This window comes from Streptomyces sp. NRRL F-6492, assembly GCF_001280125.1.
Taxonomy (GTDB): Bacteria; Actinomycetota; Actinomycetes; order Streptomycetales; family Streptomycetaceae; genus Streptomyces.
Map to the genome: position 1 here is coordinate 112,100 of NZ_LGEG01000222.1, position 50,637 is coordinate 162,736.

General features: G+C 74.7%; 44 protein-coding genes and 1 pseudogene (1 of these 45 running past the window's edge). 22 read left to right on the plus strand and 23 right to left on the minus strand.

Annotation, left to right across the window (positions count from 1 at the left end; translation table 11 throughout):
* Positions 1 to 254: the 3' portion of a LysR family transcriptional regulator gene (locus ADL08_RS20375; protein ID WP_053645003.1), read on the plus strand. 634 nt of this gene lie to the left of the window's left edge; 254 of the gene's 888 nt are visible here — the last part of the coding sequence; the start codon falls outside the window, past its left edge; the stop codon is at positions 252 to 254.
* Here the strand turns inward: ADL08_RS20375 and ADL08_RS20380 are convergent.
* Complete coding sequence (locus ADL08_RS20380; RefSeq protein ID WP_053645005.1) at positions 251 to 1,495, minus strand: beta-ketoacyl-[acyl-carrier-protein] synthase family protein; 1,245 nt, start codon at positions 1,493 to 1,495, stop codon at positions 251 to 253. The two genes, ADL08_RS20375 and ADL08_RS20380, sit on opposite strands and share 4 nt — an antisense overlap.
* A gap of 67 nt (positions 1,496 to 1,562) precedes the next feature.
* Here ADL08_RS20380 and ADL08_RS20385 point away from each other — a divergent pair, with 67 nt between their 5' ends.
* Complete coding sequence (locus ADL08_RS20385) at positions 1,563 to 2,348, plus strand: TetR/AcrR family transcriptional regulator C-terminal domain-containing protein (protein ID WP_234352205.1); 786 nt, start codon at positions 1,563 to 1,565, stop codon at positions 2,346 to 2,348.
* A 22-nt stretch (positions 2,349 to 2,370) separates the two neighbouring features.
* Here ADL08_RS20385 and ADL08_RS20390 read toward each other — a convergent pair whose 3' ends face one another.
* Entirely contained in the window at positions 2,371 to 5,181 is a 2,811-nt protein-coding gene (locus tag ADL08_RS20390) for an FAD-binding and (Fe-S)-binding domain-containing protein (protein ID WP_053645006.1), read from the minus strand.
* 51 nt (positions 5,182 to 5,232) lie between these two features.
* Here ADL08_RS20390 and serC point away from each other — a divergent pair, with 51 nt between their 5' ends.
* Positions 5,233 to 6,351: a phosphoserine transaminase gene (gene serC / locus ADL08_RS20395; protein ID WP_053645008.1), complete on the plus strand. Its 1,119-nt coding sequence runs from the start codon at positions 5,233 to 5,235 to the stop codon at positions 6,349 to 6,351.
* A gap of 99 nt (positions 6,352 to 6,450) precedes the next feature.
* Here serC and ADL08_RS20400 read toward each other — a convergent pair whose 3' ends face one another.
* Positions 6,451 to 7,260 (minus strand): ABC transporter permease, encoded by an 810-nt coding sequence (locus ADL08_RS20400; RefSeq protein ID WP_053645010.1) that lies wholly within the window; start codon positions 7,258 to 7,260, stop codon positions 6,451 to 6,453.
* Positions 7,257 to 8,300 carry an ATP-binding cassette domain-containing protein gene (locus tag ADL08_RS20405; RefSeq protein WP_053645085.1) on the minus strand — a complete coding sequence of 348 codons (1,044 nt, stop codon included), beginning with the start codon at positions 8,298 to 8,300 and terminating at the stop codon, positions 7,257 to 7,259. Before ADL08_RS20405 ends, ADL08_RS20400 begins: the two co-directional genes overlap by 4 nt.
* A 126-nt stretch (positions 8,301 to 8,426) precedes the next feature.
* Here ADL08_RS20405 and ADL08_RS20410 point away from each other — a divergent pair, with 126 nt between their 5' ends.
* Positions 8,427 to 9,170, plus strand: coding sequence for a TetR/AcrR family transcriptional regulator (locus ADL08_RS20410; RefSeq protein ID WP_053645012.1), 744 nt, complete (start codon positions 8,427 to 8,429; stop codon positions 9,168 to 9,170).
* On the opposite strand, the gene ADL08_RS20415 is transcribed toward ADL08_RS20410, so the two are convergent.
* Positions 9,157 to 10,164, minus strand: coding sequence for a hypothetical protein (locus tag ADL08_RS20415; RefSeq protein WP_053645014.1), 1,008 nt, complete (start codon positions 10,162 to 10,164; stop codon positions 9,157 to 9,159). The genes ADL08_RS20410 and ADL08_RS20415 overlap by 14 nt on opposite strands.
* 69 nt (positions 10,165 to 10,233) lie before the next feature.
* On the opposite strand from ADL08_RS20415, the gene ADL08_RS20420 reads away from it, so the two are divergent.
* The 3 genes from ADL08_RS20420 (at position 10,234) to ADL08_RS20430 (ending at position 12,681) form a co-directional block, all read left to right on the plus strand.
* Positions 10,234 to 11,073, plus strand: coding sequence for an alpha/beta fold hydrolase (locus ADL08_RS20420; RefSeq protein WP_053645087.1), 840 nt, complete (start codon positions 10,234 to 10,236; stop codon positions 11,071 to 11,073).
* 158 nt (positions 11,074 to 11,231) lie between these two features.
* Positions 11,232 to 11,918 carry a class I SAM-dependent methyltransferase gene (locus ADL08_RS20425; protein ID WP_053645016.1) on the plus strand — a complete coding sequence of 229 codons (687 nt, stop codon included), beginning with the start codon at positions 11,232 to 11,234 and terminating at the stop codon, positions 11,916 to 11,918.
* 70 nt (positions 11,919 to 11,988) lie between these two features.
* On the plus strand, positions 11,989 to 12,681 hold the full coding sequence (locus ADL08_RS20430) for a GDSL-type esterase/lipase family protein (protein WP_053645089.1): 693 nt from the start codon (positions 11,989 to 11,991) through the stop codon (positions 12,679 to 12,681).
* A 43-nt stretch (positions 12,682 to 12,724) separates the two neighbouring features.
* On the opposite strand, the gene ADL08_RS20435 is transcribed toward ADL08_RS20430, so the two are convergent.
* The 3 genes from ADL08_RS20435 to ADL08_RS20445 all read right to left on the minus strand — a co-directional run bounded on the left by ADL08_RS20435 (position 12,725) and on the right by ADL08_RS20445 (position 16,676).
* A complete protein-coding gene (locus tag ADL08_RS20435) occupies positions 12,725 to 13,714 on the minus strand; it encodes an aldo/keto reductase (protein WP_053645017.1) in 990 nt (329 codons plus the stop codon).
* A 152-nt stretch (positions 13,715 to 13,866) separates the two neighbouring features.
* On the minus strand, positions 13,867 to 14,451 hold the full coding sequence (gene thpR, locus ADL08_RS20440) for an RNA 2',3'-cyclic phosphodiesterase (RefSeq protein ID WP_053645020.1): 585 nt from the start codon (positions 14,449 to 14,451) through the stop codon (positions 13,867 to 13,869).
* 53 nt (positions 14,452 to 14,504) lie between these two features.
* Positions 14,505 to 16,676 carry a hypothetical protein gene (locus tag ADL08_RS20445; RefSeq protein ID WP_159043130.1) on the minus strand — a complete coding sequence of 724 codons (2,172 nt, stop codon included), beginning with the start codon at positions 16,674 to 16,676 and terminating at the stop codon, positions 14,505 to 14,507.
* 149 nt (positions 16,677 to 16,825) lie between these two features.
* Between ADL08_RS20445 and ADL08_RS20450 the strand changes: the two genes are divergently transcribed.
* The gene (locus tag ADL08_RS20450; protein ID WP_234352206.1) at positions 16,826 to 17,296 is read left to right on the plus strand and encodes a GNAT family N-acetyltransferase; all 471 of its coding nucleotides are present in this window, start codon (positions 16,826 to 16,828) and stop codon (positions 17,294 to 17,296) included.
* A gap of 109 nt (positions 17,297 to 17,405) precedes the next feature.
* Here the strand turns inward: ADL08_RS20450 and ADL08_RS20455 are convergent, their stop codons facing one another.
* Both ADL08_RS20455 and ADL08_RS20460 read right to left on the minus strand, forming a co-directional pair.
* Positions 17,406 to 18,743: an MFS transporter gene (locus ADL08_RS20455; RefSeq protein ID WP_053645026.1), complete on the minus strand. Its 1,338-nt coding sequence runs from the start codon at positions 18,741 to 18,743 to the stop codon at positions 17,406 to 17,408.
* Positions 18,744 to 18,769: 26 nt separating this feature from the next.
* Positions 18,770 to 19,213: a MarR family winged helix-turn-helix transcriptional regulator gene (locus tag ADL08_RS20460; RefSeq protein ID WP_053645027.1), complete on the minus strand. Its 444-nt coding sequence runs from the start codon at positions 19,211 to 19,213 to the stop codon at positions 18,770 to 18,772.
* 224 nt (positions 19,214 to 19,437) lie between these two features.
* On the opposite strand from ADL08_RS20460, the gene ADL08_RS20465 reads away from it, so the two are divergent.
* Positions 19,438 to 19,692, plus strand: a complete 255-nt coding sequence (locus ADL08_RS20465; RefSeq protein ID WP_053645029.1) for a hypothetical protein — start codon at positions 19,438 to 19,440, stop codon at positions 19,690 to 19,692.
* Here the strand turns inward: ADL08_RS20465 and ADL08_RS20470 are convergent.
* Positions 19,662 to 21,113: an NCS2 family permease gene (locus ADL08_RS20470; protein ID WP_053645031.1), complete on the minus strand. Its 1,452-nt coding sequence runs from the start codon at positions 21,111 to 21,113 to the stop codon at positions 19,662 to 19,664. The two genes, ADL08_RS20465 and ADL08_RS20470, sit on opposite strands and share 31 nt — an antisense overlap.
* 145 nt (positions 21,114 to 21,258) lie before the next feature.
* Here ADL08_RS20470 and ADL08_RS20475 point away from each other — a divergent pair, with 145 nt between their 5' ends.
* Both ADL08_RS20475 and ADL08_RS20480 read left to right on the plus strand, forming a co-directional pair.
* A complete protein-coding gene (locus ADL08_RS20475) occupies positions 21,259 to 21,555 on the plus strand; it encodes a DUF2530 domain-containing protein (RefSeq protein WP_053645033.1) in 297 nt (98 codons plus the stop codon).
* A 134-nt stretch (positions 21,556 to 21,689) separates the two neighbouring features.
* The gene (locus tag ADL08_RS20480) at positions 21,690 to 24,098 is read left to right on the plus strand and encodes an HAD-IC family P-type ATPase (RefSeq protein WP_053645035.1); all 2,409 of its coding nucleotides are present in this window, start codon (positions 21,690 to 21,692) and stop codon (positions 24,096 to 24,098) included.
* A gap of 314 nt (positions 24,099 to 24,412) precedes the next feature.
* Here ADL08_RS20480 and ADL08_RS20485 read toward each other — a convergent pair whose 3' ends face one another.
* Together ADL08_RS20485 and ADL08_RS20490 are read right to left on the minus strand one after the other, a co-directional pair.
* A complete protein-coding gene (locus tag ADL08_RS20485) occupies positions 24,413 to 27,580 on the minus strand; it encodes a sacsin N-terminal ATP-binding-like domain-containing protein (RefSeq protein ID WP_053645037.1) in 3,168 nt (1,055 codons plus the stop codon).
* A 109-nt stretch (positions 27,581 to 27,689) separates the two neighbouring features.
* Positions 27,690 to 28,619, minus strand: a complete 930-nt coding sequence (locus ADL08_RS20490) for a DUF3027 domain-containing protein (RefSeq protein WP_078968441.1) — start codon at positions 28,617 to 28,619, stop codon at positions 27,690 to 27,692.
* A 681-nt stretch (positions 28,620 to 29,300) separates the two neighbouring features.
* Here ADL08_RS20490 and ADL08_RS20495 point away from each other — a divergent pair.
* The 4 genes from ADL08_RS20495 (at position 29,301) to ADL08_RS20510 (ending at position 32,920) form a co-directional block, all read left to right on the plus strand.
* Positions 29,301 to 30,677: an MFS transporter gene (locus ADL08_RS20495; RefSeq protein ID WP_053645039.1), complete on the plus strand. Its 1,377-nt coding sequence runs from the start codon at positions 29,301 to 29,303 to the stop codon at positions 30,675 to 30,677.
* Positions 30,678 to 30,805: 128 nt separating this feature from the next.
* Positions 30,806 to 31,288 (plus strand): hypothetical protein, encoded by a 483-nt coding sequence (locus ADL08_RS20500; RefSeq protein ID WP_053645041.1) that lies wholly within the window; start codon positions 30,806 to 30,808, stop codon positions 31,286 to 31,288.
* A 7-nt stretch (positions 31,289 to 31,295) separates the two neighbouring features.
* The gene (locus ADL08_RS20505; protein ID WP_053645042.1) at positions 31,296 to 32,078 is read left to right on the plus strand and encodes a futalosine hydrolase; all 783 of its coding nucleotides are present in this window, start codon (positions 31,296 to 31,298) and stop codon (positions 32,076 to 32,078) included.
* Positions 32,069 to 32,920: a 1,4-dihydroxy-6-naphthoate synthase gene (locus ADL08_RS20510; protein ID WP_053645044.1), complete on the plus strand. Its 852-nt coding sequence runs from the start codon at positions 32,069 to 32,071 to the stop codon at positions 32,918 to 32,920. The genes ADL08_RS20505 and ADL08_RS20510 overlap by 10 nt, the downstream gene beginning before the upstream one ends.
* A gap of 22 nt (positions 32,921 to 32,942) precedes the next feature.
* On the opposite strand, the gene ADL08_RS39020 is transcribed toward ADL08_RS20510, so the two are convergent.
* A complete protein-coding gene (locus tag ADL08_RS39020; RefSeq protein WP_053645046.1) occupies positions 32,943 to 33,326 on the minus strand; it encodes a cold-shock protein in 384 nt (127 codons plus the stop codon).
* Between the two features lie 135 nt (positions 33,327 to 33,461).
* Between ADL08_RS39020 and ADL08_RS20520 the strand changes: the two genes are divergently transcribed.
* Positions 33,462 to 33,740 carry a hypothetical protein gene (locus ADL08_RS20520; protein ID WP_053645048.1) on the plus strand — a complete coding sequence of 93 codons (279 nt, stop codon included), beginning with the start codon at positions 33,462 to 33,464 and terminating at the stop codon, positions 33,738 to 33,740.
* Here the strand turns inward: ADL08_RS20520 and ADL08_RS20525 are convergent.
* Positions 33,728 to 34,357 carry an HAD family hydrolase gene (locus tag ADL08_RS20525; protein WP_107092115.1) on the minus strand — a complete coding sequence of 210 codons (630 nt, stop codon included), beginning with the start codon at positions 34,355 to 34,357 and terminating at the stop codon, positions 33,728 to 33,730. The genes ADL08_RS20520 and ADL08_RS20525 overlap by 13 nt on opposite strands.
* A 109-nt stretch (positions 34,358 to 34,466) precedes the next feature.
* Positions 34,467 to 35,561, minus strand: coding sequence for a hypothetical protein (locus ADL08_RS20530; protein WP_053645053.1), 1,095 nt, complete (start codon positions 35,559 to 35,561; stop codon positions 34,467 to 34,469).
* Between the two features lie 72 nt (positions 35,562 to 35,633).
* Between ADL08_RS20530 and ADL08_RS20535 the strand changes: the two genes are divergently transcribed.
* Together ADL08_RS20535 and ADL08_RS20540 are read left to right on the plus strand one after the other, a co-directional pair.
* Entirely contained in the window at positions 35,634 to 38,240 is a 2,607-nt protein-coding gene (locus ADL08_RS20535) for a helicase C-terminal domain-containing protein (RefSeq protein ID WP_234352207.1), read from the plus strand.
* Positions 38,241 to 38,331: 91 nt separating this feature from the next.
* Entirely contained in the window at positions 38,332 to 39,972 is a 1,641-nt protein-coding gene (locus ADL08_RS20540; protein WP_053645055.1) for a DNA repair helicase XPB, read from the plus strand.
* A gap of 8 nt (positions 39,973 to 39,980) precedes the next feature.
* Here the strand turns inward: ADL08_RS20540 and ADL08_RS20545 are convergent, their stop codons facing one another.
* On the minus strand, positions 39,981 to 40,313 hold the full coding sequence (locus ADL08_RS20545) for a hypothetical protein (RefSeq protein WP_053645057.1): 333 nt from the start codon (positions 40,311 to 40,313) through the stop codon (positions 39,981 to 39,983).
* Between the two features lie 70 nt (positions 40,314 to 40,383).
* A complete protein-coding gene (locus tag ADL08_RS20550) occupies positions 40,384 to 40,572 on the minus strand; it encodes a hypothetical protein (protein ID WP_053645059.1) in 189 nt (62 codons plus the stop codon).
* A 291-nt stretch (positions 40,573 to 40,863) separates the two neighbouring features.
* Here ADL08_RS20550 and ADL08_RS20555 point away from each other — a divergent pair, with 291 nt between their 5' ends.
* Positions 40,864 to 42,930, plus strand: coding sequence for a HelD family protein (locus ADL08_RS20555; RefSeq protein ID WP_420709561.1), 2,067 nt, complete (start codon positions 40,864 to 40,866; stop codon positions 42,928 to 42,930).
* A 10-nt stretch (positions 42,931 to 42,940) separates the two neighbouring features.
* Here ADL08_RS20555 and ADL08_RS20560 read toward each other — a convergent pair whose 3' ends face one another.
* The 3 genes from ADL08_RS20560 to ADL08_RS20570 form a co-directional block, all read right to left on the minus strand.
* Positions 42,941 to 43,822, minus strand: a complete 882-nt coding sequence (locus tag ADL08_RS20560) for an aminoglycoside phosphotransferase family protein (protein WP_053645061.1) — start codon at positions 43,820 to 43,822, stop codon at positions 42,941 to 42,943.
* Between the two features lie 70 nt (positions 43,823 to 43,892).
* Positions 43,893 to 44,600, minus strand: coding sequence for a copper homeostasis protein CutC (locus ADL08_RS20565; RefSeq protein WP_053645063.1), 708 nt, complete (start codon positions 44,598 to 44,600; stop codon positions 43,893 to 43,895).
* Positions 44,601 to 44,652: 52 nt separating this feature from the next.
* Positions 44,653 to 45,585, minus strand: a complete 933-nt coding sequence (locus tag ADL08_RS20570; protein WP_053645065.1) for a hypothetical protein — start codon at positions 45,583 to 45,585, stop codon at positions 44,653 to 44,655.
* Positions 45,586 to 45,786: 201 nt separating this feature from the next.
* Between ADL08_RS20570 and ADL08_RS20575 the strand changes: the two genes are divergently transcribed.
* The 3 genes from ADL08_RS20575 (at position 45,787) to ADL08_RS20585 (ending at position 49,597) form a co-directional block, all read left to right on the plus strand.
* The gene (locus tag ADL08_RS20575) at positions 45,787 to 46,083 is read left to right on the plus strand and encodes a cation transporter (protein ID WP_053645097.1); all 297 of its coding nucleotides are present in this window, start codon (positions 45,787 to 45,789) and stop codon (positions 46,081 to 46,083) included.
* A gap of 101 nt (positions 46,084 to 46,184) precedes the next feature.
* Positions 46,185 to 48,452 carry a heavy metal translocating P-type ATPase gene (locus ADL08_RS20580; RefSeq protein WP_053645067.1) on the plus strand — a complete coding sequence of 756 codons (2,268 nt, stop codon included), beginning with the start codon at positions 46,185 to 46,187 and terminating at the stop codon, positions 48,450 to 48,452.
* A gap of 173 nt (positions 48,453 to 48,625) precedes the next feature.
* Positions 48,626 to 49,597, plus strand: a complete 972-nt coding sequence (locus tag ADL08_RS20585; RefSeq protein ID WP_053645069.1) for a helix-turn-helix domain-containing protein — start codon at positions 48,626 to 48,628, stop codon at positions 49,595 to 49,597.
* 158 nt (positions 49,598 to 49,755) lie between these two features.
* Here ADL08_RS20585 and ADL08_RS20590 read toward each other — a convergent pair whose 3' ends face one another.
* Together ADL08_RS20590 and ADL08_RS39235 are read right to left on the minus strand one after the other, a co-directional pair.
* A complete protein-coding gene (locus ADL08_RS20590; protein WP_053645071.1) occupies positions 49,756 to 50,073 on the minus strand; it encodes a hypothetical protein in 318 nt (105 codons plus the stop codon).
* A 177-nt stretch (positions 50,074 to 50,250) separates the two neighbouring features.
* Positions 50,251 to 50,637: pseudogene (locus ADL08_RS39235) on the minus strand (hypothetical protein); the annotation flags it as partial.

Here is a 50,637-nt window from a genome sequence, read left to right on the forward strand (position 1 = left end):
CCGTCGCCAACACCGACGACTGGCTCACCGCCATCGCCGCCGGCCGGGGCGTCGGCGTCTCCTCCGCCTCCACGGCCGCCCTCCACCCGTACCCCGGCGTCGTCTACCGCCCCCTGCCGGACGCGCCCCCGCTCCCGGTCGTCCTGGCCTGGCGCGACGCCTTCCCGCACCCGGCGACGGCGGCGCTGGCGGCCCTGGCCCGCGAGATCGCCGGCCGCGAGATCACCGGCCGCGAGGGGCCGGACATCCGCTAGGGGGTGTCCGTGTCACCGGCGCGGGTGACGACGAGCGAGACGTTCTGCCCGCCGAAGCCGAAGGAGTTGCTGAGCACGGCCTCCTGCGGGGCGTCCCGTCGCTCCGCGACGACGTCGAGGTCGATGTCGGGGTCGACGCCGGCCGCGGTGAGGTTGCGGGTCGGCGGGATGACGCCGTGCTCGACGCTGAGGACGGCGATGAGGGCCTCGATCGCGCCGGCGGCGCCGAAGAGGTGGCCGAGGGCGGCCTTGGGGGCCGTCACGGTGGCGCGGCCGAAGACCTCCCCGATCGCGCGCGCCTCGGCGACGTCGCCGACCGGGGTGCCGGTGGCGTGGGCGTTGACGTGGCTGATCCGTCCGGGCTCCAGGCCGGCCTGCGCGAGGGCCTTCCGCATGGCCGAGATCTGGCCGGAGCCGTCGGGAGCGGGCGCCGTGATGTGGTGGGCGTCGGCGGCGATGCCGGCGCCCGCGAGCACCGCGTGGACGCGCGCGCCCCGGGCCTCGGCGTGTTCGGCGCTTTCGAGCACCACGACGGCCGCGCCCTCGCCGAGGACGAATCCGCCGCGGTCCGCGGCGAACGGCCGGGAGGCCGATGCGGGGTCGCCGGTGTGCCGCGACAGCGCCTGCGCCTGGACGAAGCCCGCGACGGTGATCGGGGTGATCGCGGCCTCGGTCCCGCCCGCGATGACCACGTCCGCCTCGCCGGCGCGGATGAGCCGGGCCCCCAGGGCGATCGCCTCGGCACCGGAGGAGCACGCCGAGACGGGCGTGTAGACCCCGGCCCGCGCGCCGTATTCGATGCTGATCAGCGCCGCCGCCGCGTTGGGCATGAGCATCGGGACCGTGCGCGGCGAGACGCGCCGCGTTCCGGCCGTCTCCAGGACGTCGTCCTCCCTCAGCAGGGTCCGTACGCCCCCGATGCCCGTGCCGATCGCCGACGCGAGCCGGTCCGGATCCACCCGTGGGGCGCCGGCGTCGGCCCAGGCCTCGGCCGCCGCGGTGAGGGCCGCCTGCTGCGAGCGGTCGAGCCGCCTGGCCCGTGCCGGGGGCAGGGACGCGGCGGGGTCGGCCGCCATCGTCCCCGCGACGGTGCCGGCGAGGCCGGCGTCCTCGTGGCCGGGCAGGACGCCGCCGCGGATGCCGGACTCGCCGGCGAGCAGGGCGCTCCAGGTGGTCCCCACGTCCCCGCCGAGCGGCGTGATCGCGCCGAGTCCGGTCACGACGACTTCGGTCCGGTGCATGCCCTTCCACCTTTCTTGTATGCGATACAAGCGAATGAGGCTTTGTTGTATCACATACAATTCGCGGGTGGAGAAGAAGCGAACCGAAGCCCGGTCGACGGCGGAACGGCCGACGGCGGAACAGTCGACGCCGGACCGGTCGGCGGCGGAACAGTCGGCGCCGGACCGGTCGGCGGCGGAACAGTCGACGCCGGACCGACCGGCGGCGGAACGGTCGACGCCGGACCGGTCGGCGCCCGCCCCGTCGACGCCCGCCCCGTCGACTCCTCCGGCCCGGACGCGCGACCGGGGCCGCGCGACGAAGCGCCGGCTGATCGAGGCGACCGCGCGGCTCTGCGAGGAGCGTTCCGGCGCCGAGCCGAGCGTCGCGGAGATCGCGGACGCGGCGGGCGTCTTCCCCAACCAGGTCACCTACCACTTCGGCTCCAAGGACTCGCTGCTCGTGCACGCCGCCTTCCTCGGCCTGCTGCACGACGCCCGGCGGATCGAGCGCATCGGCCGCCAGGCCCCCGACGCGGCGGCGTTCCGGCGCAACATCGCCCGCGCCGTACTGGCCATGCCCTCCCTCCCCGCGGTCGCGCGGGCACTCGCCGCCGGGATCTCCAGGCCCGAACTGGCGCCCGTGGTCGACCAGCACCTCCAGCTGCTGTTCCGGCAGTCCGAGCGCTTCGTGGGCCGGCTCGTCGCAGGCCGCGGCTGGCGGGTCCGCCGGCCGCTCGACGTGGAGGCCAGGACGTTCTGGAGCACCGCGCTCGGCGCGGTGCTGCTCGTCCGCGCCGGGGCGCACGGCACCGTCGCCGACCTCGACCTCGCCGGAGCGCTGACCGTCCACGACGGACCCGAGGGCGGTTAGGGGCGGGCGTCAGGAACCGGCGTCAGGAACCGCCCTCCTCGACGCCCTCCGCCAGCAGCTCCGCCACGTGCCGCCCCCGCCCGCCCGTCAGGTCCCCGATCTGCGTGCGGCACGAGAAGCCGTCCGCCAGGACGGCGGCGTCCGGGGGCGCGTCCCGCAGGGCCGGGAGGAGCTGGTCCTCGGCGCAGGCGACCGAGACCTCGTAGTGGCCCGGTTCGAAGCCGAAGTTGCCCGCGAGGCCGCAGCAGCCGCCCGCCAGGTCGCCGGTGAGGCCCGCGCGGGCGCGCAGCCGCCGGTCGGCCGCGTCGCCCAGGACGGCGTGCTGGTGGCAGTGGGTCTGGCCGGTGACCGGGCGGTCGAGGCGGGGCGGGTCCCAGTCGGGGGCCAGCTCCTCCAGGGCCTCGGCGAAGGTGCGGACGGAGGCGGCGAGGCGGGCGGCCCGGGGGTCGTCCGGCAGCAGCTCGGGCAGGTCGGTGCGCAGGGCCGCCGCGCAGGAGGGTTCGAGGACCACGACGGGAAGGCCGTCGCCGGGCGGGCCGAGGACGTCCAGCGTCCTGCGCATCACCCTCCTCGCCGCCCCCAACTGCCCCGTCGACACGTACGTCAGCCCGCAGCACACCCGCCCCTCCGGCAGCCGCACGCCCAGCCCCGCGTCCTCCAGGACCCGGACCGCCGCCCGGCCGACCTCCGGGGACAGGTGGTCGGTGAAGGTGTCGGGCCAGAGGGTCAGGGCCGGCGGGCGGTCCGAGGCGCGCTCCGCGAACCAGGAGGTGAACGACGCCTCCGCCACCCTCGGCATCGTCCGCTCCGGTGTCACCCCCGCCAGCCGCGCCGCGAACGGCAGCCGCATCGCCGCGTTCAGCCCCCGCCCGAACACGTCCAGCCAGTGCGGCAGCCACCCCATCGTCCAGTGCGAGCGCGGCCGGCGCAGCGGGCCGAGCGGGCCCGCGTAGTGCCGGTCGAGGAACTCCGCCTTGTACGCGGCCATGTCGACGCCCACCGGGCAGTCGCTGCGGCAGCCCTTGCAGGACAGGCACAGGTCCAGGGCCTCGCGGACCTCCTCCGAGCGCCAGCCGCCGGTGACGACCTCGCCGAGCGCCATCTCGTGCAGCAGCCGCGCCCGTCCGCGCGTCGAGTGCCGCTCCTCGCCCGTCGCCCGATAGGAGGGGCACATCACGCCGGGGCCCGAACTCGGGCCCTCCACCCGGCACTTGGCCACTCCCACGCACCGGGCCGCCGCCCGCCCCACCGCCGCCAGCGGAAGCTCCGGCCGCGAAGGCCCCGTCCCCGGCGCTCCCCCGGCCCGCAGCCCCTCGAACCGCAGTCCCTCGTCCAGCCGTCCCGGCCTGACCAGCATCCCCGGGTTCAGGCCCCCGTCCGGGTCCCACACGTCCTTGACCGCGCCGAAGAGCCCGACCAGCTCCTCCCCGTACATCCTCGGCAGGAGTTCGGCCCGCGCCCGCCCGTCGCCGTGCTCGCCGGAGAGCGAGCCGCCGTGGGCGACCACCAGGTCCGCCACCGCCTCCGAGAAGCGGCGGAAGTCCCGTACGCCCTTCCCCGTCCACAGGTCGAAGTCGATCCGGACGTGGACGCAGCCGTCCCCGAAGTGCCCGTACGGGATGCCCCGGAGGCCGAAGTCGGCAAGGAGGGCACGGAACGCGCGCAGGTACGCGCCCAGGCGCGCCGGCGGCACCGCGCAGTCCTCCCACCCCGGCCACGCCTCGCCCCCGCCGAGCGCCCGGGTCGCCGTCCCCGCCGCGTCCTCCCGGATCCGCCACAGCGCCCGCTGCCCGGCCGGGTCCCGCACGACGGCCGCGTCCACCGCGTCCGCCGCCCGGACCAGCCGCCGGGCCGCCCCCTCGCCGTCCACCTCCACGAACAGCCACGCCCCGCCCCGGGGCAGTCCCACGGCGTCCGGCACGAGGTCGAGGGCCATCCCCTCCACCGTCAGCGGCCGGTGCTCCAACAGCCCCGGCGCCGCGTCCGCCGCCGCGCCCTCGTCCGCGTACCCGAGCACCACCAGCACGGGCTCGGCGGGCAGCGGCACGAGCCGTACGGTCGCCTCCGTGACCACCCCGAGCGTGCCCTCGCCGCCGCAGAAGGAGCGGACCACGTCCACGCCCCGCTCCGGGAGCAGCGCGTCGAGGGCGTAGCCGGAGATCCGGCGCGGAAGTCCCTGCGGGTAGCCGGTCCGCAGCAGGGCGAGGTTTCCCTCCACCAGCTCCCGCAGTCCGGGCGGCGCGCCCCGCCCGTCCCGCCCGAGCGTCAACTCCGCGCCCCGGTAGGTCACCACATCCAGCGAGCGCACGTTGTCCGCCGTGGTGCCCCACGCGACCGAGTGCGCCCCGCACGCGTTGTTGCCGATCATCCCGCCGAGCGTGCAGCGGCTGTGCGTGGACGGATCGGGGCCGAAGGTCAGCCCGTACGGGCGGGCCGCCGCCCGCAGCCGGTCGAGGACGAGCCCCGGCCGGACGACCGCCGTCCGCTCCTCCGGGTCCAGGGAGACGATCCCGCCCATGTGCCGTGTGAAGTCGAGCACGACGCCCGTGCCCGTGGCCTGTCCGCCGATGGACGTGCCGCCGCCCCGGGCGACCACGGGCGTGCCGTGCGCCCGGCAGACCTCCAGGACCGCCGCGACGTCGGCGGCGTCGCGCGGGGCGACCGTACCGGCCGGAACGCGGCGGTAGTTGGAGGCGTCCATGGTGGTCAGGGCCCTGGCCGTGACGGAGAAGTCGACCTCCCCCGCGACGGCCGAACGCAGGGCGGCGGCGAGCTCGGACGCGTCTTCCCGGTGTCTTCCCACAAGTCCAGGATCCCGCGTCCTTCGTCTCATCCGGCGGACATCCGGCGACCGGCCCCTTCCCGACCCGATACTCTCCGCCTCGTGGCTGATATCCAGATTCCCGCTGACATCAAGCCCGCCGACGGCCGTTTCGGCGCGGGCCCCTCCAAGGTGCGTACGGAGGCGCTGGACGCCCTGGCCGCCACCGGCACCTCCCTCCTCGGCACGTCCCACCGCCAGGCTCCGGTCAAGAACCTGGTCGGCGAGGTGCGTGCCGGCATCCGTGACCTCTTCTCGCTGCCCGAGGGCTACGAGGTGATCCTGGGCAACGGCGGCTCCACCGCCTTCTGGGACGTCGCGACCCACGGACTGATCGAGAACAAGTCCCAGCACCTCACCTTCGGCGAGTTCTCCTCCAAGTTCGCGAAGGCCGCCAAGCTGGCTCCCTGGCTGGCCGAGCCGTCCGTGATCTCCTCCGACCCGGGCACCCACCCGGAGCCGGTGGCCGAGGCGGGCGTCGACGTCTACGCGTACACCCACAACGAGACCTCCACCGGTGTCGCCGCCCCGATCGAGCGGGTCGCGGGCGCCGACGAGGGCGCGCTCGTCCTGGTCGACGCGACCTCCGGCGCGGGCGGCCTGCCCGTCGACATCACCGAGTCGGACGTCTACTACTTCGCCCCGCAGAAGTCCTTCGCGGCCGACGGCGGCCTGTGGCTGGCGGCCTTCTCGCCCGCCGCCCTGGAGCGCGCGCGGAAGATCCACGACTCGGGCCGGCACGTCCCGGAGTTCTTCTCGCTGCCGACGGCGATCGACAACTCCCTGAAGAACCAGACGTACAACACCCCGGCGCTCTCGACCCTCTTCCTGCTCAACGAGCAGCTGAAGTGGATCAACGGCCAGGGCGGTCTGGACTGGGCCGTGGCCCGGACGAAGGAGTCGTCCGACGCGCTGTACACCTGGGCCGAGGAGTCCAAGTACGCCTCCCCGTTCGTGACGGACGCGGCGAAGCGCTCGCAGGTCATCGGCACGATCGACTTCGCGGACGAGATCGACGCGGCGGCGGTCGCGAAGGTGCTGCGCGCCAACGGGATCGTGGACACCGAGCCGTACCGCAAGCTGGGCCGCAACCAGCTGCGGATCGCGATGTTCCCGGCGGTCGACCCGGCGGACGTGCGGGCCCTGACGGCCTGCGTGGACCACGTGATCGAGAAGCTGTAACCCCCCCTTTCCGCACGGCGAAGGGCCCGGCACCGCACGCGCGCGGTGCCGGGCCCTTCGCCGTGCGTCCGTACGTCCGTGCGTCCGTGCGTCCGTGCGTCAACGGCTCAGCGCCTGGTAGCGGCGGACCGCCAGGGGCAGGAAGAGCGCCACGAGGGCGAGCGGCCAGAGGACCGCCATCAGGACGGCGTGCTGCTCGACCCAGGAGCCGCCGCCCGCGCCCGGGTTGCCGAAGAGCTCGCGGGTGGCCGACACGGTGGACGAGATCGGGTTCCAGGCGGCGACGGGCGCGAGCCAGGACGGCATCAGGGACGGCGCCACGTACACGCTGGAGAGCATCGTGACCGGGAACAGGACGACGTAGAGGGCGCCGGCCGTCTCCGTGTTCGGGACCACGAGGCCGCACCACACGCCCATCCAGATCAGGCTGAAGCGCAGCAGCAGGAGCAGTGCGAAGCCGAGGAGCGTGGCGCCGGGCCCGCCGTCCGAGGTCCAGCCGATGGCCAGGGCGGTGACGGCGAGGAGGGCGAGTTCGGCGGTGGCGATCAGGAGGTCGGACAGGGCGCGGCCGGTGGCGACGGCCGAGGGGGCCATCGGCATGGACCGGAAGCGGTCCACGACCCCCCTGCCGCTGTCGGAGGCGACGGCCGAGGCCGTGCCCATGAGCCCGAAGGCCATGGTCATGGTGAACATGCCGGGCATCAGGAACTCGCGGTAGTCGCCGTCGCCGGGCACGCGCATCGCGCTGCCGAAGACGAATCCGTAGAGCAGCACGGAGACGACGGGGAAGCCGAGCTGCCAGAGGATGGCGGTGGGGTTGCGGCGGTAGTTGAGCAGGGTGCGGCGGACGAGGGTGAGGCAGTCGGCGACGGCCCAGTAGGCGCGCCCGCCCGTGACGGGGGTGCTCACGCGGCGGCCTCCTGACGGGCGTTCTCCCCGTGGGCGGTCTCCCGGAGGCCGGGGCGGTCGGCCTCCTGGCCGGTCAGGCGGAGGAAGACGTCGTCGAGGGCGGGGCGGCGCAGGGCCAGGTCCTCGACGGCGATCCGCTCCTCCTGGAGGGTGCGCGCGACCTCGGTGAGGGCGGCGACCCGGTCGGTGACGGGGACGTGGACGCGCCGCTCGGCCTCGTCGGTGCGGGGTTCGGCGTCCGCGACCCGGGCGAGGACCGCGCGGACGGCGGGCAGGTCGGCGGCCTCGGCGACGACGACCTCGACGCGGTCGCCGCCGACGAGGTCCTTGAGGCCGTCGGGACTGTCGTCGGCGATGGCGCGGCCCCGGTCCACGACGGTGATCCGGGAGGCGAGCCGGTCGGCCTCGTCCAGGTACTGGGTGGTGAGCAGCACGGTCGTGCCGCCGGCGACGAGGGTGCGGACGGCGTCCCAGACCTCGCCGCGGGCGCGCGGGTCGAGCCCGGTGGTCGGCTCGTCGAGGAAGAGGACGGCGGGGGCGAGGATCATCGAGGCGGCGAGGTCGAGCCGGCGGCGCATGCCCCCGCTGTACTGGCCGGCGCCCTTGTCGGCGGCCTCGGTGAGGGAGAAGCGGTCGAGGAGTTCGGCGGCGCGGTCGCGGGCGCGGCGGGCGCCGAGGTGGAAGAGGCGGCCGAAGACCTCCAGGTTCTGGCGGCCGGTGAGGCCCTCGTCGACGGCGGCGTACTGGCCGACGAGCCCGATGCGGGCGCGGACGGCGCGCGGGTCGCGGGCGACGTCGGTCCCGGCGACCTCGGCGCGGCCGCCGTCGGCCCGGAGGAGGGTGGCGAGGATGCGGACGGCGGTGGTCTTGCCGGCGCCGTTGGGGCCGAGGAGGCCGTGGACGGTGCCGGAGCGGACGGCGAGGTCGAAGCCGTCGAGGGCGTGGGTGGTGCCGTCCCCGCCCCGGTACTCCTTGCGCAGGCCTTCGGCGAGGACGGCGTATTCGGGGACGCGGGCGGTCGTGTCGGCGCGTTCGGGCATGACGGCGTGCTGGGGCACGGGGGCCTCCGGTCGGGTCGGCATCGCGGAACACTGAATCGAGTACACCGTACTCCATTACGAGTACACCGTACTCAGTTCAAGAACGGCGCGCTTTAAAGTGGCCGCATGACCAAGAGCAGCCTCGACCTCCTCTGGGGCACGGGCGAACGCCCCAGCCGCGGCCCCAAACCCGGTCTCACCGTCGACCGGATCGTCACGACGGCCGTCGCCCTCGCCGACGCGGAAGGGCTCGACGCCGTCTCGATGCGGCGGGTCGCGGGCGAGCTGGGGGTGGGCACGATGTCGCTCTACCGGTACGTCCCCGGCAAGACCGAGCTGCTCGACCTGATGCTCGACCGGGTCCAGGGCGAGGCCCTGCCCGCCGAACCGCCGGCCCCCACCGCCTGGCGGGACACCGTCACGGCCCTCGCCCGCACCACCCTCGGCCTCTACCGGGCCCACCCCTGGCTGCTCCGGGTCAACCAGGCCCGCTCCGTCCTCGGCCCGAGCGCCCTGCGCGGCCTGGAGCTGTGCCTCTCGGGGCTCAAGGGGCCGCACGGCATGGGCCTGAGCGACCCCGAGACCATCTCGGTGATCATCACCGTACAGGGGTACGCGGCGGGCACCGCCCGCATGGAGCTCCAGGCCTCCGAGGCCGCGCGGGAGACCGGCATCGGCGACGACGCGTTCTGGGACGCGCAGCGGCCCTACCTGGAGCGGGCGATGCTCTCGGGCGACTACCCGCTGATGGCGTCGCTCGCGGACGACACCTTCGCCCGCGAGACCGACCACTTCGCCTTCGGCCTCGAACGGCTCCTGGACGGCTTCGAGGCCCTGGTGGACCGACGGAAGGGGATCAGCGGCGCCTGACCAGCCGCTTCCCGGCCACCACCAGGAGCGTGGCGCCGGCGAGCACGAGGAAGCCGACGGTGGCGTTCCCCTGCCCGCCCCCGCTCCCGCCTCCGCCCAGGGCCGCGGACGGCGACGCGGAGGCGCCGGGGGGCGCGGTGCCGCCGCCCGGGGTCTCCGCGTCCGGCCGCCCGCCCGACGGCGGCTCCACGCGCAGGACGCGGCTGCTCCTCCCCTCCGAGCCGAACATGAGGGCCGAGCCGTCCGCCGTGTACGTCACGGACTCCGCCTGCCCCTGGAAGGGAACCCCCACGGGCGCCCCCTCGCCTTCGGGGCGCCCGTCCTTCCACGCGTACTCCCGGGCGGTGAAGTAGCCGCGCAGGACGAGCCGGCCGCCGTCCGGGGAGAAGGCGCCGTCGGTCACCCACGGCACCTCGCCCACGCGCCGGAAGACGTTCGCCCCGGACGACGAGAGCCGCTCGGGCCCCGCGTACAGGCCGCCGCCGTCCTCGTTCTTGCTCGCGATGTACACCCGGCCGGTCTTCGGATGGACCATCAGGGCCTCGGCGTTGCGCGGCCCGTCGGCGTACTTCACGACGTACTGCTTCGCCGCCACCTTCTGGTCCTTCAGGACCTTCGGCTCGGGGAAGCGGTAGATCCAGACGTGGTCCCAGGAGCCGTCGAGGTTGTCGCCGACGTCGCCCACGTAGACGTCCCCGTCGGGGCCGACGGAGATCGCCTCCATGTCGCGGGGGGTGCCGACCCCCTGCATGGTCAGGGTCGCGACCGTCTTCCCCGTACGGGAGTCGACGCCGTAGATCAGGGGCGCGTCCTGGTCGTTGTGCGTCCAGTAGATCCCGGGGTGGGCGCGGCTCGCGGCGAGGCCGCTGGACTCGGTGATCCGGGTGTCCTGGATCGTGAAGTCCCGGTCGGGCTCCTGCCCTTCGGCACGGGCATGACCGGCCGGGAGCAGCACCAGGGCCGCCGCGCCGAGGGCGCACAGAGCAGATCGCATGCCCCCAGCCTGCCACGGGCGACGGGAACCCGGTTGACCATGATCGGGGACGCTGTCAGGGTCGCGTCCATGCCTACCTTCCTCGCTCACGACGGCACGGAACTCGCTTACCACGCATCCGGATCCGGGGCCCCGCTGCTCTGCCTCCCCGGCGGCCCGATGCTGGACTCCGCCTATCTGGGCGACCTCGGCGGCCTCGCGGCCCACCGCCGCCTGATCCTGCTCGACCCGCGCGGCACGGGCGACTCCGCCGTGCCGGACGACCCGGCCTCGTACCGCTGCGACCGGCAGGTGGCGGACGTGGAGGCGCTGCGGACGCACCTCGGCCTCGACGCCGTCGACGTGCTCGGGCACTCGGCGGGCGCGAACCTGGCCGCCCTGTACACCGCCCGGCACCCCGGGCGCGTGGCCCGCCTGGTGCTCGTCACCCCCGGCACGGCGGCGGTGGCGCTGGACACGCCCCCGGAGGAGCGGCTCGCGGCGGCGCGGCTGCGGAGCGGGGAGCCGTGGTTCGGCCCGGCGTACGCGGCCCTGGAGGAGGTCACGGCGGGGCGGGGCACGGCGGAGACGTTCGAGGCGGTCGCGCCGTTCCTCCACGGCACCTGGGACGGGGCCGCGCGGGAGCGGCACGCCGAGGACCGCCGGCGGCGGAACGACGAGGCGGGGGCCCGCACGAACGAGGGCGCCTTCGACCCGCCCGCCACGCGCGCGGTGCTCGCGGGGTTCGACCGCCCGGTCCTGGTCGTGGCGGGCGAGGGGGACGTGAACACCCCGCCGCCGACGGCCGCCGCGTACGCGGCCCTGTTCCCGAAGGCGGAACTGACCGTCCTGCCCGGGGCGGGCCACTTCCCGTGGCACGACGACGCGGAGGGCTTCGCGGGGGCGGTGGACGCCTTCCTCGCCGCCTGAGGTCCTCGCCGACCCCGCCTCGGAACCGTACGGGGTCCACCTCCGCGCCTCCGCCGTTTCCGCGCCTCCGCCGTTTCCGCTCCTTCGCGGCCTCCGCTCCTTTGCCGTTTCCGCAACAGGACTGGCCCGGCGCGCAGGCGCTGCACGACGGTGGGGCCATGACGGACGACACCGCAGCAGAAGCGCACCCCTCCGCCGACGCCCCCGCCGCCGACGGCTACGTCGGCGACCCCGCCGTGCGCGACGAGTGGGACACCCGCTACTCCGAGCGCCAACAGCTCTGGAGCGGGCGGCCGAACGGGGCGCTCGTCGCCGAGGTCGCCGACCTCTCCCCCGGACGCGCGCTCGACGTCGGCTGCGGCGAGGGCGCGGACGCCATCTGGCTCGCCCGCGCCGGCTGGGACGTCACCGCCCTGGAGGTCTCCGGGGTGGCCCTCGCCCGGGCCGCCGCCCACGCGCGGGACGCCGGCGCCGGCGTCCGCTGGGTGCACGCGGGGCTGACCGAGGCGGCGCTCCCGCCCGCCTCCTTCGACCTGGTCTCCGCGCAGTACCCGGCGCTGCTCCGCACGCCGGGGTCGACGGCCGAGCACGCCCTGCTCGCCGCCGTCGCGCCCGGCGGCGTCCTCCTGCTCGTGCACCACGCGGGCGTGGACGGGCACCACGCCGAGCGGCAGGACGACGCCTTCGACCCCGCCGCCTACGTGTGGCCCTCGACGGTCGCCGCGCTCCTCGGGGACGACTGGCGGATCGAGGCGGACGAGGAACGGCCCCGTGTGGCGCCCGAGGGCGGCGCGGGCGCCCACCACACCCACGACGTCGTCCTGCGGGCCCGCCGCCTGCGCTGACGCGCGGACGGGCCCCGGGGGTGTTCCGGATCACAGCGGGCCCCGGAAGACGGTCCGCGATGATGTGACCATGCGTTTTCTGTTCGTCGGCGACAGCATGACCATCGGACGCGCCGGCGACTGGACCTGGCGCTACCGGATGTGGCAGCACCTGGAGACCGTCCTCCCGGGCGGGTACGAGATCGTGGGCCCGCGCACGGGCCTGTACGACCCGTCGGCCCCGGACGGCCCCCACGACGGCGAGGCGTACGCGGCGCCGGACTTCCCCGCCCCCGCCCGCCGTCACCTGGCCGGCTGGGGCGAGGGCTGGCTGCACATGGCGCCGGTGATCGGGGAGACGGTCGCGGCGGCCGGGGCGGACGTGCTCCTCGTCTCCCTCGGCCTGATCGACCTGGGCTTCTACACGAACAGCGACCAGACGGACGAGAACGTCCGGGCCTTCGTCGGGGCCGCCCGCGCCGCGAACCCGCGCGTCCGGGCGGTCCTCCTCCCGGTCATCCCGAACGTCCGCGCCACCTACGACGCCCCCTTCGCCGCCGAGTGCGCCCGCTTCAACGACCTCCTCGCGAAGGCCGTCGCCGACCTGGACACCCCCGCCTCCCCGCTGCTCCTGGGGACGGTCCCGGCGTCGTACGCCCTCCCCGCCGACACCTACGACGGCACCCACCCGGGCCCCACCGGCGAACACAAACTGGCGGCGGCCTTCGCGGACGCGATGCACCGGGCGTGGGGCCTCGGCGGCCCGTACACCGCCCGGCCCTGACGCCGGCCCCGGACCGGTCCGCGCCGGTCCGGGGCCGGGAACGTCACCAGGCGAAGGCCTCCGGGGACGGCCCGGGGCCGGGGAAGACCTCGTCCAGGGCCGCCAGGAACTCCCCGTCCAGCTCGACCTCCAGGGCGCGCAGGGCGCCGGCCAGCTGCTCCGGGGTGCGGGGCCCGACGATCGGCCCCGTCACGCCGGGCCGGGTGAGCAGCCACGCCAGCCCGACCTCGCCCGGCTCCAGGCCGTGCTTGTCGAGCAGGTCCTCGTAGGCCTGGAACTGCGCCCGGGCGGCCGGGTCGGCGAGCGTGGCCGCCGCGCGCCCCTCCGTGCGCCGCTTGCCCTCGGCCTCCTTCTTCAGGACGCCGCCGAGCAGACCGCCGTGCAGCGGCGACCAGGGGATGACCCCGAGCCCGTACTCCTGCGCGGCCGGGATGACCTCCATCTCGGCGCGCCGCTCGAAGAGGTTGTAGAGGCACTGCTCGCTGACGAGCCCGACCGATCCGCGCCGGGCGGCGGCCTCGTTGGCCTGGGCGATCTTGTACCCGGGGAAGTTCGAGGACCCGGCGTACAGGATCTTGCCCTGCTGGATGAGCACGTCGACGGCCTGCCAGATCTCCTCGAAGGGAGTGGCGCGGTCGACGTGGTGGAACTGGTAGAGATCGATGTAGTCGGTGCCGAGCCGCTTGAGGCTGCCCTCGACCGCCCGCCGGATGTTGAGGGCGGAGAGCTTGTCGTGGTTGGGCCAGGCCTCGCCGTCGGCGCCCATGTTCCCGTACACCTTGGTGGCGAGGACGGTCTTGTCGCGGCGGCCGTGGCCCTGGGCGAACCAGGAGCCGACGATCTCCTCGGTCCGCCCCTTGTTCTCACCCCACCCGTACACGTTGGCGGTGTCGAAGAAGTTGAGCCCCGCGTCCAGCGCCGTGTCCATGATGGCGTGGCTGGTGGCTTCGTCCGTCTGGGGCCCGAAGTTCATCGTGCCGAGGACGAGGCGGCTGACCTTGAGTCCGGTGCGTCCGAGCTGCGTGTACTCCATGGGGGACAAGCCAACTGCCTGGAGTGCGCTCGAAGCAAGCGCCCGCGCGCCGCCTACTGACCGGCCAGCGACGCCACCGCGATGATCGCGAACATCAGTACGAGCACACCGGCCATGATCCGGTTACGAGTCTTCGGGTCCACCCATCGAGGTTAACCCGGCCCGTCCCCGCCCCCGCCCAGGGGCCACCCCCCGGCCCTCTCGTACCGGGGCTGCTCCCCCCGCACCCCGCTCACCGGCAGGTTCGACCGCACCAGGGCCAGCTCGCCCACCTCCCACCGGCCGCCCTCGAACCCGTCGAGCACGTCCAGGAAGGGCCCGGTGTCCATCCCGTCGCCCCGCCCGCGGCCGACGGTCAGGTGGGCCCGGTACCGGCGGTGCTCCTCCATCGCGATCCCGGCCCGGCGCGCGGCCGCTTCGGACCGCTCGGCGAGGAGCCGCAGCGCGTCCAGGTCCCCGGCGACCCCGGCCCACAGCGCCCGCCGCCCGAAGTGACCGCCCCCGTGGAGCCGCAGCGAGAACGGCGGCGTGCGGGACGCGGCCCGCTCCAGCCGGGCCCGCAGCTCGGGCAGCGCCGCGTCCTCCACCTCCCCCATGAAGGCGAGCGTGAGGTGCCATCCGGGCCGCGAGGTCCAGCGCACCCCCTCCGCCCCGGGCAGCCGGCGCAGCCGGTCGACGACGTGTCCGAGCTCGTCCAGCCGCTCCGGCGGCGGCAGGACGGCGGCGAAGAGCCTCATGGGAGGAGTCTGACAGCCCGCCGGCCCGGACCCCCGGACCGGCGGCACGCCCGTCAGAACACCCGGTCGTACTGCGTGTCGGCGCCGACCGCCGTGGCGGTCCGGGCCGCGAACGGCGCCCGCCAGTCACCCGTACCGGCGTAGAAGTACGCCTTGCCCGCCGCACTCCGCGCGTACAGGTCGGGACGCCCGTCCTTGTTCCCATCGCCGATCCCCACGACGTCCCGGTACTCGTTCCAGCCGCCGCCGACCTTCACCCGGGGCGCGTACGTGCCGTCGCCCTTCCCCAGGTACAGCCACAGCACCCCGGCCCCGTCCCGCGCGACGAGGTCACCGGCCGGAGCCCCGGCCACATCGCCCACGGCGACCAGCTCGTTGTAGACGTCCCACCCGAACCCGATCCTCTTCCGCGGCTTGTACGGCGCGGACGCGGCCCCCGTCCCCTCGTACAGGTACAGGTCACCGGCCTTCTCCACCGCGACCAGGTCCGCCCGCCCGTCGCCCGACAGATCGCTGCCACCGGCGAGCAGGTCGTAGACGCCCCACCCGGCACCGATCTTCCGGGGCTGGTGGCCCGACCGCACGTCGTCGCCCTCGTGCAGCCACAGGACGCCGGCCTTGTCTCGGGCGACGGTGTCGAAGACCTCGGTGCCGGCGACGTCGCCCGTGGCCTCCACGCGGTCGTAGGCGTTCCAGTCGCCCCACCAGATCACCGAGCCGTACTCCTGACCGGTGACGAGCCGGCCCGTGGCGTCGTCCCAGCGCGTGTCGAACGCGTCGACCGCGCCGTCCGCCCGGCGCGCGAACAGGTCCACCGAACCGTTGGCGCTGTAGTCGTGCGGCTGCGGCGAACGCTTCAGTTCGAAGCTTCCGGTGGCGGTGACGGCCGGCATCCCGTTCCAGGGCTTGGCCGTCACGGTCCAGTCGTACGTGCCGTTGGGAGCGGCCTCCAGGTGTTCGCCGCGGTACCCGCTCTCCCCCGCCCAGTCGATGCCCAGCGAGCCGTCGGGCAGAACGCCCGTGCCGGTGGTGCGGGGCCGGAGTTCCGTCACGAAGGTGCCCAGGCCGTCCCTGCGCTTGAATTCGATCGTGAGATCGATCTGGCTGGTGGAGAACTTCCAGCTCAGCGGGATCTTGGCGACGCCGTCGAAGTTCAGGACGGCCGGGACGGCCGCGCTCGTGAAGCCGACCGGGGTCGTGGGGGCCGGCGGCTCGCCGGTGGAGGCGATCAGCTCGGCGGCCGGCCTCCCGTCCGCGCCGACGGCGATCCGGTAGACGCCGCGCCCCCGGTCGGCGGTGGTGCCGAAGGCGAGCACCGTCCCGTCGCCCGACTTCCGCACGCTCTCGGCGTGGTCGAGGAGCCTGACCGGGGCCCCGTCCACGAGGGGGTGGGCCACGAACCCGCTCCCGGCCCCGCCGCCGTTCGAGACGAGCCAGTCGCCGATCAGCTCGCCGCCGTCCCCCGGGCCGAGGTCGCGCGGCAGCGGCGTACGCGTCACCTCGGCCGAACCGCGCTTCGCCGAGGCGAGGACGGTCTTCCCGTCCGCCTTCGCCCGCTCCACCCACACGACGCGGTCCCGCGTGATCGAGGCGCCCATCATGGAGGCGTCCGGGCTCACGGGGTACTTGTCGCTGACGCGTGCCCCGGCGATGTCGACGACCACCAGGTTGGTGCCGCCCGGTTCGCCGGTGCGGCGAACGACGAGAGCGGTCCCCGGCAGGCTGTCGACGACGGAGAAGGAGGACTCGTGAATCCACTCCAGCCCCTCCACGTCACGACCGCCCTCCGGGGTCACGAGCCGGATGTCGAAGTCGAGGTACTCCTCGAAGAGGGCGGTGCCCACCCCGTACCTGGCCTCTCCCTCGAACCCGCCGAAGGTGACGGGGGCCGCACCGGTCGCCATGTCGTACGCGGTCGCCGACTCGGTGCCGAACCGCTGGGGCCTCGCCTTGGTGACCAGCACGACGTCCGAGGCCGAGCCGTGGACGCCGGACCCGCTAGAGGCGATGACCTTCGACACCCCGTCCGAGTAGCGCGTCCACCGCGCGACGCCGTCCGCGTCCACCGTGAGGAACCCGGTCTTCCCGGCACCGGCCACGTGTCCGCCCGACGCCAGGAACGGGACCTGGATCGGAGCGGCCGCCCGCGCCGTCACGGCCACGGGCACCGCGGCGACGGCGGGAACGGAGAGCAAGGGGGCGGCGACCGCCAGAACGACCCCCACCGACAGCACGACACGACGAGACAAAACAGTACGCAAGGCGCGTTCCTCCCCCACTTGACGAATACACCCCTCTCGGCCCCCGGTCCCGCCGAATGGTTGTACGACTAACCTCGACGTCCATGAAGATCCGTAGGGGCGGGCCCGAAGACATGCCCGCGACACTCACCATCCTGGACAGCGCCGTCGTGTGGCTCAACGGCAAGGGGATCACCGCCCAGTGGGGCACGGAACCCTTCACCACACGCCCCGCCGCCGTACGCCAGGTCGAGGAGACGGTGGCCGAGGGCGACCTCTGGCTGGCGGAGGTCGACGGCGTCCCGGCGGGCACGATGACCCTGACGCCGCACCCCGGCAAGCACGTACCCCCAGCAGAAGAACCGGAGGTGTACGTACGGCTCCTGGCGACGGACGCCCGCTTCCACCACCACGGCGTGGGCGCGGCCCTCCTGGCCCACGCGGCGGCGGAGACCCGCCGCCGGAAGGTCTCCCTCCTCCGGGTGGACTGCTTCGCGGGCAGCGAGGGCCGCCTGATCGCGTACTACGAGAAGCAGGGCTTCACCCGCACGGACACCTTCGCGGTGGGCGACTGGCAGGGCCAGATCCTGGAACAGAGGGTCTGACGAAGAGACGGGCCGGGCCCCGGAACGGCGGGCCCGACGACGACGTACGGGAGGGGGCGGGGCCGGAGCGGGGGAGGCCCCGGCCCCGTCACCACCGCCCGCCCCGGCACTACGCCGCGGTCACCAACCGCTCCCGGGGAACGAACCGAACCCGCGGATGCCCCCGCCGCCACCCCACGGCGACCTTGAGCCCCCCGACCCGGGCGAGCACGAGCCCCACCACCACGGCGGCGGCAAGCGAGATCAACCCGCCGGCGGCGAACCCGACCCGGGCGCCGTACGCGTCGGTGACCCACCCGAGCAGCGGCGCCCCGATGGGCGTCCCCCCGGCGAAGACCATCATGTAGAGGCTCATCACCCGACCCCGCATCGCGGGATCCGTGGCCATCTGCACGGCGGAGTTGGCGGTGACGTTGACCGTGAGACCGATCATGCCGATCGGCACGAGCAGCAGCGCGAACATCCAGAACGCCGGCGACAGGGCCGCCACGACCTCCAGGACGCCGAAGACACCGGCGGCGATCACCAGCATCCGCAGCCGGGTCGAGCCGCGCCGGGCGGCCGCGAGGGCGCCCACGAGCGAGCCGGCGGCCATCAGCGTGTTGAGGAAACCGTACGTACCGGCCCCCACGTGGAAGACCCCGTCGGCGAAGGCCGTGAGCCAGATCGGGAAGTTGAACCCGAACGTCCCGATGAAGCCGACCAGCACGATGGGCCACACCAGATCGGGCCGTCCGGCCACGTACCGCAGCCCCTCCCGGAGCTGTCCCTTCCCGCGCGGGACGCGCTCCACCTTGTGGAGCTCACCGGTCCGCATGAGCAGCAGACCCACCAAGGGCGCGACGAACGAAAGACCGTTCAACAGGAAGGCCCACCCGCTTCCGACCCCGGCGATGAGGACACCGGCAACGGCGGGCCCGACGAGCCGCGCGGACTGGAAGTTGGCGGAGTTCAGCGAAACAGCGTTGCGAAGCTGCTCGGGCCCGACCATCTCGGACACGAAGGACTGCCGCGCCGGATTGTCGACGACGGTGACCATGCCCAGCAGGAAAGCGATCAGATAGACGTGCCAGACCTGCACGTGCCCGGAAAGGGTCAGGACGGCGAGCGCCACACCGCACAGCCCGAGAGCCGCCTGGCTGACGAGGAGGAGCTGCCGCTTCGGGTACCGGTCGGCGATGACGCCGCCGTACAGGCCGAAGAGCAGCATCGGCAGGAACTGGAGGGCCGTCGTGATGCCGACGGCGGCGGCCGAGCCGGTGAGGCTCAGGACGAGCCAGTCCTGGGTGATCCGGGCCATCCACGTACCGGTGTTGGAGACGATCGCTCCGGTGAAGAACAGCCGGTAGTTCCGGATCTTGAGCGAAGAGAAGGTTCCCCCGCCCCGGCGGGTGTAGGTATCGGGTTTGTGGACGGGTGCGGAGTCTGCTCCGGGTCCCGTACTCAAAGTGCGTCGCCTCCTCGGCTCGGGGTCTACAGGTGTGCGAGCTTCTCCAGGACGGGGGCGGCCGCGCGCAGCTTGGCCCATTCGTCCTCGTCCAGACCCTCGGCGAGCGCGGCCAGCCAGGCGTTCCGCTTGCGGCGGGACTCCTCGAGCATGGCCTCGGCCTGCTCGGTCTGGCTGACCACCTTCTGCCGGCGGTCGTCGGGGTGCGGCTCCAGCCGGACCAGTCCCTTGGCTTCGAGCAGCGCGACGATGCGGGTCATCGAGGGCGGCTGGACGTGTTCCTTGCGGGCCAGCTCGCCGGGGGTCGCGGAGCCGCAGAGCGACAGGGTGCCGAGCACCGACATCTCGGTGGGGCTCAGCGACTCGTCGACGCGCTGGTGCTTGAGGCGTCGGCCCAGCCGCATGACGGAGGAGCGGAGCGCGTTCACGGCCGCGACGTCGTCGGCGGTGCCGCGGGACAGGTCAGGCATGTTCGTTAGCATAACTCATTACTCTGCCTAAATACCACTGGAAACCCACCGACGTCGCACGGATCACACAACCCACCCCCCGCACCCGCGCGCGACCACACACGCCCGCCCGTGACAACACACACCGGCGCAGATCACGCTTCGGCATCCATGTATCACCCAAACGAGTGAGTCGGATCCAGAAAGTGACGCAAAGAAGCCCCGGCTGCCCCGACCCTGACGGCATGGGATCGACAGTGCTCAGCCTGCGCATCGACGGTGAGCTGCTCGACCGGCTCAGGAGTCACGCCGCGAAAAGGGGAATGAGCGTCCAGGACTACGTGGCCCGGACGCTCATTCGCGAGGATTTCGACGAGCGGTTCAAGACCGCCGTCGACGAGACGGAGAAGTTCTACGGTGCGGAGGGGGAGGAGGCGGAGCCGCGGCAGGCACCCGCCCCGCCCCGGGATCACGTGAGGCCGAGCGCCGGCATCGCGTAGTAGAAGACGAACACCGCCGACACGACGTACATGGCCACCGGGACCTCACGGCCCCGGCCGGCCGCGAGACGCAGCACGCTGAAGGCGATGAAGCCGATGCCGATGCCGTTCGTGATCGAGTACGTGAACGGCATCATCACCATGGCCAGGAACGCCGGCACCGCGATGGTGAAGTCGCTCCAGTCGATGTCCCGGACCGAACCGGCCATGATCAGGAAGCCGACCGCGAGCAGCGCGGGCGTGGCGGCCTGGGACGGGACCATGGTGGCCAGCGGCGTGAGGAACAGCGCCACCGAGAAGAGACCGCCGGTGACCACGGAGGCGAGGCCGGTCCTGGCCCCCTCGCCGACGCCGGCCGTGGACTCCACGAAGCAGGTGGTGGCGGAGGAGGAGGTCGCGCCGCCGGAGGCGACGGCCAGGCCGTCGACGAGGAGGACCTTGTTGATGCCGGGGAAGTTGCCGTCCTTGTCGGTCAGCTTGGCCTCGTCGCCGACGCCGAGGATCGTGCCCATGGCGTCGAAGAAGCAGGACAGCAGCACGGTGAAGACGAAGAGGACGCCGGTCAGGACGCCGACCTTGTGGAAGCCGCCGAAGAGGCTGAACTGCCCGAAGAGGCCGAAGTCGGGCGAGGCGACCGGGTTGCCGGGCCACTCCGGGGTGGTCAGGCCCCAGGACGGGACGTCCGCGACCGCGTTGATCACCATGGCGACGATCGTCATGACGACGATCGAGATGAGGATGGCGCCGGGGACCTTGCGGACGATCAGCGCGAGGGTGAGCAGCGCGCCCAGGACGAAGATGAGGACCGGCCAGCCGGTGAGGTGGCCGTCGCCGCCGAGCTGGAGCGGGACGGTGGTGTGCGCGGCGTCGGGGATGCGGGAGACGAAGCCCGAGTCGACGAGGCCGATCAGCAGGATGAAGAGGCCGATGCCGATCGCGATGCCCTTGCGGAGCCCGGCCGGGACGGCGCTCATGACGCGCTCGCGCAGACCGGTCGCGACGAGCAGCATCACGACGATGCCGGCGAGGACGACCATGCCCATGGCGTCCGGCCAGGACATCCGGGGCGCGAGCTGGAGCGCGACGACCGTGTTGACGCCGAGGCCGGCGGCGAGCGCGATCGGCACGTTGCCGATGACGCCCATGAGGAGGGTGGTGAACGCCGCCGTGAGGACGGTGGCGGTGACCAGCTGGCCGCTGTCGAGCTGGTGCCCGTACATGTCCTTGGCGCTGCCGAGGATGATCGGGTTCAGCACGATGATGTAGGCCATCGCGAAGAAGGTGGCGAAGCCGCCCCGGACCTCGCGGGCGACGGTCGAGCCGCGCTCGGAGATCTTGAAGAAGCGGTCGAGGCCGGAGGTCGGTTCGTGGGAACCGGACGGCTCGGGGGAAGGGGCCTTGGCGGTGGCCGTGGTGCTCATGGGAATCCTCGTAGGAGAGTGTCCGTTTTGGCGGTTCATACGAAGGAAACCCGCCACAGGCAAACCGTTTCAGTATGAACACATGAACGAGCGAGCGTCCATCTCCGCGCGTAGACAAGAATTCGCGCCACCTAGACTGGCCCCCATGGCGAAGTGGACACCGAAGCACGAGGCACCCGAGCCCCTGGAAGGGCCCGTCGTCGCCACCATCACCGGCGGAACGGTCCTCTGGTTCGTCCTCTTCCTCGTGCAGCTCCCCTTCTACGGCTGGTTCGACGACCGGGACCTGACCTGGTGGGTGTGGACCTGCCTGGCCGGGGCGGGACTCGGCCTCATCGGCATCTGGTACGTACGGAAGCGGGACGCGGCGCTCAAGCGGCACGCGGCGGCGACGGCAGCGGCGACGCCGACGGGGGAAGCCCCGGAACGACCGGCTCCGTAACCCCGCCCGGCACCGGAAGCGGCACCGGCGGGTGGTACCACGGGACCACCCCCGTCCCCCCGGGGTCCGATCCCCACCCCCATATCCCCCTCTCCGGCAGGTGAACGCCCCCTTCCGGTCGTACCGTCGAGAGCATGACGCAGCGGGCGAAGATCGACACGGACAACGGCGGGACGGCGGGGAACGGCCCGCCCGTCGAGCACCGCCCGGCCGGACTCACGTCCGCCGAGGTCGCGGAGCGGGTCGCGCGCGGGGAGGTCAACGACGTCCCCGTACGGAGTTCCCGCTCGGCCGTCGACATCGTCCGGGCGAACGTCTTCACCCGCTTCAACGCGATCATCGGCGTGCTGTGGGTGGTCATGCTCTTCGTCGCCCCGATCCAGGACAGCCTCTTCGGCTTCGTGATCGTCGCGAACACCGGCATCGGCATCGTCCAGGAGCTCCGCGCCAAGAAGACCCTCGACGGGCTCGCCGTCATCGGCGAGGCCAAGCCGACGGTCCGGCGCGACGGGACCGCCGCCGAGCTGTCCACCTCGGAGATCGTCCTCGGGGACCTGATCGAGCTCGGCCCCGGGGACAAGGTCGTCGTCGACGGGGTGGTGGCGGAGGCCGACAGCCTGGAAGTGGACGAGTCGCTGCTCACCGGCGAGGCGGACCCGGTGGTGAAGAAGCCGGGCGACCCGATGATGTCGGGCTCGTTCGTGGTGGCGGGCGGCGGCACGTTCACGGCCACGAAGGTCGGCCGCGAGGCGTACGCGGCGCAGCTCGCGGAGGAGGCGTCCCGCTTCACGCTCGTCCACTCCGAGCTGCGCAGCGGCATCTCCACGATCCTCAAGTACGTGACGTGGATGATGGTCCCGACCGCGACCGGTCTGATCATCAGCCAGCTGATCGTCAAGGACACCAACCTCAAGGACTCGATCGCCCGGACCGTCGGCGGCATCGTCCCGATGATCCCGGAGGGGCTCGTCCTCCTCACCTCCGTGGCCTTCGCGATCGGCGTGGTCCGCCTCGGCCGCAAGCAGTGCCTCGTGCAGGAGCTGCCGGCCATCGAGGGCCTGGCGCGGGTCGACGTCGTGTGCCTGGACAAGACGGGCACGCTGACCGAGGGCGGCATGGACGTGACGGCCCTGCGCCCGCTGAACGGCTCCGACGAGGCGTACGCGCGCAAGGTCCTCGGCGCGCTCGGCGCGTCCGACCCGCACCCCAACGCCTCCCTCCAGGCGGTCGTCGAGGCCTACCCGGACGCGGACGGATGGCGCTGCACGGAGGCGCTGCCGTTCTCCTCGGCCCGCAAGTACAGCGGCGCGACGTTCGACGAGGGTGGCGGCGAGGAGTCGTCGTGGCTGTTCGGCGCGCCGGACGTGCTCCTGGCGGAGGGGCACCCGGCGCTCGCCGAGACCGACCACCTGAACGAGCAGGGCCTGCGGGTCCTCCTCCTGGCCCGTACGGACCGCGGGCCCGGCGCCCCCGGGGCGGCGGAGGCCGCGCGCCCGACCGCGCTCGTCGTCCTGGAACAGCGGCTGCGCCCGGACGCGTCCGACACCCTCGCGTACTTCGCCGACCAGAACGTCGCCACCAAGGTCATCTCGGGCGACAACGCGGTCTCGGTGGGGGCGGTGGCCGGAAAGCTGGAGCTGCCGGGCGCGGAGAACACGGTGGACGCCCGCACGCTCCCCGAGGACCGGGAGAAGATGGCGGAGGTGCTGGAGGAGAACGCGGTCTTCGGCCGGGTCACCCCGCAGCAGAAGCGGGACATGGTGGCCGCGCTCCAGTCGAAGGGGCACACGGTCGCGATGACCGGGGACGGCGTGAACGACGTCCTGGCCCTGAAGGACGCCGACATCGGCGTCTCGATGGGCTCGGGCTCGGAGGCGACCCGGGCGGTCGCGCAGATCGTCCTCCTGAACAACTCCTTCGCGACGCTGCCGTCGGTGGTGGCGGAGGGCCGCCGGGTCATCGGCAACATCACGCGCGTGGCGACCCTCTTCCTGACGAAGACGGTCTACTCGGTGCTGCTGGCGGTCCTGGTGGTCTGCTCCCAGGTGGAGTACCCCTTCCTCCCCCGCCACCTGACCCTGCTGTCCACCCTGACGATCGGCGTCCCGGCCTTCTTCCTGGCCCTGGCCCCGAACAAGGAACGGGCGAGGCCGCACTTCGTGCGCCGCGTGATGCGGTACGCGGTCCCGGGCGGGATCATCGCCGGGGCGGCCACCTTCACCACGTACCTCCTGGCCCGCCACCACTACAGCGGCGAGGGCGCCCTGGAGGCGGAGACCAGCGCGGCGACCCTCACCCTCTTCCTGGTCTCGCTCTGGGTCCTCGCGATCATCGCCCGCCCCTACACCTGGTGGCGCCTCGCCCTGGTCGCCACCATGGCCGGCGCCTTCCTCCTCGTCCTGGTCGTCCCCTGGCTCCAGGACTTCTTCGCCCTGAAACTGGTCGGCACGACGATGCCCTGGGCGGCGGCCGCGATCGCGGCGACGGGCGCGGCCCTGCTGGAGATCGCCTGGCGCTGGGTGGACCGGAGGTTCCCGGCGTAGGGGTACCGGGGGTACGGTCCCCCCGTGCGGAACGCGCGTGCGACCGGCCCCCGGGGCTTCAGGTAGCCCGCCAGGAGATGCCTGGCGGTGGCCGCCCGATGGAGTCTCCGTGGCTCGTACCGCTCATCACCCTTCCCTCGCCCGCCGGAACGGTTCTGCCGACCGGCTGCCCGGGGAGCCTCTTCACGCCGTCGTCCTGGACGACCTGAGGTACGGCGCCGGGGACCTCGACGCCGCCGACGCCGTCGACGTACCCCCGGCCCGGCACCGGCACAGCGGGGTCTGGTTCGCCCAGGGGGCGTCCCTCGCGGGCCTCAGTCGAACCAGCGGTCCCTCGACAGTTCCTCCGTGCGGGTCGGGTCCTCCAGGAGGGCGGCGACCTCGAAGCGGCGGGGCCACTGGCCGGCGGCCCAGGCGAGGCCGGCGGCGACGCCTTCGAGGGTGGCGGCGTGGACGGTGCCGTCGGGGGTGCGGCGCCAGTCGAGTTCGGTGCCGCCCGCGCGGAGCTCCTCGTGCTCGACGTAGAAGCCCGGGGTGGCGGGGCCGAGGAGGGCCGTGACGGAGTCCGGGACGCCGTGCTCCTCGCCGGTCGTCGTGACCTCCGCCTCGACCGTCTCGCTCAGGCGGCGCACCTGGAACAGTTCGGCCAGGTCCGCCGCCCGGGACGGGGAGACCGGGAGGAGGGGCAGCCCGGCCGTCAGGGCGAGGAGGTCGGGGGCGTCCGCCACCACCGCGTCCGCCGCGTCGACCACGGTCACGACGCCGTCGACGACCGCCCGCAGCTCGTCCGGGAGGGTCACCTGCTCCGGGTCCAGGTCCGCGAGGGCCGTGTAGAGGGCGTGCAGCTGCGGGGCCGTCACCACCCGGTCCGGGTCGGCCAGGCGGGTCAGGAGCTCCGCCGCGCCGCCCGGCTCGTCCAGGAGCGCCGGGACGGAGGTGCGGACGCCGAGGGCCCGCAGGACCTGCTCGTCCTCGAAGCCGGTCGCGTCGGCGGAGTCGTACAGGCCCATCAGGAGGGGGTCGGTGCCGGCGGCGCGCAGTCCGGCCGGGCGGCGGCCGTCCAGGACCGGGTGGTCCCGGAGCCACCAGGCCGTGTACGAGCGGACGGTCTCCGTCGAGCCGTCCGGCAGGAGGACCCGTACGGGCTCGATCAGGGCGTCCCGCAGGGGCGGCGCGGCCAGCAGGGCGAGCGCCTGCGGCCAGGCGTCGTCGTCGACCAGGTCCAGGTCCCGTACGGCGACGATCTCCGTCGCCACCGGCGGCACCGGCGACTCCGGGAGCCGGTCGAGGACGTCCTCGCACCACACGTCGACCGCGTCGAGGAGCCCGGCGTCGTCCGGCTCCGGGTAGTCGCCCTCGCGGGGCTCGACCTCGTCCGGGTCGAGGACGAGATCACTCGTACGGACGAGGGCGAAGGTGGCGAGCACCCCGCACGCGGTGAGGGGCTGCTCGCCCCAGCGGGCGGCCAGGCCGGCGTCCACGAAGGCGATCTCGTCCTCGCGGACGACGGCGGCGAAGGGCGATCCGGGCAGGACGAGTTCGCTCGCCGGGGCGAGTTCGCCGTCCTCGTCGGGGAGGGCGAGCGCGCCCAGCCACGGCTCCTCGCCCGGGGCCAGGTCCGCGTCCCTGACCAGGGTGAGGACGGTCTCCGCCAGCTCCTCCGCGTCCAGGGCGTCGATGTCCTCGTCCCAGATCTCGCCCACGTCGAGGGAGGCCGCGACCGCGAGCCGCACCTGGTGGGTCGTCAGGATCGCGCGGGGCGTGGCGGGCAGGGCGCCGAGCTTCTCCAGGAGCGGGTGGGCGGCGTCCGGGTGCGCCACCTTCAGGCCGAGCCGGGCCAGCTCGGGCGGGGTGCCCTCCTGCGGCAGGAGGACCTGGCGGGGGCCGATCACCGTGCGGGACCGGGTGCCCCCGTCCTCCTCCGCCAGCGGCACCGGCAGGCCGGTGAGCCGGTCCGGGTCGACGCCGGCCAGCGAGTCGTAGAGCCGCCACCACCAGCCGGCGGGCCGGTCGACCCCGGCCAGGCGGTCGATCGCCTCGGTCAGCGGCACCCGGCCGACGCCGAGCGTGCGCAGCTCCGGGCGGCGTTCCAGACCGGCCGGGAGGAGGGTCGGGAAGACCTCCGCGAGCACGTTCACCGTCTCGGCGCCCGCGCCCTCCACGACCTCCGCCTCGATCGGGCGGAGCGCGGGCAGCTCCTCGGTGGGGACGGCGGGCGCCAGGAACCCGATGCGCGGCAGCCGGTCGAGGATCGCCTCGCGCAGCGCCCCGTCGAGCGGGCCCTTGCCGAACGGGCCGGGCACGAGGTCGAGCGCGGCGGTGGTCACCGGCCGCCAGTCCGCCAGGAGTTCGGCGTACGCGTCGGCCGCCCGCTGAACCAGGAAGTCGGTGAGCGGCCCGGGCGCGGGGTGGCGGCGGGCGGTGTCGAGCGGCAGGGACGCGATGAGGAGGGCGGGGATGCCCAGGGGTTCGTCCGTGGGGGTGGGGGCGTGCACGACGGGGGTGGTCCGCGGGTAGCGCGGGGCCCCCTCGTCGTCCACGGGCACGGCCCAGGTGATCGACCAGAAGGGGCGCAGCCGCTCCTCGACCGGGCGGTCCCGGAGCAGTTCGGCGTCGAGGGGGCCGCCGTGGGCGACGGTCCGCCAGCGGTGCGCGCCGGTGGCGGAGTCGCTCGCGGAGTCCTCGATGCGGACGTAGCCGTCGGCCTCGGAGCGGCGGAGGGTTCGTACACCTTCGGGTGTCTCCACGACGATCTCGGAGAGACCCGGAAGAGTGAGCAGCAGGGCGTCGTCGACCGACGAGAGGAGCCGCTCGGTGAGGTCCCGGGCGGCCGCGTCGCGCAGCGGCAGGACCACGACGGTGTCGTATCCGTCGGGCGCGGTGCCCTCGGCGGGCAGCGGGAGGCGCAGCAGGGGCACGTGGCCGTCGCGGCGGCGCAGTTCGTCGCCGAGGCCGGGGCTGTACCGGGCGGCCTCGGCGGCCATGTCGCGGGCCTCCGCGAGGGACCAGCGGACGCCGCCGTGGCGGCCGAGGACGGCGGGCTCGTCGGTGACGGCGAGGACGGCGGCGAAGCCGACGCCGAAGCGGCCCACGGCCCCCGCGCCCCCCTCCCCGCCCTGCTCGCGCTTGGCGGAGGCGCGGAGGGTGGACAGCGACTCGGCGCCGGTGGCGTCCAGGGGGGCGCCGGTGTTGGCGGCGGCGAGGACGGCGGGGCCCTCGGCGCCCGCCGGGTGCAGGGTGAGGCGGAGGCGGCCGGTGACGCCGGCGCGGTGGGCGGCGTCGGCGGCGTTCTGGGCCAGCTCGACGACCAGCCGGTCGCGGTAGCCGCCGAGCGCGAGGTCCTCCTCGGCGTTGGCGTCCTCCCGGAACCGGGCGGGCGAGGCCCCCCAGACGTCCAGGACGCCGCGGCGCAGCCGTGCGGTGCCGAAGGGGTCGGTTCCGTCGGTCGTCGTCCGGACGCTGACGCTCACGTCTGACTCCACTCTGCGGGGCGGTGAATCGGGGCGGGGCCGGTACGGTGCCGTTCCGGAGGTCCCCGGGCCCGAAGGTACCGCGCCGCGCGGCACCGCCTTCCCGGCGGAGGGGCCGCCCCTACGAGTGGCCCAGGTCCTCCAGGACCGCGTCCGGTTCCGTGGTGGAGCCGGAGTCCCCGGCGGGGCGGAGCGGGAAGGCGTCGACGGCCGTCGAGTCGTGGACCGGGGGCGCGGGGCGCGGCGGCTTCGGCATGACGGCGGCCTCCGAGTGGCCGCCGCAGCCGTACGCCAGGGAGACGACCCGGCCGTCCGCCGGGGAGAACTCGTTGGCGCAGAGGCCGAAGCCCTGCTTCAGGGAGCCGGCGAGCGGCACCAGGAAGGCGCAGGAGTCGCAGGTGGCGGGGGCGGCCTGGGCCATCGCGGTCCTGGGGCCGAAGGCCTCGTCCCAGCGGTCGGCGGCCACGCGCAGTCCATAGCGGGACAGGACCCGGGCCCGGCGCATGCCGAGCTCGTCGGCGACGGACGCGATCGCGCCCCGCGAGGGGGTACGGGCGACGATCTCGGCGTCCTCGACGTCGAGGTGGTCCGCCAGCTCCTCCGAGACCGCGGAGTTCGGCGGCGGCACGTCCTCGTCCATGGAGCCGGGCTCCAGGCGCGGGTCGTCCTGCTCGGTGGGCAGGAGGTCGCCCGGTCCCATGTCGCCGGGGCGCAGCCGCTCGCTCCACGGCACCCACTCGGGGGCGAGGAGGGCGTCGGAGCCGGGCAGCAGGACGGTTTCGTCAAGCGTGACGTTCTTGGCGCGGGAGGCGCGCGCGACGGTCACGGCCCAGCGCCAGCCCCGGTAGCCGGGCTCCTTGCACTCGAAGAAGTGGGTGACGACGCGGTCGCCCTCCGCGACGACCTCGACGTGGGCGCCCACGATCCCCGGCGCGGCCGCCTCCTCGGCGGCCTCCCGGGCGAGTTCCACCGCCTCGGCGCACAGGCGGTCGGGGGTACGCGTGGCTCGCGGGGCACGCGGGGTACCGCTTCGCGTCGTCGCAGCACTCACAGGTATCGCTTCTCTCCTACGCCGTCTCACAGGTGCGCCGGCCGGGAGGCGGGAGCGAAGCAGCGGGCGGCGGGCGGAGCGGACCGGGGGGCCGCATCGACGTCCGCACCCGACGTGTCTCGCGCGTCTCGGGCACACCTAACGCCATCCATTCTGCGGTATGCCGAAGAGGCGCGCGGCCGAGAGCTTCCGCCGGTGACGCGCTACGCACGCTACCCCGTTCGCGGGCCGCCGCCCACCTGCCCGCCCCAAGAGGGCCGCGTCACGGGCGACACGACCGGTCGCGAAGCCCCGGGAACCCCGGAGACGCCGGGGCCGCCCCCGACCGGGAAAGCCCCCGTCCGCCGGGCCCGACCGCGCGCCCGCCCGCTCGCGGAAGCGCCGGTTCCGCCGGGCCGGGCCGTACGGGCCGCCGTCCTCGCGGAAGCCGGAGATCAGCGCGGGCGCCGGGCCCGGCCGCCCGGTCGCGGGGTTCCGGGCGCCCGGTCGCGGGGTTCCGGGGTTCCGGCCGCCCGGTCGGCGGACGTGCGGGCCCGGGCGACACGCCCGGAGTGCGGGGGTCCGTGCGGTGCGTCCGAGGGGGCGCGGGTCCTCGGCCCGGGGCGGGCGCGGTCCGGACGGCCCGGATGTCTCCCGCGTCACGTCACGGTTCGCACCTCGCACTTGGGGCACTATGACGGGGTGGCAGCCGCACGGTCCCCCGTACGATCCGAGGATCACGCCGGGCCGCTCCGGAGAGCGGGCCGGGCGGTCGGGCGTGCCCTGCACCTGCCGTTCACCGGCACCGCGAAGGGCATCCGGAAGGCCACCCACGCGCACGGCGCGGGCGAGTCGGGGCTCGGCAAGCTGATCGAGCTGCACGCCGTGAACGGCGCCGGGGACGTCATGATCACCGTCGCCCTCGCCTCCACCGTCTTCTTCTCCGTGCCGACCGACGAGGCCCGCGGCCGCGTCGCCCTCTACCTCGCCATCACCATGGCCCCGTTCGCCCTCCTCGCCCCCGTGATCGGCCCGCTCCTGGACCGCATCCCGCACGGTCGGCGCGCGGCGATGGCGGGCGCGATGGGGACCCGCGCGGTCCTGGCGATCATGATGTCCGGGGCCGTCGCGACCGGCGGCATCGAGCTCTATCCGGCCGCGCTCGGCGTGCTCGTGGCCTCGAAGGCGTACGGGGTGGTCCGCAGCGCGGTCGTGCCCCGACTGCTCCCACCGGACTTCTCGCTGGTGAAGGCGAACTCCAGAGTCACCCTGGCGGGGCTGCTCGCCACCGGGATCGCCGCGCCCATCGGCGCGGGCCTCCAGATGATCGGGCCGGGCTGGCCGCTGTACGGCGCGTGCGCGCTGTTCCTGCTCGGCGTGTTCTGGGCGCTGCGGATGCCGCCGAAGGTGGACTCCGCGAAGGGCGAGCGGCGGGCGCACCTGCTGACCCACGGCGAGAAGAAGCCGAGCCTGCGGACGGTCGGCCCGGCCGTCCTGCACGGCCTGGCGGCCAACGCGGCCCAGCGCATGCTGTCCGGCTTCCTGATCTTCTTCCTGGCGTTCCTGCTGCGCGAGCACCCCCTGTCGGGGCAGAGCGCCGCCGTCTCCCTCGGCATCGTGGGCGTGGCGGCGGGCGTCGGCAACGCGTGCGGGACGGCGGTCGGCTCCCTGCTCCGCGACCGGGGCCACGGACCCGAAGTGATCATCGCCACGATGATCAGCGTGGTCCTGGGGACGGCCGTCTGCACGGCGGTCTTCTTCGGCGGCGTGATGGTCGCCGTCCTCGGCGCGGTCGCGGGCCTCACCCAGGCCCTGTCGAAGCTGTCCCTGGACGCGCTGATCCAGCGGGACGTGCCGGAGGTGGTGCGGACCTCGGCGTTCGCCCGCTCCGAGACCGCCCTCCAGATGGCGTGGGTGGTGGGCGGCGCGATCGGCATCGCGCTCCCCCTGAACGGCACCCTCGGCATGTCCGTCGCCGCCGCCATCCTGGCCCTGGGCGCCCTGCTCGCCGTCCGCGGCCTGCTCTCGGCCGCCCGCCGCCCGGGCCCGAAGAACCGTTCGAAGACGCGGGTGGCGTGACGGACGGCGCGGAAGACCGCGCGAACGGGGCGCCGGGCGGTACGGATGGCCCAGCCCTTCCCCTACGGGGAGGCGGCACGCCGTACCCCCGCGTGGCGCGGAAGCGGCGGCCAGATAGCCTTCGGCTCATGACCGTTCCGTTCTTCTCCGGCTCGCGCCGCCGGACCGCCGTCGCCCTCGGGGCCGTCTCCGCCGGGCTCCTCGTCCTCTCCGCCTGCGACAAGCCGACTCCGCTCGCGACCCTGACGGTCGGGACCGAATCGGTCCACTCCGAGGCCGCCTGCTACAACGGCGGTGACGCCATCAAGGAGTCGCAGGTCCAGGAGTGCCTCAACAAGAAGGCCGAGAAGTCCCTCACCGTCGCACCGGACGACAAGATCCGCTTCGGTGTGGACCCCGAGATCGCCGACAACGGCTGGACGATCTTCCTCGGCGGCCAGCAGGCCGAGGCCGAGCCGTACAAGAAGACCTACCGGACCATTCCGGCCAGCGCCTTCTTCGCCTCCGGCCAGACCGGCGAGACCGTGGACAACGCCCAGGTCACCATCGTCGAGAACACCGGCAAGAAGCTGACCGGCATCTGGCACTTCCAGCTGAAGAAGGAATCCTGATCCGCCGGTGGTCCACCGGATCCTGATCGTGACGGCCGTGGCGGCGGAGGCGGACTCCGTCACCGCCGGCCTCGCGTCCGCCACCCCGGAGCACGCCCCGGAGCGGGTTGCGCTGCCCGGGGGATTCGCCCTGCGCCGCCACGCGGACGGGGACCGCGCGCGCGTCGACGTCCTCGTCGGCGGGGTCGGCCCCGCGGCCGCCGCCGCCGCGACGGGCACGGCCCTGGCGTACGCCTCGCTGACGGGCGCGGAGCACGGCACGGAGCACGGGCGGCGCCCCTACGACCTCGTCGTCTCCGCCGGGATCGCCGGCGGGTTCCAGCCGTCCGCCCCGCCCGGGTCCCTCGTCGTCTCGTCCGCGATCGTCGCCGCCGACCTCGGGGCGCAGACCCCCGACGGGTACCTCGCCGTCGAGGAGCTCGGCTTCGGGCGGTCCGTCCACCCCGTGCCCGGGTCGCTGACCGGCCGCTTCGCCGCCGCCCTGGCCGCCGGGGGCCCGCCGTGCGCCGTCGCCCCCGTCCTCACCGTCTCCACCGTCACCGGCAGCGCCCGGCGCGCCGCCGAGCTGGCGGAGCGGCACCCCGGGGCCGCCGCCGAGGCGATGGAGGGCTTCGGCGTCGCCGAGGCCGCCGCCGCGTACGGCGTGCCCGTCGTCGAACTCCGGGCCGTGTCGAACGCCGTCGGGCCCCGCGACCGCGCCGCCTGGCGCGTCGGGGACGCCCTGGACGCGCTCCGGCACGCCGTCCTGCTCCTCGGCCGAACCGTCTTCGTGGAGGCGCCGTGCACCTGAAGATCGCCTACTCGCCCTGCCCCAACGACACCTTCGTCTTCGACGCCTGGGCCCACGGGCGCGTCCCGGGCGCCCCCCGGCTCGACGTGACCTTCGCGGACATCGACGTCACCAACGGCTGGGCCGAGAGCGGCACCGACGCGCACGACGTCCTGAAGGTGTCGTACGCCGTCCTGCCCTGGATCCTCGACGAGTACGCGCTGCTGCCCTGCGGCGGCGCGCTGGGCCGGGGCTGCGGGCCGCTCGTCCTCACCCGGGACGCCGGGACCGCCGCCGGCCTGGCCGGGCGGACCGTCGCCGTGCCGAGCGAGCGCTCGACCGCCTACCTGCTGTTCCGGCTGTGGGCGGCCGAGGCCGTGCCCGGCGGGGTCGGCGAGGTGGTCGTGATGCCGTTCCACGAGATCATGCCCGCCGTCCGCGACGGCAAGGTCGACGCGGGGCTCGTCATCCACGAGGCCCGCTTCACGTACCAGGAGTACGGGCTGCACCGGCTCGCCGACATGGGCGAGCACTGGGAGTCCACGACGGGCCTGCCCATCCCGCTCGGCGCGATCGTCGCCCGCCGCTCGCTCGGCGCGGAGACCCTCCGGCTGCTCGCCGACTCGGCCCGCGCGTCCGTGCGGACGGCCTGGGACGATCCGGCGGCCTCCCGGCCGTACGTCATGGAGCACGCCCAGGAGATGGACCCGAAGGTGGCGGACCAGCACATCGGGCTCTACGTCAACGAGTTCACGGCCGACCTCGGCGAGCACGGCTACGCGGCGGTCCGCGGGCTGCTCACCCGCGCCGCGGCCGAGGGACTCGTACCGCCCCTCGGCCCGGACGCGCTCGCCTTCCCCTAGGGGGCCAGACCGTAGGGGGGGTCTAGACGTCGAGCTGGTCGGCGACCGCCCGCAGCAGGCCGGCGATGTTCTTGCCCTGGGTCTTCTCGGGGTAGCGGCCGCGCTCCAGCATCGGCGTGATGTTCTCCAGGAGCGTCGTCAGGTCCTGCACGATGGACGCGAGTTCGTCGGGCTTGCGGCGCTGGGCCGCGGCGACGGACGGGGTGGGGTCGAGGATCGTGACGGAAAGCGCCTGGTCGCCGCGCTGACCGGCGACGACTCCGAACTCCACCCGCTGGCCCGGCTTCAGCGCCTCGACTCCGGCGGGGAGCACCGACGAGTGGACGAAGACGTCGCCGCCGTCGTCACGGGAGAGGAAGCCGAAGCCCTTCTCGCTGTTGAACCATTTCACCTTGCCGGTAGGCACGTCCGTCCTCGTCCTCGTCGATGGGGATGGCAAACGGCGGGTCGACCGACCCGCCGGCACCAAGGCTAATGGTCCGGAGGCCGGTGACAAGACGTCGCCGATGTGTTCCTGAGGCCTGGGAACTACCCTGGTCGAATGCGTAGTGAAACCCGCGCCGTGCCGGCGGACGACAGCGCCCCGGGCGACGGCCTCGTCAAGGCCGGTGGCGTCCTCTTCGTGATCGGCGCGGTCGCGACGCTGGTCACCGTGGCTCCGCTGTTCCTCGGGACGGACCCCTTCCCCACCGTCGCGTACACCGTCTCCATGCTGATGGGGGTCGGATTCCTCGTCGCCGCCGCCGGTGTGATGCGCTCGATCGCGGCCCAGCGGCGCCAGGCCAGGACCGGCGCGGACCCGTCCGCTCAGGCCAGGTAGCCCTCCCACCAGGCACGGAAGTCCGTCAGGTCCGTCAGGACCACGTCCGCGCCGGCCTCCCGCAGCTCCTCGGCGGGGCAGGGGCCGGTCGCCACGGCCACCGAGAGGGCACCCGCCGCGGCGGCGCCCCGGACGTCGCCGGTGTGGTCCCCCACGTACACGCGGGCGCCGTGGGCGCGCAGGGCCTCCGCCTTGCCCTCGGCCCACAGGCCGCCGACGACCGCGTCGGGCTCGATGCCGAGGTGCGCGAAGTGCAGTTCGGCGTGGGGGCCGTTCTTGGCGGTGACGACGAGCGTCCGGCCGCCCGCCTCGCGGACGGCCCGGAGCGCGTCCTCGGCGCCCGGCATCGGGACGGTGGGCCCGATCGCGTACTCCGGGTAGAGCGCGCGGTAGCGGGCCGTCATCTCCGGGACGCGCTCCTGCGGGAACCAGTACGCCATCTCGTGTTCGAGCGGCGGCCCGAGGCGGGTCACGACGAGACCGGCGTCGATCACGACCCCGGTCTCGGCGGCGAACGCCTCCCACGTGGCCCTGATGCCGGGGCGGGTGTCGAGGAGGGTCAGATCGAGGTCGAAGCCGACGGTGAGGGGCGCGCTCGGAGAGGTCATGGCTCCCATTCTGGGCCAGGGGTCCGGGGGCGGGGACGGGTGTCCGGGCCGGCTGTGGGAGCGGGGGCCGGTCGGGGGACGGTGCTCTGACCGGGGTACCGGCCGGCGGCCCGGCGGCTCAGTGCCTGCGGGACCGCCACAGCAGGAACAGGGCCGACGCGACCGCCGCCCCCCGCAGGACCCACGGCCAGGTGTCGGCGATCGCCGCGCCCATCGCCTCGCCGCCCGGGACCACCGGATCGCCCCAGCGGCCCTCGACGCGGCCCCAGAGCCAGAGCGCCCCGGAGCCGGCGGCGAGTCCCGGGATGACCATGACCGCGGCCTTGACCTCGCCGGGCGTCAGCCGGCGGGAGGCGTACGCGAGGAGCCAGCCCCCGGCGAGGGCGAGGAGCGAGCCGAAGACGGCGCCGCCGAGCAGGAGCAGCGCGGCGAGCAGCACGAAGGGGCTGGCGAGCCGGGGCCGGGGCGGCGCCTCCACCACCGCCTCGGGGACCGGCGCGGGAGCGGCCTTGCGCGGGCGCAGGAGCCGGACGAGCCGCTCGCGCCTCCCGGACGCGGGGGCCTCGGCCTCCTCCTCGTCCTCCTCGGGGGCGGGCGGCCTGAAGAGGTCCGGGCGCTCGATCCCGCCGACGAAGCCGGGGAAGCCGTCGGCGGCGTCCTCCGTCCGCCACCAGTCGGGCTCCTGCGCCCCGCCGGACGACAGCGGCCGGTCCGGGGCCGACACGCCGGGACGCGGCCCCGGGATTCCGGACCCGCCGGAGCCGTCGCGGGGTGACCGGGGGGCGGGGGCGGAGCCGTCGCGGGGCGCCGGGGAGCCGGTGGCGGAGCCCGCCGTACCCGTACCTGCACCCGTGCCCGTCCCCGTACGGGAGGCGCTTCCCGTACGGTCCTTCCTCCCCGTACGGGAAGAGGCCCCCGGCTCCGGGGCGCCCCCGCGCGGCCGCGGCACCGGACCCCGGCCCGCCCCCGGTTTCCCGGCGCCCCCCGGCGCCCCCGCGCGGTCCACGACCTCGTCCGGGGTGCCCAGGGCGCCGAGGATGCCCCGTACCGTCGCGGGGGTCTCCTCGTCCCCGGTGGCGCGCCGGCGGTCGATCTCGTCGCGGAGGGTCGAGACGAGCCGCATGCGGTCGCCCGCCGGGAGATGGCGCTGCTGGGCCAGATCGCCGACCCGGCTCAGGTAGTCGTAGACCAACTGGTCGCTCTCGATGCCCACGGTGCCCCTCCACGGCCGGTTCGCCCGGTACGGCCCGACGTTAGCGCCTGCGCAGCGGTTAACGTGGTCCGGATGGGGATCGGTGGGCTCGACCGGGAGGCGCACGTGGCCGAGGGAACTGGCGCCGCCGCGGCGCCCCGCACGCTCGCGGAGGCGCTCCGCGCGCGGGGCGACGAGGGGCTCGCCGCGCTGCTGCGCGCCCGCCCGGACCTGCTGAACCCCGTGCCGAACGACCTGACGCAGCTGGCGACCCGCGCCGGGACGCGCGGCTCGGTGGTGCGGGCCCTGGAACGGCTCGACCGGTTCGCGCTCCAGACGGCCGAGGCGCTCGCCGTCGCCCCGGACCCGGCCCCGTACCCCGTGCTCCTCGCCCTGCTCACCGGCGACGAGGGCGACGCGACGATCGAGGCCGCGCTGCCGGGCGCGGTGGCGCTGCTGCGCGAGCAGGCGCTCGTGTGGGGAGAGGAAGACCGGCTGCGGCTCGTGCGGACCGCGCGGGAGCTGCTCTCGCCGTCGCCGCAGCACCCCTCGCCGACCGGCCTCGGGCCGACGGTCGCCGAGGCGACGTCCGGGATGTCGCCGGGCCGGGTGCAGGAGATCATCGCGACGGCCGGGCTCGCCGCGACGCACGACCCGGTGTCGGCGGTGGCGGCGCTGAGCGGGCTCTTCACCGACCGGGCCCGGATGGGCGCGCTCCTCGACGAGGCGCCGCCGGAGGCGCTGGCCGTCCTGGACCGGCTCGTGTGGGGGCCGCCGTACGGCGAGGTGACGGCGAACCCGGCGCCGCCCGTGCGCTGGCTGCGCGACCGGGGCCTGCTGCTCCCGGTGTCGGCGCGGACGATGGTGCTGCCGCGCGAGGTGGCGCTGCACCTGCGGGGCGGGCGGGCGCACCGGGCGCCGGAGCCGGTGGCGCCGGAGGTCGGCGTCCTGCGCGAGCACCGTCCCCAGGTGGTGGACGGCGCGGCCGCCGGACAGGCGCACACGGCGCTCGCGACCGTCGAGGAGCTGCTGAAGTCCTGGGACAAGGGGGGCCCGCAGGTGCTGCGGGCGGGCGGCCTCTCCGTGCGGGACCTGCGGCGGACCGCCGCCGCCCTGGACGTGACGGAGGAGGTCGCCGCCTTCTGGCTGGAGCTCTGCCACGGGGCGGGGCTGCTCGCCTCGGACGGGGAGGCGGACGAGCGGTACGCGCCGACGCCCGCCTACGACGACTGGCTGGACCTGCCGCCCGCCGAGCGCTGGGCCCGGCTCGTCACGCCCTGGCTGGCCGCGACCCGCGCGCCGGGCCTGGCCGGCGGCCAGGACGCGAAGGGCCGCACGCTGTCCGTCCTCGGCCCGGACCTGGACCGGGCGGCCGCGCCCGAGGTGCGGCACCGGGTGCTCGGTCTCCTGGCGACGCTGCCGCCGGGCGCGGCGGCCGACCCGGAGACGCTGTTCGCCCGGCTGCGGTGGGAGCGGCCGCTGCGGGGGGCCGGAAACTCCGGGAACTCCGGGAACTCCGGGAACTCCGGAAGCTCCGGAAGCTCCGGAAGCTCCGGGAGCTCCGGTGACGAAGGGGCGGGGCGCGCCCTCCCCGGCGACCTGCGGTCCCGGCTCGCGCGCTGGGCGCTCGCGGAGGCCGAACTCCTCGGGCTCACCGGCCGGGGCGCCCTGTCGGCGCCGGCCCGCGCGCTGCTCAACCTGCCGCTCGCCGAGGCCGCCTCGCCCGCCGACGAAGGCGGCGGGGTGGAGGAGTCGGTGGCCGCCGGGCGGGCGGCGACGCTGCTCGCGCCGCTGCTGCCCGAGGCCGTCGACCACGTGCTGCTCCAGGCCGATCTGACGGCGGTCGCGCCCGGCCCGCTGCGGCGGCCCCTCGGGGACGCGCTCGCCGTGCTCGCGGACGTGGAGTCGAAGGGTGGCGCGACGGTCTACCGGTTCACGCCCGGCTCCGTGCGGCGGGCGCTGGACTCCGGTCTCGCCGCGTCCGACGTGCACGCGTTCCTCGCCGCGCACTCCCGCACGCCGGTGCCGCAGCCGCTCGCGTACCTCGTGGACGACGTGGCCCGGCGCCACGGGCACCTGCGGGTGGGGGCGGCGTCGGCGTACGTGCGCTGCGACGACGACACCGTCCTCGGCGAGATCCTGGCCGACCGGCGCTCCGCCGCCCTGGGCCTGCGGCGCCTGGCGCCGACCGTGCTCGCCGCGCAGGCGGACCCGGCGGCGCTGCTCGACGGGCTGCGGGCGATGGGGTACGCGCCGGCGGCCGAGTCCGCGGAGGGGGACGTCCTGATCACGCGCGCCGACGCGTACCGCACGCCCGCGCGGACGGCCCCCGTGCCCGTCCCGGACGGGCCGCCCGCCCCCGACGCGACCCTCCTGGGCGCGGCGGTGAAGGCGATCCGGGCCGGTGACCGGGCGGCGACGGCGGTCCGCAGGGAGCCCGCGGCCCCGACGCCCGCCGGGGCCCTCCCCCGGACCTCGTCCGCCGAGACCCTGGCGACCGTCCAGGCGGCCGCGATGACCGGCTCGGCGGTCTGGATCGGCTACGTGAACGCGGACGGCGCGGCGAGCCAGCGCGTGATCGCCCCGGTCCGCGTGGAGGGCGGCTTCGTGACGGGCTACGACCACACGGCCGACGAGGTGCGCACGTACCCGCTGCACCGGATCACGGGCGTGGCGGAACTGGCGGACGACCAGGTGTGACGGCGTCCCGGGCCCTGCCCGCACCCGTGGCCATGCGGCACACTGGAGGATTGGCCGTCGCCGGAGCGGCCCGGGAAGGACCTGATCGCGCGTGAGCGGACCCCTGATCGTTCAAAGTGACAAGACGCTGCTCCTGGAGGTCGACCACGAGCTGGCCGACGCCTGCCGCCGGGCCATCGCGCCCTTCGCGGAGCTGGAGCGGGCGCCGGAGCACATCCACACGTACCGGGTGACGCCGCTCGGGCTGTGGAACGCGCGGGCCGCCGGGCACGACGCCGAGCAGGTCGTGGACGCGCTCGTCGAGTACTCGCGCTACCCCGTGCCGCACGCGCTGCTCGTGGACGTCGCCGAGACGATGGACCGGTACGGGCGGCTGACGCTCTCCAAGCACCCCGTGCACGGGCTCGTGCTGACCACCACCGACCGGCCCGTCCTGGAGGAGATCCTCCGGTCGAAGAAGGTGCAGCCGCTGGTCGGGGAGCGGATCGACCCGGACACCGTGGCCGTGCACCCCTCCGAGCGCGGGCAGATCAAGCAGACCCTGCTGAAGCTGGGCTGGCCGGCCGAGGACCTCGCCGGGTACGTCGACGGGGAGGCGCACCGGATCGACCTCGCCGAGGACGGCTGGAGCCTGCGGCCCTACCAGAAGCAGGCCGTGGAGGGCTTCTGGCACGGCGGCTCCGGCGTCGTCGTGCTGCCCTGCGGCGCGGGCAAGACGCTGGTCGGGGCCGGGGCGATGGCCCAGGCCAAGGCGACCACGCTGATCCTGGTGACCAACACCGTCTCCGCCCGGCAGTGGAAGCACGAGCTGGTGAAGCGGACCTCGCTCACCGAGGACGAGATCGGCGAGTACTCCGGCACGAAGAAGGAGATCCGGCCCGTCACCATCGCCACCTACCAGGTGCTCACGACCCGCCGGAAGGGCGTCTACCCGCACCTGGAGCTGTTCGACTCCCGCGACTGGGGCCTCATCGTCTACGACGAGGTGCACCTGCTGCCCGCGCCCGTCTTCAAGTTCACCGCCGACCTCCAGGCGCGGCGCCGGCTCGGCCTCACCGCGACCCTGGTGCGCGAGGACGGGCGCGAGTCGGACGTGTTCTCGCTGATCGGGCCGAAGCGGTTCGACGCGCCGTGGAAGGAGATCGAGGCGCAGGGGTACATCGCGCCCGCCGACTGCGTCGAGGTCCGGGTGAACCTGACCGACTCGGAGCGGCTCGCGTACGCGACGGCCGAGCCGGAGGAGAAGTACCGCTTCTGCGCGACGACGGCGACGAAGCGGAAGGTGACGGAGGCGCTGGTGAGGAAGTTCGCCGGGCAGCAGACCCTCGTCATCGGGCAGTACATCGACCAGCTGGACGAGCTGGGCGAGCACCTCGACGCGCCGGTCATCAAGGGCGAGACGCCGAACAAGGAGCGGGAGCGGCTCTTCGACGCGTTCCGCACCGGGGAGATCGGCGTGCTCGTCGTCTCGAAGGTCGCGAACTTCTCGATCGACCTGCCCGAGGCGACGGTCGCCATCCAGGTCTCCGGCACCTTCGGCTCCCGCCAGGAGGAGGCCCAGCGCCTCGGCCGGGTGCTGCGGCCGAAGGCCGACGGGCACCAGGCGCACTTCTACTCGGTGGTCGCCCGGGACACCATCGACCAGGACTTCGCGGCGCACCGGCAGCGGTTCCTGGCGGAGCAGGGGTACGCGTACCGGATCGTGGACGCGGACGAGCTGCTGGCGCCGTAGCGCGCCGCTCAGTCCAGGGCGGCGAGGAGCGGGCCGGCGAACGCCAGGGCGTACTGGGCGGCGACGAACGCCCGGCGGGGTGCGGCGAGGGCCGTCGCGCCCGCCCCGGCGCCGAGGGCCAGGGCCCAGAAGCCGGCGGCGAGGAAGCCGTCGTCCGTGCCGTCGCCCTCGACGGCGTCGGTGAGTCCGAGGGCGGCGGTGAGCACCAGGCACGCCGCGAGGAGGAGGAAACCGCAGAGCGCGAGGACGCGGAGGGCGCGGCGGTTCGGGGCGGTGGGGCCGGCGGGCCCGGTGGCGGCGGACTCGGTGGTGGCGGACTCGGTGGTGTGCGGCGTCGTCATGCCCCGATCCCATCAAAGGGGGCGGGGGCGGCGTCAGGCGTCGGGGTACTCAGCCGGGCGGGGCGCGTACTCAGGCGGACGTGCGCTCGGGCGCGTACCTCGGGCGGGGGTCTCTCACCCCCGCCTCCGGCGGGCCGTAGTCGCCGAGGAGGACGACCCCGGCCGCGGCGCCGCCGAAGGCGCGTATCGCGCGGAGGGCGAGGCCCACGCGGTGGAGGCGGGGGACGGTGGTCACGAGGGTGAAGGTCGTCGCGGACATGCTTCCATCATGGAATCCGGACATTACGAACACATCGGTCTGAGGGCCGATCCGGGGCGGACCCGGGGTCGGTCTCACGTCGGACCCCGTCCCCTACGGGGTGGACGCGCGCGGTACGGGGTGGAGAAGCGCGCGCGGTACGGGGTGGAAGCGCGCGCAATCCATTCGCACCGCGCCCCGCCCAGGGTCTACACTCGCCAGCTTCCCCGCCTCCCCCGTGGAGAGCCGCCGTCCGGTCGGAAACCGGCGGCCACTTCGCCGTGTCCGCGCATCCGCCCCGGAGGCTCCGCCGTGTCCGTGCCCGTGCCCGACCTCGATTCCGACCAGCCGCCGTCCACCGGCGATCCGCTCGCGCGCGAACGGGCCCACCTGGCCGCCTCCCGCACCGCCCTGCGCGCGATGCGCGAGGACGCGCAGGCGCTCGACATCAAGGACGTCACCGCGAACTGGGTGAACGCGGTCGTCCTGGAGCGGCAGATCGAGGACCGGATCAAGGCGCTGGCCGACCTGGCCGGGACGCCGCTCTTCTTCGGGCGGCTCGACTACCTGCGCACCACGCAGGAGGGGCAGCGGTTCTACATCGGGCGGCGGCACGTCCACGACGCCGGCGGCGATCCGATGGTGATCGACTGGCGCGCCCCGGTGTCGCAGCCCTTCTACCGGGCCTCGCGCAAGGACCCGCAGGACGTGGGGCTGCGGCGCCGCTTCGGCTACACGGGCGGCGAACTCACCGCGTACGAGGACGAGCACCTGTCCGACCCGGAGGAGTTGGAGCGGACGAGCCGGCTGCTCCAGGCGGAGATCGAGCGGCCGCGCGTGGGTCCCATGCGGGACATCGTGGCGACGATCCAGCCCGAGCAGGACGAGATCGTCCGGTCCGACCTGTCGGGGTCGGTGTGCGTGCAGGGAGGGCCCGGGACCGGCAAGACGGCCGTGGGCCTGCACCGTGTCGCGTACCTCCTCTACGCGCACCGGGAGCGGCTCGCCCGCACCGGGACGCTGGTCATCGGGCCGAACCGCTCCTTCCTCCACTACATCGAGCAGGTGCTGCCCGCGCTGGGCGAGCTGGAGGTCAAGCAGGCGACGGTGGACGACCTCGTGGCGCACGTCGAGGTGCGGGGGACGGACGGGGCGGCGACGGCGGTCGTGAAGGGCGACGCCCGGATGGCGGAGGTGCTGCGGCGGGCGGTCCGCTCGCACGTGAGGCTGCCGGAGGAGTCCCTGATGGTGGTGCGCGGCTCGCGCCGCTGGCGGGTCCCGGCGTACGAGATCGAGGAGATGGTGCGGGAGCTGCTCGACCGCGACATCCGGTACGGGGCGGCCCGCGAGGCGCTTCCGCAGCGGATCGCGCACGCCGTGCTCGTGCGGATGGAGCAGGCGGGCGAGGCGCCGGACGACCGGGTGCAGAACGCGGTGGCGCGGAACGCGGCGGTGAAGGCGGTCGTGAAGGAGTGCTGGCCGCCGGTGGACCCGGCGAAGCTGGTGCTGCGGCTGCTGAGCGACGCCGACTTCCTGGCGGAGCACGCCGAGGGGGTGCTGACGGAGGACGAGCAGAAGCTGCTGCTGTGGGAGAGGCCGGGCCGGAGCGTGAAGTCGGCGAAGTGGTCGGCGGCGGACGCGGTGCTCGTGGACGAGGCGAAGGACCTGGTGGAGCGGACGCACTCGCTCGGGCACGTGGTCGTGGACGAGGCGCAGGACCTGTCACCGATGCAGTACCGGGCGGTGGGCCGGCGCTGCACGACCGGTTCGGCGACCGTCCTGGGCGACCTGGCGCAGGGGACGACGCCGTGGGCGACGGAGAGCTGGGCGCAGGCGCTCGGGCACCTGGGGAAGCCGGAGGCGGTGGTCGAGGAGCTGACGGCCGGTTTCCGCGTGCCGCGCGAGGTCATCGCGTACGCCTCGCGGCTGCTGCCGCACATGTCTCCGGGGCTCGCGCCGGTGGAGTCGGTCCGGGAGAACCCCGGTTCGCTGGACGTCCGGCACAGCCGTGCGGAGGACCTGGACGCGGCCGTGGTCGCGGCCTGCGTCGAGGCGCTGGGCCACGAGGGCTCGACCGGCCTGATCGCCGCCGACGCGCGGATCGCCCCGCTCGCGGAGGCCCTGGCGGCGGCGGGCCTGCCGCACCTCTCCCCCGGCGAGGAGACGACGGCCGACTCCCGCCTGACCCTGGTCCCGGCGTCGCTCGCGAAGGGCCTGGAGTACGACTACGTGGTCCTCGACGAACCGGCGGCGGTCGTCGACGGCGAACCCGACGAACGCACGGGCCTGCGCCGCCTGTACGTGACGCTGACACGAGCGGTGTCGGGGCTGACGGTGGTCCACTCGGCTCCGGTCCCGGAGCAGTTGGGAGAACTCTGATCCGGGGTGGTCAGGCGAGGTCCGCCAGGGCCTCGGTCCGGGTGCGGCGGGCGACCGACGCCAGGACCGGGTTCTTCTCCCGGTAGTACGCCTCGGTGACGACGCCCCAGCACAGGGCCCAGCCACGGCCCCGGGCCCAGGTGGCGTCGTCGACGCGGGAGGCCTCGCGGAAGAGGGGGCGGGTGGCGGGGGTGAGGAGGGACCAGGCGGCCATCATGTCGCAGGCCGGGTCGCCCGTGCCGAGGCCGCCGAAGTCGATGACGGCGGACAGGCGGCCGTTCCTGGTGAGGAGGTTGCCGGGGAGCAGGTCGGCGTGGACCCAGACGGGGTCGCCCCGCCACGGCGGGAGGCGGAGCACCGACTCCCAGGCCCCGGTGACGGCGGCGGCGTCGAGCGTGCCGTCCGCGCCGAGGGTTCCGATCGCCGGCGCCATGGCGCCCCGCTCCCAGTCGGTGACCGGTCCGCCCCGGAAGGACACCGGGCCGCCGGTCGCGTCCACCCCGCGCAGGGAGACGCCGAAGCGGCCCAACTCGGTGGCGGCGTGGGCGAGATCGGTGATCGGGGCGTCGTGCGCGTCGTCCCCGTCCAGCCACCGGTACACCGACCAGGGCCGGTCGAAGCCCTCCCCCGGCCCGCCGTGTCCGACGGGCACGGGGACGGGCAGCGTCAGGTGCGGGGCGAGGCGCGGCAGCCAGTACCGCTCCTTCTCCGCCTGTCCATCGGACCACTCGGCCTTCGGCAGGCGGACGGCGAGGTCGTCCCCGAGCCGGAACACGGCGTTGTCCGTCCCCGCCGAGTCCACGGCCCGTACGGGCAGGTGCGCCCAGGCGGGGAACTGAGCGGCGATCAGGCGCTCGACGAGGGCCGTGTCGAGGACGGGGGAAGCGGGCATGCGGGCGAGGCTAGTCGTCCGCGTGCCGCGGGGACCAGGCGTTTTCCCGCCCGCGGGTGGCCCCCGGCGCTCAGGAGAGCGGCGCGTCCACCGCCTCCCGCCACGTGCGGACCGCGGCCGCCGAGACCGGGGCCGTCCAGCCCTCGGGGCGGGCCGCGCCGCCGATGTGGAAGGCGTCGAGGCCGGCCGCGCGCAGTCCGGGGAGGTGGTCGAGGCGGAGGCCGCCGCCGACGAGGACGCGGGCCTCGTAGCCGGGCTCGCCCGCGCGGGCGGCCTCGGCCTTGAGGGTGGCGAGGCCGTCGTCGACACCGGTGGCGGCGCCGGCCGTGAGGTAGGTGTCGAGGCCGGGCAGGTCGGCGAGGGCCTTGCGCAGCCCGTCGCGGTCGGCGGCCCGGTCGATCGCCCGGTGGAAGGTCCAGCGGCAGCCGTCGAGGACGGCGATCAGCCGCTCGACGGCGACCAGGTCCGGCTCGCCGTCGGGGGTCAGGAAGCCGAGGACGAACTCGTCCGCGCCGGCCTCCCGGAGGTCGGCGGCGCGCGCCACGAGGGCGTCGGTGCCCTCGGGGCCGCCGGCCGAGAAGCCGTCGGCGAGCCGGAGCATCACGCGCAGCGGGATGTCGACGGCGGCGCGGATCGCGGCGAAGCCGGCCCCGGACGGGGTGAGCCCGTCCGCCGCCATGTCGGTGACGAGTTCGAGCCGGTCGGCGCCGCCGGTCTGGGCGGCGACCGCGTCCTGCTCGTCGAGGGCGATCACCTCAAGGACTGCACGGTTGCTCATCGAAGCCCATTCCTCCATGAATGACGGCTATAGGTCTAGTCCAATGACCAGCCTAGCCGTGCTCGTGGCCGCCCGCATCGTGCTCGGCCTCACCCTCCGCGGAAACGGGTGCCCCCGAATCGCCCACCCGTACCGTGAAGGCCGCCGTCCGCACCTCTCCCCCGTGCCGGAAGTCCAGGAACAGACGGTACGCGCCCGCGCTGGGCGCGGTCGCCGTGAAGGAGACGTCCGGGCCGGGACCGCCCTCGTTCGGGTGGACGTGGAGGTAGGCGAGGTCGCCCTCGCGCAGGGCGACGAGGTGTCCGTACGCCCCGAGGTACGGCTCCAGGTCGGTGACCGGCTTTCCGTCCTTGGAGACGGTGAGCCGCAGCTCGCCGGGCTTCCCGGGGTCGAGGGTGCCGCCGAGGCGGACCTGATATCCGTCCACGTCCGCGGTCGGCGCGGCGGCGGGCAGCGGCTTCGGCGCGTACTCCCCCGGTACGGAGACGTCGGCGCCGAGCGTGAGGGCCCGGGCCCCGGGGGCGGCGGGCTTGAAGTCCGCGAAGGCCTTGTAGGGGCCGGCGGCCGGCAGGTCGGTCTCGACCGACCAGGTGCCGTCGGCGGCCTTCACCGGGTGCAGGTGGCGGAAGACGGTGAGGTCGCGCGAGGCGACGACGAAGTGCATCTCCTTGTCGTGCTCGGTGGTGAAGGCGGTGACCTTCCTGCCCGCCGCGTCCTTGACGGAGAACTTCAGGACGGTCCGGCCGGGAGCGGGGGCGGGGGTCGGGTCCTCCAGGGCGAGGGTGTAGCCGCCGTCGGAGATCTGGAGGCCGCCGGGGGTCTCGGCGGCGGGGGCCGTCTCCTCCTCGTGCTCCACGTGCCCGTCGGCCGCCGGGGCCTTCGCCGGGGCGGCGGCGGGACCGACGGCCGTACCGACCCCGTACGCGGTCCCGAAGGTCGCGGCGAGCGCGGCGGCAAAGGCGGTGATCTTCGCACCGGTGTTCATGACTGCTCTCCCGTAGCTCGTACGCGGGCGGCGCGGGTGGCCGCGCCCTGAACCGTTCGATGCACTTCACCATACCCCTGGGGGGTACCAAGTCAAGCCGAGGATCCGCTTGCCACGCATACGACAGGGGGGTATACATGGAGTCGTGAGCGGATACCCCCCTAGGGTATCGAGGGAATGGAACCGACCGAGGAGGAAGCCATGGGCTCCTGCTGCACCCCCGACCACAGCTGTTCGACCGGCGCGGACGGCTCGACCGGCGCGACCGCCGTCGCCGTCGTCACCGCCACCACGACCGTCTACGCCGTCTCCGGCATGTCCTGCGGCCACTGCGAGGCCGCGGTCACCGGCGCCGTCGGCGCGCTCCCGGGCGTCGTCTCCGTCGACGTCGACGTCGCCGGCGGCCTGGTGACCGTGACCACCGGCGGCGCGCCCGACGACGCCGCGATCGCCGCCGCCGTCGACGACGCGGGCTACGAGCTGACCGGCCGCGCCTGACCGCGCCGGTCCACCGCGCCCGCCCCGGCCGCCGGGGCCCGCCGCACCGCACCCCACCCGGGCCCCGGCCCCGGACCCGTACCCCCCGAGGAGCAGAGTCCATGGCAACGACGACATCCGGCACGGCTCAGGTCGAGCTCGCCATCGGCGGCATGACCTGCGCCTCGTGCGCGGCCCGCATCGAGAAGAAGCTCAACCGCATGGACGGGGTCGAGGCCACCGTCAACTACGCCACCGAGAAGGCGAAGGTCACCTTCGACGCGGACGCGGGCGTCGGCGTCGGCGACCTCATCGCCACCGTCGAGGCCACCGGCTACACCGCCGCCGAGCCCGAACCCCCGAGGCCCGGGGCCGCCGACCCGGGGCCCTCCGACGAGGAGCGGGCCGACGAGGAGCTGCGGCCCCTGAGGCAGCGGCTGATCACCGCCGTCGTGCTCGCCGTCCCCGTCGTCGCCATGGCCATGGTCCCGGCCCTCCAGTTCACGTACTGGCAGTGGCTGAGCCTCGCGCTCGCCGCGCCGGTCGTCGTCTACGCCGCCTGGCCCTTCCACAAGGCCGCCTGGACCAACGCGAAGCACGGCGCGGCCACCATGGACACCCTGATCTCGGTCGGCACGGGCGCCGCGTTCCTGTGGTCGCTGTGGGCGCTGTTCCTCGGCACCGCCGGCACGCCCGGCATGACGCACCCCTTCGAGTTCACGATCGCCCGCACCGACGGCGCCGGGAACATCTACCTGGAGGCCGCCGCCGGCGTCACCGCCTTCATCCTGGCCGGCCGGTACTTCGAGGCCCGCTCCAAGCGGAAGGCGGGCGCCGCGCTCAAGGCCCTGCTGGAGCTGGGCGCCAAGGAGGTCACCGTCCTGAAGGACGGCCGGGAGGTCACCGTACCGACCGCCGAACTCCGGGTCGGGGACCGCTTCCTGGTCCGCCCCGGCGAGAAGATCGCCACCGACGGCACCGTGGTCGAGGGCTCGTCCGCCGTGGACGCCTCCATGCTCACCGGCGAGTCCGTCCCGGTCGAGGTCGCGGTCGGGGACGCCGTCACCGGCGCCACCCTCAACGCCGGCGGCCGGCTCGTCGTCGAGGCCACCCGCGTCGGCTCCGACACCCAGCTCGCCCGGATGGCGAAGCTCGTCGAGGACGCGCAGAACGGCAAGGCCGCCGCCCAGCGCCTCGCGGACCGGATCTCGGCCGTCTTCGTGCCGGTCGTCATCGCGCTCGCCCTCGGCACCCTCGGCTTCTGGCTCGGCACCGGACAGGGCCTCACCGCCGCGTTCACCGCCGCCGTCGCCGTCCTGATCATCGCCTGCCCCTGCGCCCTGGGCCTGGCCACCCCGACCGCGCTCATGGTCGGCACCGGGCGCGGCGCGCAGCTCGGCATCCTCATCAAGGGCCCCGAGGTCCTGGAGACCACCCGCCGGGTCGACACGATCGTCCTGGACAAGACCGGCACCGTCACCACCGGCCGGATGACGCTCCTCGCGGTCCACACCGCCGACGGCGTGGACGAGAAGGACGTCCTGCGGCTCGCGGGCGCCCTGGAGCACTCCTCCGAGCACCCGATCGCCCGGGCCGTCGCCACCGGCGCGGCCGACCGGGCGGGCACGCTCCCCGTCCCCGAGGACTTCGCGAACGTCCCCGGCCTCGGCGTGCAGGGCGTGGTGGAGGGACACGCGGTCCTCGTCGGCCGCGAGAAGCTCCTGGAGGAGTGGGCGACGCCCCTCCCGTCCGGCCTCAAGTCGGCGAAGGACGCGGCCGAGAAGGCGGGGCGGACCGTCGTCGCGGTCGCCTGGGACGGGGAGGCGCGCGCGGTCCTGGAGGTCGCGGACGCCGTCAGGGACACCAGCGCCGAGGCGGTCCGGCGGCTGCGCGGACTCGGCCTCACCCCGATCCTGCTCACCGGCGACAACAAGGCGGTCGCGGAGGCCGTCGCCGCCGAGGTCGGCATCGACGAGGTGATCGCGGAGGTCATGCCGCAGGACAAGGTCGACGTCGTCAAGCGCCTCCAGGACGAGGGCCGTTCGGTCGCCATGGTCGGCGACGGCGTGAACGACGCCGCCGCGCTCGCCCGGGCCGACCTCGGCCTGGCGATGGGCACGGGCACGGACGCCGCCATCGAGGCCGGCGACCTGACCCTCGTACGGGGGGACCTGCGGGCGGCGGCCGACGCGATCCGGCTCTCCCGCCGGACCCTCGGCACGATCCGCTCGAACCTCTTCTGGGCCTTCGCCTACAACGTGGCCGCGCTGCCGCTCGCCGCGGCCGGACTGCTCAACCCGATGATCGCGGGCGCGGCCATGGCCTTCTCCTCGGTCTTCGTGGTCGGCAACAGCCTGCGGCTGCGGGGGTTCAGGGCGACGGACGGGTGACGGCCGGCCGCCGTCGGTCGGTGGCCGCCGGTCGCCGGTCGCCGGTCGCCGGTCGCCGGTCGCCGTCGGTCGGCGGTCGGTGGCCGCTGGCCGCCGGTCGCTGGCCGTCGACCGACGGCGACCGCGGGGGAGGGCTCCGGGCCCGCCGCCCCCGGCTCCGTACACTCCCCCGCATGACTTCTGTGGCGCTGGCGGTCCACGACGGGACGATGCTGTTCGAGACCGCGGCGGCCTGCGAGGTGTTCGGCGTCGACCGCGGGATCACCGACGGCTGGTACGACTTCAAGGTCTGCGCCGCGCGGGGCACCGCCGCCGCCCGGGTCGGCGGCTGGCTCCGGATCGACGCCCCGCACGGCCTCGACGACCTCGCCGGCGCGGACACCGTCGTCGTCCCGTCCTGCTCCGACGTCGACGCCGCCCCGCCCGCCGACCTCCTGGAGGCCGTGCGCACGGCGCACGCGCGGGGCGCGCGGATCGTGTCGCTGTGCACGGGGGCGTTCGTCCTGGCGGCCGCGGGCGTACTGGACGGCCGCCGCGCCACCACCCACTGGGCGCACACCGACGACCTGGCGGCCCGTCACCCCCGGGTCGAGGTCGACCCGGACGTCCTCTACGTCGAGGACGGCACCGTCCTGACCTCGGCGGGCAAGGCCGCCGGGATGGACCTGTGCCTGCACCTGGTCGCCGCCGACCACGGCGCCGCCGTCGCCGCCGAGCTGGCCCGGCGCCTCCTGGTCCCGGCCCGCCGCGCGGGCGGCCAGGCGCAGTACGTCGCGGCCCCGACGTCCGCCGACACCGCCGACGCCCTCGCGGACCTCCTCGCCTGGGCGGGCGCCCGGCTCGACGAGCCCCTGACGGTCCCCGACCTGGCCCGCCGGATGGGCATGAGCACCCGGAACCTCACCCGCCGCTTCACCGCCACCACCGGCACCACCCCGCTGCGCTGGCTGCACACCCAGCGCATCCACCGGGCCCAGGAACTCCTGGAGACCACGGACGACAGCGTCGAACTCATCGCCGCCCGCACGGGCATGGGCACGGCGACGACCCTGCGCCGCCACTTCCACAACGCGCTGGGGGTGCCGCCGGACACGTACCGGCGCACGTTCCGGAGCGCGGCGCGGAGCACGGCGACCGCCCCCTGACGCACCGGGACCTCCTCGCCCTCCGGCGGGGCGCCGGGAAGGCGGCCGCCGCCGTACGACACCGGCGCCCACGGCCCGGCGGAATGGCTCCTCCGCACGGTCACCCCGGCCCGCCCCGGCCCTCCGCCTGAGCGGCGCGGACGGTGCCGGCGGGCGCGCTACGCCGTGGCGATCCGTACGGCCGCGAGGGCGACGCCGAGGTGGGCGGTGACGAGCACGAACCACTCGTAGGCTCCGAGGCGGGGACGGTGGCGGGCCATGAGGCGCCAGTTGTCGACGCCGAACGCGACGGTGAGCAGGAGGAGGGGGATCCAGAGGAGGGCCCACCAGGTCCAGACCCCGCCGAGCCTCAGCACGGCGCACGCGATCGCGGCGAACAGGCCCGCCAGGTACCAGCTCGGCTTCTCCGCGCCCTCCGCGCCCTCCGCACCGTCCTCCGGCGCCGCCGCCGGGACGCTTCCGTTCTCTGCCCGCATCCGATTCCACTCCCCCGTACGCATGTCGACGTGCAGCCCGGGAAGCGGCCTGGTCAGGGCCTTTCGGGCGGCACCGGCAACGTAACCCGGCGCGTTCGCCCGGTCAAAGGGCGTTCGGGGCGGGCGCGTTCGGGGAGCGCGGTTCCCGGTGCGTCCCTAGGATCGGTCCATGGCCTCTCACCCCTGCTCCCGCCCGGGGACCTCGTCCCTCTCCCTCTGGTCCAGGGACTCGTTCCTCTCCATCGGTTCCGTGGGCTCGATGCTCTCCATCGGCTCGGTGGGCTCCTTCCTCTCCATCGGCTCGGTCGGCTCCGCCCACTCGTTCGCCTCGATCGGCTCCTGGGCGAGCGTCGGATCGGTCGGCTCGGCCCTGTCCGTGGGCTCGGTCGGGTCCTGGCTGAGCGTCGGATCGGTCTTCTCGGCCCGGTCGAACGGGGCGGTCCTGTCCTGGCGCTCGCGCGGCGGGGTGCTGGCGGCGGGGGCCCTCGTGGGGGGGGCGGGGGGGGGGGCCCCCGGGGCGGGGGGGGGGCGGGGGGGCCCGAGGGGGCCCCCCCCCCCCCCCCC

Bases quoted from the DNA above. Each gene is read 5' to 3' on its own strand.
- ADL08_RS20415 (WP_053645014.1), bottom strand. From the start codon at position 10,164: ATGCGATCTGCTCTGTGCGCCCTCGGCGCGGCGGCCCTGGTGCTGCTC.
- ADL08_RS20500 (WP_053645041.1), top strand. From the start codon at position 30,806: ATGACCGTTCCGTTCTTCTCCGGCTCGCGCCGCCGGACCGCCGTCGCC.
- ADL08_RS20535 (WP_234352207.1), top strand. From the start codon at position 35,634: ATGGGGATCGGTGGGCTCGACCGGGAGGCGCACGTGGCCGAGGGAACT.
- ADL08_RS20465 (WP_053645029.1), top strand. From the start codon at position 19,438: ATGGGATCGACAGTGCTCAGCCTGCGCATCGACGGTGAGCTGCTCGAC.
- ADL08_RS20545 (WP_053645057.1), bottom strand. From the start codon at position 40,313: ATGACGACGCCGCACACCACCGAGTCCGCCACCACCGAGTCCGCCGCC.
- ADL08_RS20435 (WP_053645017.1), bottom strand. From the start codon at position 13,714: ATGGAGTACACGCAGCTCGGACGCACCGGACTCAAGGTCAGCCGCCTC.
- ADL08_RS20450 (WP_234352206.1), top strand. From the start codon at position 16,826: ATGCCCGCGACACTCACCATCCTGGACAGCGCCGTCGTGTGGCTCAAC.
- ADL08_RS20575 (WP_053645097.1), top strand. From the start codon at position 45,787: ATGGGCTCCTGCTGCACCCCCGACCACAGCTGTTCGACCGGCGCGGAC.
- ADL08_RS20425 (WP_053645016.1), top strand. From the start codon at position 11,232: ATGACGGACGACACCGCAGCAGAAGCGCACCCCTCCGCCGACGCCCCC.
- ADL08_RS20460 (WP_053645027.1), bottom strand. From the start codon at position 19,213: ATGCCTGACCTGTCCCGCGGCACCGCCGACGACGTCGCGGCCGTGAAC.
- thpR (WP_053645020.1), bottom strand. From the start codon at position 14,451: ATGAGGCTCTTCGCCGCCGTCCTGCCGCCGCCGGAGCGGCTGGACGAG.
- ADL08_RS20380 (WP_053645005.1), bottom strand. From the start codon at position 1,495: ATGCACCGGACCGAAGTCGTCGTGACCGGACTCGGCGCGATCACGCCG.
- ADL08_RS20585 (WP_053645069.1), top strand. From the start codon at position 48,626: ATGACTTCTGTGGCGCTGGCGGTCCACGACGGGACGATGCTGTTCGAG.
- ADL08_RS20565 (WP_053645063.1), bottom strand. From the start codon at position 44,600: ATGAGCAACCGTGCAGTCCTTGAGGTGATCGCCCTCGACGAGCAGGAC.
- ADL08_RS20470 (WP_053645031.1), bottom strand. From the start codon at position 21,113: ATGAGCACCACGGCCACCGCCAAGGCCCCTTCCCCCGAGCCGTCCGGT.
- ADL08_RS20525 (WP_107092115.1), bottom strand. From the start codon at position 34,357: ATGGGAGCCATGACCTCTCCGAGCGCGCCCCTCACCGTCGGCTTCGAC.
- ADL08_RS20550 (WP_053645059.1), bottom strand. From the start codon at position 40,572: ATGTCCGCGACGACCTTCACCCTCGTGACCACCGTCCCCCGCCTCCAC.
- ADL08_RS20430 (WP_053645089.1), top strand. From the start codon at position 11,989: ATGCGTTTTCTGTTCGTCGGCGACAGCATGACCATCGGACGCGCCGGC.
- ADL08_RS20560 (WP_053645061.1), bottom strand. From the start codon at position 43,822: ATGCCCGCTTCCCCCGTCCTCGACACGGCCCTCGTCGAGCGCCTGATC.
- ADL08_RS20580 (WP_053645067.1), top strand. From the start codon at position 46,185: ATGGCAACGACGACATCCGGCACGGCTCAGGTCGAGCTCGCCATCGGC.
- ADL08_RS20420 (WP_053645087.1), top strand. From the start codon at position 10,234: ATGCCTACCTTCCTCGCTCACGACGGCACGGAACTCGCTTACCACGCA.
- ADL08_RS20410 (WP_053645012.1), top strand. From the start codon at position 8,427: ATGACCAAGAGCAGCCTCGACCTCCTCTGGGGCACGGGCGAACGCCCC.
- ADL08_RS20590 (WP_053645071.1), bottom strand. From the start codon at position 50,073: ATGCGGGCAGAGAACGGAAGCGTCCCGGCGGCGGCGCCGGAGGACGGT.
- ADL08_RS20475 (WP_053645033.1), top strand. From the start codon at position 21,259: ATGGCGAAGTGGACACCGAAGCACGAGGCACCCGAGCCCCTGGAAGGG.
- ADL08_RS20480 (WP_053645035.1), top strand. From the start codon at position 21,690: ATGACGCAGCGGGCGAAGATCGACACGGACAACGGCGGGACGGCGGGG.
- ADL08_RS20520 (WP_053645048.1), top strand. From the start codon at position 33,462: ATGCGTAGTGAAACCCGCGCCGTGCCGGCGGACGACAGCGCCCCGGGC.
- ADL08_RS20405 (WP_053645085.1), bottom strand. From the start codon at position 8,300: ATGCCCGAACGCGCCGACACGACCGCCCGCGTCCCCGAATACGCCGTC.
- ADL08_RS20570 (WP_053645065.1), bottom strand. From the start codon at position 45,585: ATGAACACCGGTGCGAAGATCACCGCCTTTGCCGCCGCGCTCGCCGCG.
- ADL08_RS20390 (WP_053645006.1), bottom strand. From the start codon at position 5,181: ATGAGACGAAGGACGCGGGATCCTGGACTTGTGGGAAGACACCGGGAA.